At 72.3% G+C, this 56,696-nt stretch carries 53 protein-coding genes and 1 riboswitch (1 of these 54 cut by a window edge); of the genes, 26 read left to right on the forward strand and 27 right to left on the reverse strand.

Annotation, left to right across the window (positions count from 1 at the left end; genetic code table 11):
- Nucleotides 1–231: 231 nt before the first annotated feature.
- The gene (locus ACIRL2_RS35995; RefSeq protein ID WP_402237936.1) at nt 232–1,653 is read right to left on the reverse strand and encodes an amidohydrolase; all 1,422 of its coding nucleotides are present in this window, start codon (nt 1,651–1,653) and stop codon (nt 232–234) included.
- Between the two features lie 91 nt (nt 1,654–1,744).
- Between ACIRL2_RS35995 and ACIRL2_RS36000 the strand changes: the two genes are divergently transcribed.
- From ACIRL2_RS36000 to ACIRL2_RS36030, 7 genes are all read left to right on the forward strand, one after another.
- On the forward strand, nt 1,745–2,695 hold the full coding sequence (locus ACIRL2_RS36000) for an alpha/beta hydrolase fold domain-containing protein (RefSeq protein WP_402237939.1): 951 nt from the start codon (nt 1,745–1,747) through the stop codon (nt 2,693–2,695).
- Nucleotides 2,692–3,471 (forward strand): ABC transporter ATP-binding protein, encoded by a 780-nt coding sequence (locus ACIRL2_RS36005; protein WP_395860840.1) that lies wholly within the window; start codon nt 2,692–2,694, stop codon nt 3,469–3,471. The genes ACIRL2_RS36000 and ACIRL2_RS36005 overlap by 4 nt, the downstream gene beginning before the upstream one ends.
- Nucleotides 3,468–5,318, forward strand: a complete 1,851-nt coding sequence (locus ACIRL2_RS36010; protein ID WP_402237941.1) for a branched-chain amino acid ABC transporter ATP-binding protein/permease — start codon at nt 3,468–3,470, stop codon at nt 5,316–5,318. The genes ACIRL2_RS36005 and ACIRL2_RS36010 overlap by 4 nt, the downstream gene beginning before the upstream one ends.
- A gap of 159 nt (nt 5,319–5,477) precedes the next feature.
- Complete coding sequence (locus tag ACIRL2_RS36015; protein ID WP_395860836.1) at nt 5,478–6,647, forward strand: ABC transporter substrate-binding protein; 1,170 nt, start codon at nt 5,478–5,480, stop codon at nt 6,645–6,647.
- Nucleotides 6,648–6,755: 108 nt separating this feature from the next.
- The gene (locus ACIRL2_RS36020) at nt 6,756–7,628 is read left to right on the forward strand and encodes a branched-chain amino acid ABC transporter permease (RefSeq protein ID WP_395860834.1); all 873 of its coding nucleotides are present in this window, start codon (nt 6,756–6,758) and stop codon (nt 7,626–7,628) included.
- 2 nt (nt 7,629–7,630) lie between these two features.
- Nucleotides 7,631–8,776, forward strand: coding sequence for a zinc-binding dehydrogenase (locus ACIRL2_RS36025; RefSeq protein WP_395860832.1), 1,146 nt, complete (start codon nt 7,631–7,633; stop codon nt 8,774–8,776).
- Nucleotides 8,777–8,844: 68 nt separating this feature from the next.
- Nucleotides 8,845–9,858, forward strand: a complete 1,014-nt coding sequence (locus ACIRL2_RS36030; RefSeq protein ID WP_402237946.1) for an aldo/keto reductase — start codon at nt 8,845–8,847, stop codon at nt 9,856–9,858.
- 191 nt (nt 9,859–10,049) lie between these two features.
- Here ACIRL2_RS36030 and ACIRL2_RS36035 read toward each other — a convergent pair whose 3' ends face one another.
- Nucleotides 10,050–11,033 carry an aldo/keto reductase gene (locus ACIRL2_RS36035; RefSeq protein ID WP_402237948.1) on the reverse strand — a complete coding sequence of 328 codons (984 nt, stop codon included), beginning with the start codon at nt 11,031–11,033 and terminating at the stop codon, nt 10,050–10,052.
- Nucleotides 11,034–11,139: 106 nt separating this feature from the next.
- Here ACIRL2_RS36035 and ACIRL2_RS36040 point away from each other — a divergent pair, with 106 nt between their 5' ends.
- On the forward strand, nt 11,140–12,141 hold the full coding sequence (locus ACIRL2_RS36040) for a methyltransferase (protein WP_395860827.1): 1,002 nt from the start codon (nt 11,140–11,142) through the stop codon (nt 12,139–12,141).
- Nucleotides 12,138–12,875 carry an SDR family NAD(P)-dependent oxidoreductase gene (locus ACIRL2_RS36045; RefSeq protein WP_395860825.1) on the forward strand — a complete coding sequence of 246 codons (738 nt, stop codon included), beginning with the start codon at nt 12,138–12,140 and terminating at the stop codon, nt 12,873–12,875. Before ACIRL2_RS36040 ends, ACIRL2_RS36045 begins: the two co-directional genes overlap by 4 nt.
- 142 nt (nt 12,876–13,017) lie before the next feature.
- Here the strand turns inward: ACIRL2_RS36045 and ACIRL2_RS36050 are convergent, their stop codons facing one another.
- The 14 genes from ACIRL2_RS36050 to ACIRL2_RS36115 form a co-directional block, all read right to left on the reverse strand.
- Nucleotides 13,018–13,707, reverse strand: coding sequence for a GntR family transcriptional regulator (locus tag ACIRL2_RS36050; RefSeq protein ID WP_395860823.1), 690 nt, complete (start codon nt 13,705–13,707; stop codon nt 13,018–13,020).
- Nucleotides 13,708–13,811: 104 nt separating this feature from the next.
- Nucleotides 13,812–14,555, reverse strand: a complete 744-nt coding sequence (locus tag ACIRL2_RS36055) for an alpha/beta fold hydrolase (protein WP_402237952.1) — start codon at nt 14,553–14,555, stop codon at nt 13,812–13,814.
- A gap of 60 nt (nt 14,556–14,615) precedes the next feature.
- Nucleotides 14,616–15,728, reverse strand: coding sequence for a 3,4-dihydroxyphenylacetate 2,3-dioxygenase (gene hpaD / locus ACIRL2_RS36060; RefSeq protein ID WP_395860819.1), 1,113 nt, complete (start codon nt 15,726–15,728; stop codon nt 14,616–14,618).
- Between the two features lie 163 nt (nt 15,729–15,891).
- A complete protein-coding gene (hpaE, locus tag ACIRL2_RS36065; protein WP_395860818.1) occupies nt 15,892–17,412 on the reverse strand; it encodes a 5-carboxymethyl-2-hydroxymuconate semialdehyde dehydrogenase in 1,521 nt (506 codons plus the stop codon).
- Nucleotides 17,409–18,350 (reverse strand): 4-hydroxy-tetrahydrodipicolinate synthase, encoded by a 942-nt coding sequence (gene dapA / locus ACIRL2_RS36070; protein ID WP_395860816.1) that lies wholly within the window; start codon nt 18,348–18,350, stop codon nt 17,409–17,411. Before dapA ends, hpaE begins: the two co-directional genes overlap by 4 nt.
- Nucleotides 18,347–19,966: a fumarylacetoacetate hydrolase family protein gene (locus ACIRL2_RS36075; RefSeq protein WP_402237955.1), complete on the reverse strand. Its 1,620-nt coding sequence runs from the start codon at nt 19,964–19,966 to the stop codon at nt 18,347–18,349. The genes dapA and ACIRL2_RS36075 overlap by 4 nt, the downstream gene beginning before the upstream one ends.
- 697 nt (nt 19,967–20,663) lie before the next feature.
- Entirely contained in the window at nt 20,664–20,978 is a 315-nt protein-coding gene (locus tag ACIRL2_RS36080; RefSeq protein ID WP_395860812.1) for a chaplin, read from the reverse strand.
- A 488-nt stretch (nt 20,979–21,466) separates the two neighbouring features.
- Nucleotides 21,467–22,720, reverse strand: a complete 1,254-nt coding sequence (locus tag ACIRL2_RS36085; protein ID WP_402237959.1) for a Gfo/Idh/MocA family protein — start codon at nt 22,718–22,720, stop codon at nt 21,467–21,469.
- Nucleotides 22,721–22,724: 4 nt separating this feature from the next.
- The gene (locus ACIRL2_RS36090; RefSeq protein WP_402237961.1) at nt 22,725–24,035 is read right to left on the reverse strand and encodes an alpha-glucosidase/alpha-galactosidase; all 1,311 of its coding nucleotides are present in this window, start codon (nt 24,033–24,035) and stop codon (nt 22,725–22,727) included.
- Entirely contained in the window at nt 24,035–24,991 is a 957-nt protein-coding gene (locus ACIRL2_RS36095) for a carbohydrate kinase family protein (RefSeq protein ID WP_395860808.1), read from the reverse strand. Before ACIRL2_RS36095 ends, ACIRL2_RS36090 begins: the two co-directional genes overlap by 1 nt.
- A 103-nt stretch (nt 24,992–25,094) precedes the next feature.
- A complete protein-coding gene (locus ACIRL2_RS36100; protein WP_395860989.1) occupies nt 25,095–25,979 on the reverse strand; it encodes a carbohydrate ABC transporter permease in 885 nt (294 codons plus the stop codon).
- Between the two features lie 2 nt (nt 25,980–25,981).
- Nucleotides 25,982–26,935: a carbohydrate ABC transporter permease gene (locus ACIRL2_RS36105; RefSeq protein WP_395860806.1), complete on the reverse strand. Its 954-nt coding sequence runs from the start codon at nt 26,933–26,935 to the stop codon at nt 25,982–25,984.
- Between the two features lie 9 nt (nt 26,936–26,944).
- Nucleotides 26,945–28,213, reverse strand: a complete 1,269-nt coding sequence (locus ACIRL2_RS36110) for an extracellular solute-binding protein (protein ID WP_395860987.1) — start codon at nt 28,211–28,213, stop codon at nt 26,945–26,947.
- Between the two features lie 371 nt (nt 28,214–28,584).
- Nucleotides 28,585–29,451, reverse strand: a complete 867-nt coding sequence (locus ACIRL2_RS36115; protein ID WP_402238045.1) for an endo alpha-1,4 polygalactosaminidase — start codon at nt 29,449–29,451, stop codon at nt 28,585–28,587.
- A 289-nt stretch (nt 29,452–29,740) separates the two neighbouring features.
- On the opposite strand from ACIRL2_RS36115, the gene ACIRL2_RS36120 reads away from it, so the two are divergent.
- On the forward strand, nt 29,741–30,499 hold the full coding sequence (locus ACIRL2_RS36120; protein WP_402237965.1) for a DeoR/GlpR family DNA-binding transcription regulator: 759 nt from the start codon (nt 29,741–29,743) through the stop codon (nt 30,497–30,499).
- Between the two features lie 226 nt (nt 30,500–30,725).
- On the opposite strand, the gene ACIRL2_RS36125 is transcribed toward ACIRL2_RS36120, so the two are convergent.
- Nucleotides 30,726–31,682, reverse strand: coding sequence for a polysaccharide deacetylase family protein (locus tag ACIRL2_RS36125; RefSeq protein WP_395860800.1), 957 nt, complete (start codon nt 31,680–31,682; stop codon nt 30,726–30,728).
- Nucleotides 31,683–31,978: 296 nt separating this feature from the next.
- On the opposite strand from ACIRL2_RS36125, the gene ACIRL2_RS36130 reads away from it, so the two are divergent.
- Nucleotides 31,979–33,430: an aminopeptidase P family protein gene (locus tag ACIRL2_RS36130; protein ID WP_395860798.1), complete on the forward strand. Its 1,452-nt coding sequence runs from the start codon at nt 31,979–31,981 to the stop codon at nt 33,428–33,430.
- Between the two features lie 75 nt (nt 33,431–33,505).
- Here ACIRL2_RS36130 and ACIRL2_RS36135 read toward each other — a convergent pair whose 3' ends face one another.
- From ACIRL2_RS36135 to ACIRL2_RS36145, 3 genes are all read right to left on the reverse strand, one after another.
- The gene (locus ACIRL2_RS36135; protein WP_402237968.1) at nt 33,506–34,018 is read right to left on the reverse strand and encodes a Clp protease N-terminal domain-containing protein; all 513 of its coding nucleotides are present in this window, start codon (nt 34,016–34,018) and stop codon (nt 33,506–33,508) included.
- Between the two features lie 28 nt (nt 34,019–34,046).
- Entirely contained in the window at nt 34,047–34,271 is a 225-nt protein-coding gene (locus ACIRL2_RS36140; RefSeq protein WP_331770379.1) for a helix-turn-helix domain-containing protein, read from the reverse strand.
- Nucleotides 34,272–34,357: 86 nt separating this feature from the next.
- Nucleotides 34,358–36,385 (reverse strand): hypothetical protein, encoded by a 2,028-nt coding sequence (locus tag ACIRL2_RS36145; RefSeq protein WP_395860795.1) that lies wholly within the window; start codon nt 36,383–36,385, stop codon nt 34,358–34,360.
- Nucleotides 36,386–36,640: 255 nt separating this feature from the next.
- On the opposite strand from ACIRL2_RS36145, the gene ACIRL2_RS36150 reads away from it, so the two are divergent.
- The gene (locus ACIRL2_RS36150; protein WP_402237972.1) at nt 36,641–37,333 is read left to right on the forward strand and encodes a response regulator; all 693 of its coding nucleotides are present in this window, start codon (nt 36,641–36,643) and stop codon (nt 37,331–37,333) included.
- On the opposite strand, the gene ACIRL2_RS36155 is transcribed toward ACIRL2_RS36150, so the two are convergent.
- Nucleotides 37,279–38,451: a sensor histidine kinase gene (locus ACIRL2_RS36155; protein ID WP_402237974.1), complete on the reverse strand. Its 1,173-nt coding sequence runs from the start codon at nt 38,449–38,451 to the stop codon at nt 37,279–37,281. The genes ACIRL2_RS36150 and ACIRL2_RS36155 overlap by 55 nt on opposite strands.
- A 101-nt stretch (nt 38,452–38,552) precedes the next feature.
- Here ACIRL2_RS36155 and ACIRL2_RS36160 point away from each other — a divergent pair, with 101 nt between their 5' ends.
- Complete coding sequence (locus tag ACIRL2_RS36160; protein WP_402237976.1) at nt 38,553–39,464, forward strand: ABC transporter ATP-binding protein; 912 nt, start codon at nt 38,553–38,555, stop codon at nt 39,462–39,464.
- Nucleotides 39,461–40,240, forward strand: coding sequence for an ABC transporter permease (locus ACIRL2_RS36165; protein ID WP_402237978.1), 780 nt, complete (start codon nt 39,461–39,463; stop codon nt 40,238–40,240). Before ACIRL2_RS36160 ends, ACIRL2_RS36165 begins: the two co-directional genes overlap by 4 nt.
- Before the next feature lie 67 nt (nt 40,241–40,307).
- Here the strand turns inward: ACIRL2_RS36165 and ACIRL2_RS36170 are convergent, their stop codons facing one another.
- Nucleotides 40,308–40,529 (reverse strand): hypothetical protein, encoded by a 222-nt coding sequence (locus ACIRL2_RS36170; RefSeq protein WP_395860785.1) that lies wholly within the window; start codon nt 40,527–40,529, stop codon nt 40,308–40,310.
- Nucleotides 40,530–40,646: 117 nt separating this feature from the next.
- Between ACIRL2_RS36170 and ACIRL2_RS36175 the strand changes: the two genes are divergently transcribed.
- Nucleotides 40,647–41,408: a TetR/AcrR family transcriptional regulator gene (locus ACIRL2_RS36175; protein WP_395860783.1), complete on the forward strand. Its 762-nt coding sequence runs from the start codon at nt 40,647–40,649 to the stop codon at nt 41,406–41,408.
- A 240-nt stretch (nt 41,409–41,648) separates the two neighbouring features.
- On the forward strand, nt 41,649–43,058 hold the full coding sequence (locus ACIRL2_RS36180; protein ID WP_402237982.1) for a DUF6777 domain-containing protein: 1,410 nt from the start codon (nt 41,649–41,651) through the stop codon (nt 43,056–43,058).
- Between the two features lie 106 nt (nt 43,059–43,164).
- On the opposite strand, the gene ACIRL2_RS36185 is transcribed toward ACIRL2_RS36180, so the two are convergent.
- Complete coding sequence (locus ACIRL2_RS36185; protein WP_402237984.1) at nt 43,165–43,878, reverse strand: class F sortase; 714 nt, start codon at nt 43,876–43,878, stop codon at nt 43,165–43,167.
- Nucleotides 43,871–44,623, reverse strand: coding sequence for a hypothetical protein (locus ACIRL2_RS36190; protein WP_402237986.1), 753 nt, complete (start codon nt 44,621–44,623; stop codon nt 43,871–43,873). The genes ACIRL2_RS36185 and ACIRL2_RS36190 overlap by 8 nt, the downstream gene beginning before the upstream one ends.
- Before the next feature lie 463 nt (nt 44,624–45,086).
- On the opposite strand from ACIRL2_RS36190, the gene ACIRL2_RS36195 reads away from it, so the two are divergent.
- The 7 genes from ACIRL2_RS36195 (at nt 45,087) to ACIRL2_RS36225 (ending at nt 51,461) form a co-directional block, all read left to right on the forward strand.
- Nucleotides 45,087–45,473 carry a hypothetical protein gene (locus tag ACIRL2_RS36195; RefSeq protein ID WP_395860776.1) on the forward strand — a complete coding sequence of 129 codons (387 nt, stop codon included), beginning with the start codon at nt 45,087–45,089 and terminating at the stop codon, nt 45,471–45,473.
- A gap of 301 nt (nt 45,474–45,774) precedes the next feature.
- Nucleotides 45,775–47,448 carry an alpha/beta fold hydrolase gene (locus ACIRL2_RS36200; protein ID WP_402237989.1) on the forward strand — a complete coding sequence of 558 codons (1,674 nt, stop codon included), beginning with the start codon at nt 45,775–45,777 and terminating at the stop codon, nt 47,446–47,448.
- 195 nt (nt 47,449–47,643) lie between these two features.
- Nucleotides 47,644–48,156 (forward strand): peptide-methionine (S)-S-oxide reductase MsrA, encoded by a 513-nt coding sequence (msrA, locus tag ACIRL2_RS36205; RefSeq protein ID WP_395860772.1) that lies wholly within the window; start codon nt 47,644–47,646, stop codon nt 48,154–48,156.
- Between the two features lie 182 nt (nt 48,157–48,338).
- Nucleotides 48,339–49,103 (forward strand): response regulator transcription factor, encoded by a 765-nt coding sequence (locus ACIRL2_RS36210; protein ID WP_402237992.1) that lies wholly within the window; start codon nt 48,339–48,341, stop codon nt 49,101–49,103.
- Nucleotides 49,104–49,147: 44 nt separating this feature from the next.
- Nucleotides 49,148–50,608 (forward strand): sensor histidine kinase, encoded by a 1,461-nt coding sequence (locus ACIRL2_RS36215; RefSeq protein WP_395860768.1) that lies wholly within the window; start codon nt 49,148–49,150, stop codon nt 50,606–50,608.
- Nucleotides 50,609–50,814: 206 nt separating this feature from the next.
- Nucleotides 50,815–51,231: a hypothetical protein gene (locus ACIRL2_RS36220; RefSeq protein ID WP_402237995.1), complete on the forward strand. Its 417-nt coding sequence runs from the start codon at nt 50,815–50,817 to the stop codon at nt 51,229–51,231.
- Nucleotides 51,228–51,461, forward strand: coding sequence for a hypothetical protein (locus ACIRL2_RS36225; protein WP_395860764.1), 234 nt, complete (start codon nt 51,228–51,230; stop codon nt 51,459–51,461). The genes ACIRL2_RS36220 and ACIRL2_RS36225 overlap by 4 nt, the downstream gene beginning before the upstream one ends.
- A 137-nt stretch (nt 51,462–51,598) precedes the next feature.
- Here the strand turns inward: ACIRL2_RS36225 and ACIRL2_RS36230 are convergent, their stop codons facing one another.
- A complete protein-coding gene (locus ACIRL2_RS36230; RefSeq protein ID WP_395860763.1) occupies nt 51,599–52,315 on the reverse strand; it encodes a GNAT family N-acetyltransferase in 717 nt (238 codons plus the stop codon).
- 221 nt (nt 52,316–52,536) lie between these two features.
- Nucleotides 52,537–52,632 (reverse strand): putative leader peptide, encoded by a 96-nt coding sequence (locus ACIRL2_RS36235; RefSeq protein ID WP_402237999.1) that lies wholly within the window; start codon nt 52,630–52,632, stop codon nt 52,537–52,539.
- Between the two features lie 230 nt (nt 52,633–52,862).
- Nucleotides 52,863–52,974, forward strand: a riboswitch (SAM riboswitch).
- 35 nt (nt 52,975–53,009) lie between these two features.
- Between ACIRL2_RS36235 and ACIRL2_RS36240 the strand changes: the two genes are divergently transcribed.
- From ACIRL2_RS36240 to ACIRL2_RS36250, 3 genes are all read left to right on the forward strand, one after another.
- Nucleotides 53,010–53,192, forward strand: a complete 183-nt coding sequence (locus tag ACIRL2_RS36240; protein WP_395860759.1) for a hypothetical protein — start codon at nt 53,010–53,012, stop codon at nt 53,190–53,192.
- A 383-nt stretch (nt 53,193–53,575) separates the two neighbouring features.
- Nucleotides 53,576–54,802, forward strand: coding sequence for an LLM class flavin-dependent oxidoreductase (locus tag ACIRL2_RS36245; RefSeq protein WP_402238002.1), 1,227 nt, complete (start codon nt 53,576–53,578; stop codon nt 54,800–54,802).
- Nucleotides 54,803–54,863: 61 nt separating this feature from the next.
- Nucleotides 54,864–56,231, forward strand: coding sequence for an NtaA/DmoA family FMN-dependent monooxygenase (locus ACIRL2_RS36250; RefSeq protein ID WP_402238004.1), 1,368 nt, complete (start codon nt 54,864–54,866; stop codon nt 56,229–56,231).
- A gap of 66 nt (nt 56,232–56,297) precedes the next feature.
- Here the strand turns inward: ACIRL2_RS36250 and glpK are convergent, their stop codons facing one another.
- A protein-coding gene (gene glpK / locus ACIRL2_RS36255) for a glycerol kinase GlpK (RefSeq protein ID WP_395860753.1) crosses the window boundary here: on the reverse strand, nt 56,298–56,696 show its 3' portion. The gene runs 1,116 nt beyond the window's last position; the window shows 399 of its 1,515 coding nt (coding positions 1,117–1,515); the start codon falls outside the window, past its right edge; its stop codon occupies nt 56,298–56,300.

The following is a 56,696-nucleotide window of genomic DNA, read 5'->3' on the forward strand; positions in this document are numbered from 1 at the left end:
CCTCGACACGGCTGCGCTGCCGGAGCGCCGCGTTGCCGACACCGCCGCCCACCGACACCGCCTCGCCGCCACCCCGCGCCCGTCACTTTGCTGCCGCCTTCCGCCGCGCCGCTGCCCCCGGACCGTCCTGCCGGCCTGCCGCACGGCATCGTCGCGCCGTCGCTGGGCTGCGCGTTCGTTGCCGGGGCGGGACGCGGTGTGGGCGTTTCGTCGGAGTGGGGTGTGGGTTGGTCAGGGGCGTTCGTGCACCACTCGGCCGTCGACGATGGTGAGGGTGATCGGGATCTCGGGTAGGGCGGTGACCTCGGATTCCAGGGGGTCGTCGGCGAGGACGCACAGGTCGGCGGCCTTGCCCGGTTCGAGCGAGCCCTTCCAGGACTCGGCACCGTCCTGGCGAGCGGGCGTGGTGGTGTACGCGCGCAACGCCTCGCGCAGGGCCAGGCGTTGCGCGGGGCCGCAGACGGTGCCGTCGACGCCGGTCCGGGTGACCGCGGCGACCACCCCGCGGCGCCAGTCGGGGGTCAGTACCGGGGAGTCCGAGCTGAGGCACACGTCGATGCCCGCGTCGAGCGCGTCGCGGGTGGGGCACATGCGGGCGAGAACCTGCGGGCTCAGCGTGTCGTGGAGCAGGTTGCGGGTGGCCACCGCGATGCCGGGCTGGGTGTTCAGGCCGATGCCGGCCGCCGCCATCTCGGCCAGCGTCGTGGGATGCAGCAGGTCGCCGTGGATGAGGTAATGCCGGGCGGCCGGGCGGGGATCGCGAGCGAGCGCCGCCCGCAGCGCGGAGACGACCGCGGCGGAGCTGCGGTCGCCGGTGGAGTGCACGCCGATCTGGTGTCCGGCCGCGTGCGCGATGTCGATCATCTCGGTGAGCCGCTGTCGGCGTCGTTCGGCCGAGTCGCCGTCGATCAGCAGCGAACCGTGTGACCCGTCGGGGTACGGCTCGCACACCCAGGCGCTGCGCATCGGCGGGATGCCGTCCGCGAAGATCTTTACCCCGGCCACCCGGAACCAGCCCGGCACGTCGGCCGGGGCGGCGAACTCGCGTAGTCCGGTGGCGAAGGCGTCCGCCGAACCGGGGCCGTCCAGTTCGCCGAAGAGCAACAGCGCCGTGACGCGCGCGGTGAGCCGCCCGTGCGCGGCCAGTTCCGCGTAGTCGGTGAGCGCGGCGGAGCCGAAGCACCCGGTCGCGCCGGCGTCCTCGCCCGGACCCAGGCCCGGTTCGGTGTAGCTGGTCACGCCCAGCGTGGCCAGCAGGTCGTGGGTGCGCACGATGGCGTCCCGGCGCTCGGCCGCGGTGCGCAGGGCGGGTGTGGGCGCGGGCGTGCCCGCGTGCGGCCCCGGCGCGCCCGCGTCCGCGCCGCCGGTGAGTTGCTCCATCAGGAAGCGCGGCCACATCGCGCCGAGCCAGACACCGTGCAGGTGGGAGTCGTTGATCCCGGGCAGGACCGCGTGGCCGCGCAGGCGGATCACCCGGGTGTCGCGGCCGATCAGTGGGGCCACTTCGGTGTCGTCGCCGACCCGGGCGACGCGGCCCCCGGTGACCGCGACGGCGGTCGCGATCCGGTCCCGCGCGTCGAACGTGTGGACGCGTCCTCCGGTGAGGACCAGGTCCGCCGAACCGGTGGCGTCCCACGATTCGCGGTTGCGCACTTTATTTCCTCCTGGGATCTGGACAGGTCCTCTGAGAGCCCATACCGTACACGCAATCAGATACGATTTGCGAGTCGATTGGGAGGCAACGGTGCCCCTGCATCCGGAGGCCCAAAAGATCATCGAGCGCACTCGGATCGGCGAATCCGGACCGGCCCCCCTTGCCCTGGACGCCCGGGCCATGCGTGCCGGCTTCGCCCGCACCTGGTCGATGCCGGAGCGACTGCCGACCGTGGGATCGGTCCGCGACGCCACCGTCCCCGGACCCGCCGGAGACATCCCGGTCCGGATCTACGCTCCCGAAGGCCCCGGCCCCTTCCCGGTCCTGGTCTGGTTCCACGGCGGCGGCTGGACCATCGGGTGTCTCGACGAGAACGAGTACGCCTGCCGGGCCGTGTGCGCCGGCGCCGAGACCGCGGTGGTCTCGGTCGACTATCGCCTCGCGCCGGAGAATCCGTATCCGGCCGCCGCCGACGACTGCTACGCGGTGGTGGCGTGGCTGCGCGAAAACGGCGAGCGATGGGCGGTGGACGGTACGCGGATCGCGGTCGGCGGGGAGAGCGCGGGCGGCAATCTGGCCGCCGTGGTCGCGCTGAAGAGCCGCGACCTGGGCGGCCCGCCGATCGCACTCCAGGTGCTCGTGTCGCCGGTGGTGGGGCACCCCGACGACGGGCGGCCCTCCTATCGGGAATTCGCCGACGGCTACTTCCTGTCCAAGGCGAGCATGGACTGGTTCTTCACCCAGTACCCACGCGACGCCGCCGACCTTGCCGACCCGTACCTGCTGCCGATCCGTGCCGACGACCTCTCCGCGCTGCCGCCCGCGCTGGTGCTGGGCGCGGAGTACGACGTGCTCCGGGACGAAGGCGAGGACTACGCGCGGGCGTTGAACGACGCCGGCACCACGGCCACCGCGGTGCGCTTCGACGGGCTCATCCACGGCTTCTTCGGACTGCTCGCCACCGACCTCGGCGACGCCGAACGGGCGCACGAACTGGTCGTCGGGGCACTGCGGGACGCGTTCGCGGGGAAGGCGCGGTGAGCGCCCCGGCCGTCCTGCGGCTACGCGACGTGAGCATCGACCGGGACGAGATCCCGGTGGTGCGCGACGTCACGCTGGATGTGGCCCCCGGCGCGGTCACCGTGCTCCTGGGCGCCAACGGTGCGGGCAAGACCACCCTGATGGACGGCATCGCCGGCCTGGTGCGCACCACCACCGGCAGCATCGAACTCGACGACCGCCCCGTGCACAGGCTGCCCGTGCACAAGCGCGCCCGGGCCGGCATCGGCTACGTCGAACAGGCCCGCACCATCTTCCGCACCCTCACCGTCGAACAGAACCTGCTGGTCGCCCGCGCCGGCGGCGGCGACCCGGACACCGTCTACCGGCTCTTCCCCGAACTGGTCCGACGCCGCACCCTGCAGGCCGGCCATCTCTCCGGCGGCGAACAGCAGATGCTCGTGCTCGGCCGCGCCCTGGTCACCGATCCCAAGGTGGTCCTCGTCGACGAGATGTCGCTCGGACTCGCGCCCATGGTGGTGCACCGGCTGATGCGCGTGGTCGGCGAACTCGCGGGTGCGGGACTGGCCGTCCTGCTGATCGAACAGTTCGCCAACCTCGCCCTCGACGTCGGCACACACTCCTACGTGCTGCGCAAGGGCCGCATCGTGCACGACGGACCCTGCGCGGAACTGCGCGGCCGGGCCGAACTCCTGCACGAGTACTACTTCGGCTCGACCACGACGCCGACCACCGACCCGGCCGAGCAGGTCCCGGCCGGCTCCCTCGACAGCCGGATCGGCGGTGCCGCCCGATGAAGCCCGACGCCCGCACGGGGGCCGCCCGCCGCCCGCTCGCCGACACGACACCCACCGCCATGGACCTGCTCGACAAGCGCGGCGCGGCCGTTGCGATCGTGCTCGCGGTCGCGGCCTGCGCGGCGATCCCCAACATCCTGTCGCCCTACTGGCTCTACCTCGCCATCACCAGCGTGATCAGCGCCGTGATCATGCAGAGCTACGGCGTGATCGTCGGCCGCGCCGGCGTCATGTCGTTGTGCCAACTCTCCTTCGCGGCGATCGGCGCCTGGGTGGTGATGCGGCTCAACGTGGCCGACGCACCGGGCGGGCTGCTCGTCTGGCTGGTCCTCGGCGGCCTGGCCGCCGCACCGGTGGGCATGCTGATCGGTCTGCCCGCCCTGCGCGTTCGCGGCGTCAACCTCGCCGTGATCACCTTCGGCGCGGCGGTGTCCACCGACATCGTGCTGGGCGCCAAGCAGTTCCCCGGCACCGAGGAACTCGAGACGGTCGCCCGCCCGGCCGCCTTCGCCACCAACGCGAACTACTTCGTCCTGGTCGTCATCGTCTTCACCGTGATCGCGCTCGCCCTCGCCGTTCTCGACCGGACCCGACTCGGCCGTTCCTGGCTCGAACTGCGGCACTCCGAACGGCTGGCCGCCTCGCACGGCATCTCGGTGGCCCGCAGCAAACTCGCCGCGTTCGCGATCAGCGCGTTCATCGCCGGGATCGGCGGCGGCCTGATGGCCGGTCAACTCGGCCTGGTCGTCTCCGGCAACTTCGCCATGGGCCAATCCGTCACGCTCTTCGCGATCGCCATCCTGATCGGTCCGCATCACCCCGAAGGGGCTCTGATGAGTGGGGTGTTCGGCGCGACCATGGCCACCCTCCTGGAGAAGGTCAAGCTGCCCCAGGACCTGGGCGGGATCATCTTCGGCATCGTGCCGATCCTCGCGCTGCGCAGCGGGATGAGCCAGACCGACTTCACCCGCAACCGCAAACGCCTGGCCAAGGCCCGCAAGGTCGCCGACGCCGATCCCGCGCACGACCACGAACGTGCCGACGCGGCCCCACCACCCGAGCGCACCGTCGGCGCGCCCGCCCGACCCATGGGCACCGAACCCGCCCTGGTCGTCTCGGGCCTGACGGTCCGTTACGGCCCGGTCACCGCCCTGGACGCGGTCGACCTCACCGTCCCCGCCGGCGCCGTGGTGGGCCTGATCGGCCCCAACGGCGCGGGCAAGTCCACCTTCATCTCGGCGGTCGGCGGCTTCCTCGGCCGCACGCCCGGCTCTGTCCGCCTGGACGGGGCGCCCATCGACCGACTCGCCCCGCAGGTACGCGCCGCCAAGGGCCTGCGCCGCACCTTCCAAACCACTTTGATCGCCCCGGAGTTGACCCAGTACGAATACCTCGACATCGGGGCGGGGCGGCGGTTGGGCCGGGCCGAGGCCGACGAACTCCTGGAGTTCTTCGGCTGCCCCGTCGGCGACCTGCCCATCTCGATCGTCGACGCGGGCACCCGCCGCCTGCTCGACGTGGCCGCGGCGATCGCCGCGCGGCCGGCGGTGGCCCTGCTGGACGAGCCGGCCGCGGGCCAGTCCGCCGCAGAATCGCTGCGCCTGGGGGCTCGACTCGCCCAGGTGCCCGAGCGCTACGGCGTGGCCGTCCTGCTGGTCGAGCACGACATGGAACTGGTACGCGTGGCCTGCCGCGAGGTCACCGTCCTGGACTTCGGCAAAGTGATCGCGAGCGGCCGCACCGAGGACGTCCTGCGCGATCCGGCGGTGCTCGCCGCCTACCTCGGCGGCGCGGACACCCCCGACGGCGCGGCCCCCCCGACCGCGATCGTCACCCCCACCGGCTGACTCGCGGGCCGACCACCGGCCCGTCCACCGGCCGACCCGCTCCGACCCGCCCGCACCACCCCCGCGTCGCGCGCTCGCCTTCGCGCCGATCCGGGTTCCCCCGGCATGCCTTCGATCGGATCGACTCCGTACCGATCCACCATGACAAGGACGTTCCCCATGAAGCGTTCCCTCGTGAGCCGGTTGGCCGTGACCGCCGCGCTCGCCCTGGCCGCGACCGCGTGTGCCGGCGACGGCAGCGACGGCGGCTCCACCAGCGGCGCCATCAAGGTCGGCTCGATCAACGGGATCACCGGGCTGTTCCAGACCCCGGAGGTCCCGCAGGCGGTCAAGGCCGTCTTCGACGAGGTCAACGCGGCCGGCGGGATCAACGGCCGCAAGCTGGAGCTGATCAGCAAGGACGACGCGATGAACCCGCAACGTTCCACCGAGAACGAGGTGGAACTCGTACAGTCCAAGGGCGTGGTCGCGCTGGTCGGCTCCTCCAGCGCGGTCGACTGCGGCGTCAACCGCGCCGCGTACAAGAGCGCGAGGATCGTCTCCATCCCGGCCGTCGGCGTCGACCCCGCGTGCTTCAACAGCCCCGACATCGCGCCGGTCAACCCCGGACCGTTCAAGCTGCTCACCGCGATGCTCTACTACGCCTCCGAGACGCTGCACCACGACAAGGTCTGCCTCTACTACACCACCCTGCCCGGCAGCGGCGGCGGGATCAGCGACGCGATCAAGGAGTGGAGCGACCTCACCGGCAAACAACTGGCCGCCAAGGACACCGCCGTCGGCGAGGGCGACCCCACGCCGCACCTGATCGCCGCCAAACAGGCGGGCTGTCAGGCCGTGTTGTACAACGCACAGGTCGGCCCGTGGTTCGCCCAGGCGCAGACCCAGGGCATGAACAACGTCGACTTCATCATGGGCGCGAACAGCTACACCGACGCCAACGCCAAGCTGGTGCCCTCGGGCATGCGGGCCTATGTCGGCACCGAATGGCAGCCGTACACCGACGTGACCCTGCCCGGCAACGGACGCTGGGCGCAACTGATGGACAAACACGGCATCCAGCGCACCGCGTTCAGCCAGGGCGCGGTGATGTCCGCCGACGTGTTCGTCCAGGTGCTCAAGGGCATCAAGGGCGACATCACCCGCAAGTCGGTCACCGAGGCGTTCAAGAAGATGAGCCCGATCGACTACCCGATGGTCGGCTCCCCGTGGGTCTTCGGCCCCGACGACAAGCACAACCCGGTCCAGGGCAGCCGCTTCGTCAAGGCCGTCGACGGCAAGTGGCAGGTGCTGCCCGAGGGCTTCGTCGTGCCCACCAGGAAGAAGTAGCGCGCGCGGTGGTCCGATCCCGGTGCGACCGATCGACCTCGCCGTGACCGCCGCCGACCGCGCACGCGCGGTCGGCGCGGCCGGCGCCTCGGAGCAGGAGGTGCTCGAATGCTGAACTCTGTGATCGCGGGCCTGAGCAGCGGCGGGGGCTACGCGCTGCTGGGACTGTGCGTGGTGCTGACCTATCGCCTGGTCGCCGTGGTGAACTTCGCGATGGCGGCGATCGGCGCGATGGGCGCCTTCACCATGGTCTCGCTGACCGACGACGGACTGAACGTATGGCTCGCGCTGCCGCTCGGGGTCGCGGTCGGCGCGACCTTGTCCGGCATCCTGGGCGCGGTGCTGATCCGCTGGTTCGGGGAGCACAACGAACGCACCAAGGCGGCCGTGACGGTGGCCGTCTACGTCGCGGTGATGGCCGTGGGGCTGCGGCTGTTCGGTGCCACCTCCACCGGCGCGCGCCGCTTCCCGGCGCCCTTCGACGGGGCGCTGTTCCGGATCGGTGACGTGGTGGTCTCGCAGGCCGTGCTGGTCTCGATCGCCTTCGCGGTGGCGATCACCGTCGGAGTCGAACTGCTGCTGCGCAGGACCCTGGTGGGGCTGCGCCTGCAGGCACTGTCGGAACGGCCGGGCACCGCACAGGTGGTCGGCATCTCCGCACCGCGGCTGGCCACCGCGGTGTGGGTGGCCATCGGCGCGCTCACGGCGTTGGTGATCATCCTGGTCGCGCCGCGCCTGGGCGGCGACTTCTCCACGCTGGGCAAGCTGATCGTCACCGCGCTCGCCGTCGCCATGGTCGGCGGGTTCCGCAACCTGCCGCTGACCCTGGCGGGCGGCCTGCTGCTCGGCTGCCTCGAGGGCATGTCCGCCGCGATGAGCGCGGTGCGCGAGTACCGAGGCGTGATCCCGTTCCTGGTGATCCTGGTGCTGCTGTGGTGGCGCAGCCGGCACGAGGTCTGGGATACCGCGCACAGTCGATGACAATGAACCGGAGTTCGCAGATGATCATGGGAACCCGCTCCGCCCCGGACGGCTCCACCCGCGCCGCGGTGCTGCGCGCGCACGACGAACCGCTCACCCTGGAGGACATCGCACTGCCCGAACGCTGCGAGCCGGGCGCGGTGTTGGTCCGGATCGGCTGCGCCACGCTGTGTGCGACCGACGTGCACCTGTGGCGCGGCGCCATGAGTTTTCCCGGCATGTTGCCGATGGTGCTCGGCCACGAGATGACCGGCGTGGTCGAAGTGGTCGGCGTGGGCGCCACCGACGCGCTCGGGCGCACGCTGCGGGTCGGCGATCGCATCGGCTGGTCCGAGTCGACCTGCGGCACGTGCCACGCCTGCACGGTGTTGCGCCGGCCGGTGGGTTGCGTCGATCGGGGCTACGGCTTCCGGCAACGATCGGACCGATGGCCGTACGCCACGGCCGGGTTGGCCGAGTTCGCCTACGTCGGGCCGCGTGCGGAGAAGGTGCTCGTACCCGACGACGTGCCCGACACCTGGGCCGCGTGCGCGGGGTGCGCGGTCAAGACCGTGCTGCACGCGTTCGACCGGGCGGGTGGGGTACGGCCCGGCGCCGAGGTCGTGGTGCAGGGCGCCGGAGCGCTGGGCATCGTGGCCGGCGCGATGGCCAAGGCGAGCGGCGCGCGCACGGTGATCACGATCGGCGGGCCCGAGAACCGGCTGGAACTGGCCCGGGAATTCGGCGCGGACGTGACGATCGGCCTGGACGGCGACGCCGGGGGCCGACGAGAGGAGGTACTGGCCGCCACCCGCGGGCGCGGCGCGGATCTGATCCTGGACCTGGCCGGTGCGCCCGGTGTGGGTGCGGAGGCGGTCGAACTCGCGGCGTTCGGTGCGACGTTCGTGATCGTGGGCAGTACCGGTCCCACCCCGGAGCGGTTGCCGCTGGGGACCGTCATGGGCAAGGAACTCGATGTGGTCGGCTCGCTCAACGGCGACGTGGGCGACTACCACCGGGCCGTCGAGTTCCTGCGCGACTTCCGCGACCGATTCGACTGGGACCGGCTGTTCGCGGCGCCGGTCGGGCTGTCCGGCGCGAGTGCGGCGCTGGCGGCGATGGGTCGGCAGGAGCAGGTCAAGGCCGTGGTGCATCCGTGGCTGCCGTAAGCGTTGTTCGTCGTTCTTCGAGCGCCGGTTCCGTCCGCACGCAGTAGTCGTTCCCGAGAGGACCTTCGATGGGTGACATCGACAGCATGACCGTTCCGCGCCGCCGGCTGGGGGTCGAGGGCCCGTACGTGTCCGCGCTTTCCCTGGGGTCGTGGCACACCTACGACCGGATGGACTTCCACGACGCGGTCGACATGGTCTCGCACGCCGTCGAGTTGGGGATCAACCTCTTCGACGTCGCGGTGTATGGGATCCCCGGGCACAAGCAGGTGTTCACCGACGTGCTGTTCTCGGCGATCGTGCGGGCGGCGGGACTGGCTCGGGAGGAGTACCTGCTGTCCACCAAGGTGTGGCTGGAGGGCTATCCGGCGCGGCCGTTGCGCGAGCAGGTGGAACGGGCGATGTTCCGGGCCGGGACCGAGTACGCCGACCTGGCGATCCTGGGCGACATCCGCGATATCCGCGATATCCGCGACGACGCGCACGGCGCTGCGGACGGCGCCGCCGTGGATTTGGAGCAACTCGCCGGTGAGTTGGCCGAGTTGGAGGAGAGCGGGCTGATCGGGCACTGGGGTGTGAACAACTGGTCGGCGCAGGCGATCACCACGATTCGGCGGCACGCGGTGGAGGCGGGTTCGGCCGGTCCGCAGGTCGCGCAACTGAAGTACAGCCCCTGTCGGCGGGCGATCGCGGACGGCGCGCCGTTCGCCGAATTGTTCTCGGCCGGTCTGTCGATGCAGGCGTCCGATGTGTTGGAGGGCGGCATCCTGGCCGGCAAGGTCGCGCCGACGCGGGAGATCGGACGGGATCCGGGGGGCGTACGGGAGCGGATCATCGCGTCCGCGCCCGGGATCGCGGCGGTGGCGGCGGAACTGGACGCGAGCGCCGCGCAGGTGTGCGTTGCGTTTGCGTTGTCGCATCCGGCCACGGCGAGTGTGTTGTTCGGGGCCACGCGCCGGGAGCAACTGGTGGACAACGTCGGGGGGTTGCGGTTGTTGGATCGGGTCGGGGCCAGTGCGTTGCGGGCTCGGCTGGTGCCGTTCTTTGCGGACGGGGGTGTGGTGGACCCTTCGGGTCCTTGAGGGTTTTGGTGGCTTGGGGTGGCCTCAAGCGCCGGCCGGGCTGGAAGGTGGCCTCAAGCGCCGGCCGGGCTGGTTTGTTGAGGGGTGGCCTCGAGCGCCGGCCCGGCTGAGGGGTGGGCTCGGGGGCCGGCCGGGTTGAGAGGTGGGTTGGGGGTTGGCCGGGCCGGCGGGGTTGTCGGTTGGTTGGGTTGTCAGCGTTCCGTGCCCGTCGGGTTCATTGTGTCGGCGTCGACCCAGGTGGCGGAGAGGGCGGTGCGGAGGTCTTCGGGGTGGCGGGTGAGGAGGTTCAGGGCTTTGAGGTTGTCTTGCCATTGGGATATGCGGCTGGCGCCGAACAGGACCGTGGCGACTGCGGGGTTGGTGAGGCAGAAGGCGATGGCCAGTTGCGCGGGTGTGGCGTCGAATTCGGCGGCCACGCGGGCGATCAGCGGGTACGTGTCGCGGATGCGATCGCGGATGCCGCCGGGGTCGGCGCCGATCTTGCGGTGCGGCCGGAGGTTGCCCGCCAGGATGCCGCCTTCCAGCACGTCGGACGCCTGCATGGCCAGTCCGTCGGCGAACAGTTCGGCGAACGGCTCGCCCTCGGGCACCGCGCGACGCGCCAGGCTGTACTTGAGCTGCGCGAACGTCGGTGGCGTCAGCCCCTCCTCGGCGGCGAACCGCCGGGCCCGCCACACATCCGCGGCCGACCAGTTGTTGACGCCCCACGAGGTGAACCGGCCGGCCGCGATCTGCTCGGCGACGTCGCGGACCACGGCTCGTACGTCCAACTCGCCGAAGAAGTCGCCGACCACGACCAGGTCGGCCCGGTCGGTGCCGATCCGGTCCAGCGAGACCGTCAGTTGCTCGGCGAATCCCTTCCTCGGGTACTCCCACAACCACAGCTTGCCGCACAGCAGATAGTCCTCCCGGGCCACGCCCGCGTCGCGCATCGCCTGCCCGAAGATCAGGTCGGTGCGCGCGTTCTCCGCGTGCGGGCCCATGTCGTAGTGCGCGACGTCGAACAGCTCCACGCCGTGCGCCAATGCGTCGCGGATCAGCGCGACGGCGTCCGAACGGCTCATCCGGTCCCAGGTGTTCCACGAGCCCAGGCCGAGCACGGGCACCTCCGGGCCGTGTGCGCCGAGTCGACGACGGGGCACCGGGCCCGGGCTGCCGGCGGCGGGGGAGAGCACCACGGATCCTCCAAGGGAGCGGAGACGGACACGATCGCCACTGTTGACGGCATCGGTAATCATATAGCATTCCAGATACCAACTTCCTGTCCCGCGAGGAGATCCGATGTCAGTTCCCTCGGACGCCCAGGCCGAGGTCGGCCCCGATCGCATCATCGAAATCGCGATCGCGTACATGGCCGCCAAGCAGCTTTTCGCGGCCAACGAGGCCGGCCTGTTCGAGGCGCTCGCCGACGGGCCCGCGCCGCTCGACGAGCTCGCGACCCGGACCGGACTTCCCGAGCGCACCACGCTGATCCTGGCCGACGCGATGGTCGGCCTCGGGCTGCTGGAGCGCGGCGAGGCGGGATACACCGGCTCGCCCGCGGCCCGGCGCTACCTCGGGGGATCGACATCGGACGTGGATCTGCGCCCGTTCCTGACCTTCCTGGACACCGTCAGTTACCCGCACTGGCTCGGCTTCGCCGAGACCACCCGCACCGCGCGGCCCGCCCCGCTGGATCTGGGCGGCGATCGGCTCGGCGTCTTCCTCGGCGGGGTGATGACGTACAACGCGTTGCATGCCCGCATGCTGGTGGGCGCCTACGACTTCGGCGCGCACCGGCGGGTCCTGGATCTGGGCGGGTTGTCCGGGTCGTTCCTGGCCGAGGCACTGCGTGCGAACCCCGAGCTGAGCGCGACCTTCATGTCCGCCGGCGACCTGGTCGGGCACGCGGAGAACACTCTCGCGGCGGCCGGGGTCGAAGACCGGGTCGAAGTGGTCACCGGCGACCCGCTGACGGACGACGTGCCCACCGGCTTCGACCTGGTGCTCCTCGAACACGTCGTGCACCGCTTCGACGCCGAGCAGAACCGGCGGATCGTGGCCGCGGCGCGCAAGGCGGCGGCTCCCGGGGCCCGGCTGTTGTTGCTGGACTTCTTCCTGGAGCCGAACGGGACGCCGCGGCTGATCGACACCCTGCACGCGGGGGAGTACCTGGTCATCGACGGCACCACGGTGTACCCGCGCGGCGAGGTCGAGGAATGGCTCACGGACGCCGGTTGGCGGCCGGTGGACATACTCGAACTCCCGGGCAGTCCGCGGGTGATCGTGGCGGAGGCCCGATGAGCACCGGACGCGTCGTGGTGGTCACCGGCGGGGCGAGCGGCATCGGCGCGGCCGTCGCGCGCGCCTTCGCCGAGGGCGGCGACCGGGTCGTGATCGCCGATCTCGACGTCGACGCGGCCGAGAAGACAGCCCGGGAGATCGGCGGCGTTCCGATCCCGATGGACATCACCGACCCCGCGTCGGTGGCCGCGGCCCTGGACCGGGTCCTCGCCGAGGTCGGCCCGCTCGCGGTCCTGGTCAACAACGCGGGACTGGTCGCGGGCGGCGGACTGCTCGTCGACCTGCCGATCGAGGTCTTCGACACCGTGGTGGCGGTCAACCTGCGCGGCACCTTCACCGTCACCGCGGCCGCGGCCCGGCTGATGATCGCCGCGGAGGCAGGCGGCGCCATCGTCAACATCAGCTCGATCGGCGCCCGGCAGCCCACCGCGGGACTGGGCCACTACGAGGCCACCAAGGCCGCGGTGGACGCGATCACGCGTACCGGTGCGATCGAACTGGCCCCGCACCGCATCCGGGTCAACGGGATCGCGCCCGGTCCGGTGCACACCCCGATGACCGCCGGCCTGATGTCCGACCCGCAGGCCCGACAGGCGTGGGAGGCGCGGATCCCGCTGGGCCGCATCGCGGTCCCCGAGGACGTCGCGCCGCTCGCGGTGTTCCTGGCCTCGCCGGCGGCCGAGCACATCACCGGCACGATCGTGCCGGTGGACGGCGGTCAACTCCTGGTCTGAGCCCGGCGCCCCCCGATCCCGGCGCCACCCGATCCCGGCGTTACCCGAACCCGGCACCGCAGGGATGCCGGCGCCGCACGAGCGGTACCACGCGACGAAGGGCGGGCTCCCGGAGCCCGCCCTTCGTCGCGTCGCCGAGCCGCTACGGGGTCCCGGTCTTGGCCTGGTGCAGCGCCGCCGCCGTGGCGATCTTGTGGGCGCACGCGGCCTGTTCGATCACCTGTGGGTCGGCGCCGGCGTCGATCAGGTCGAGCAGATGCTCGTGCTCGCGCACCGATGTACGGGCCCGGCCGGGCACGTAGGTGAAGGTCGACCGCCGCATGTGGTCCAGCCGCGCCCACTCCGACTCGAGCAGCGCGTTCAGGTGCCTGTCGGGGCAATGCGCGTAGAGCGAGAAATGAAATCTCCGGTTGAGCGCGGTGAACGCGGTGGGATCGAAGTCCGCCAGCGCCTCGACCATGCGGTCGTTGATCGCGCGGGCCTCGGCGATGTCGGCGGCGCTCATCAGCGGCGCCGAGATCGCGGTCGCGTAACCCTCCAGGCGGGCCAGCACGTTCAGCGAGTGCTCGACCTGCGAACGGTCGAAGACCGCCACCCGGGCCCCGACGTTGCGCACGATCTCCACCAGGCCGTCGGACTGGAGCCGGCGCACCGCCTCGCGCAGCGGAATGGTGCTGACCCCCGCCTCACGGGCGAGCTGGTCGAACACCAGCCGATACCCGGGCCCGTAGGTGCCGTCGAGGATGCGGCCGCGCAGCAGTTCGTAACACATCTCCGATTTCGACGCCTTGGCGGCCTTGCTCGCGGCGGTGGTTGCCTTTGCGGGACTCAACTACGGTCTCCTCAGTCTGGACCGGACACGGTGGCGGGCCGGGACGAGGTGTCCCGGCCCGGCGTCTCCGGCGTGGTCCGGTGGGGGCGGTACGCCGCGGTGGGTCAGCGGTCGAGGACCCGCACAACCAGTTCGCGGAAGAACGGGTTGACCAGAACGCCGTGGTGGTCGCCGGCCATGGCGACCATTCGGGATCCCGGGACCAGGGCGACCAGTTCCTTGGTGCCGTGGACCATCGTGTCGTCGACGCCGACCAGGAACCACGGCGGTGTACCGCCGGCCCACCGCTCGGGTGTGAACGGAGTCCTGCGCAGACCCTCGACACAGGTCACCAACCCGTCCGCGCGCGCACCCTCGGCGCGGATCAGGCCCGCGATCATGCCGGTGAGCGGATCGGCGGGCGGGGCCGCCTCGTCGCGCACCGCCCGGCGCAGCTCCGTGACGTCCACGTCGGCGAACGGCTCGGTCGGGCTCAATCCGCCGAACACGACCCGGCCGATCCGCTTGGGAGCCAGCGCGGCCAGCTCCCAGACCAGTCGGGCGCCGAGCGAGTGTGCGACGACGTCGAACCGGTCCGCGCCGTACGCGTCGACCACGGCCAGCAGGTCCTGAGCCGAGGCGACCGCGTCCACTTCCTCGGCGCTCGTCGGTGCGGGGCTGGCGCCGTGGCCGCGCAGGTCCGGCGCGATCATGGTGCGGCCGGCGTCGAGCAGGGCCTGGACGATGCCCGTCTCCAGCCACGTGCGGCGCGTGCTGGAGCAGAACCCGTGTACGAGCAGCACCGGAGGCTGCTCGGTGCGCTCCGTGCTCGGATAGGTGGTGACGGCGAGGGGCTGCCGCAGGCGCATCCTACTTCTCCACTCGACTATTTCGGATACGATTTCAGATCGTACACCAGGGGCGAATACTCACAGCTGCGACCCGATCCGGAATCCGTCGCCGGTCGCGTCCCGCGCGAACGAGAAACCGTCGGCGCCGACGGTCACTTCCGCCTCGCGGTCCTCCCGCCGGGCGAGCACCGGCTGCGGCCGGCCGGCCAGGTCCAGGACGGGGGAGGCCTCCGCATACCAGGACGGCACCACCGGGTTGCCCCACCAGTCCCGCCGCTGGTTGTCCCGGACGTCCCAGGACAACACCGGGTGGTCAGGGTCCCCCGTGTAGTAGTCGGTCGTGTAGATCTCCACCCGATGCAGATCGGGATCGCGCACGTAGACGTAGAAGGCGTTGGACACCCCGTGCCGCCCGGGACCGCGCTCGATGTGCGTGGACCGGCGCCGCGCGCCGAGCAGATCGCACACGTGCAACACCTGAGCGCGCTCGTGCGTGCCGAACGCGATGTGGTGCAGCCGCGGCCCGTCGCCACCGGTCAGCGCGATGTCGTGCACCGTGTCCTTGCGGTGCAGCCACGAGGCGTACAACGTCTCGTCCTCGCCCCGGATGTCCTCGGTCACCCGAAAACCCAGATCGCGGTAGCAGCGCTCGGCCCGGGCCACATCCGGCACCACGATGTTGAAGTGGTCCAGCCGCGCGATCGCGCCCGCGCCGTGCAGGTCGTAGCGCTGATGCAGGCGCGGCACGTGCTCGGCCTCGTAGAAGAACTCCAGGGGGAACCCCAACGGGTCCAGCACCCGTACGGCGGGCCCGATCCCGCGGGTCGCCCCGGGCGCGCGGCGCTCGACCGGCACCCCCAGCGCCCGGTAGTAGCGCTCGGCGACGTCGACCTCCCGCGGCGCGCGCACCCGATAGGCCAATGCGGCCAGCGCGCCGGCGGCCCCGCGCCGCAGCACCAGTGAATGGTGCAGAAACTCCTCGAAGGCGCGCAGGTACACCGCGTCCTCGTCCTCGTGGGTGACCACCAGGCCCAGCAGGTCGACGTAGAACTCGCGGGACGCGGCCAGGTCGGTGACCACCAACTCGGCGTAGGCGGCGCGAACGATGTCCGGACAGCGCGGGGTCGCCGGGTCGGGGGCAGGCACGCCGGGGCGGGCGGTGGGTGCGGGTGGAACGGCGGGAGTTGGCATCGGACTCTCCTCCTGTTCGAGGCGCCGGACCCGGCCGGCGCGATCGGCCCCGGTCGCCCGGGCCCGATCCGGAAACTAGCGCTCCGCCCCCGGCCGGGGCCATGGTCGAGCGCGGACGGGGATCCGGCGGGCACGGACCGGACACCCGGCCGGCGTCCCGGGTTCACGCGGCGCCGAAACGGGCGGTGTGCAGCGGTGCCATGGCCACGTGGACGGCCTGCTGTGACGTGTAGAAGTCGATCGAGCGGTAGCCGCCCTCGTGACCGAGCCCCGAGGCCTTGATCCCGCCGAACGGCGTGCGCAGATCGCGGACGTTGTGCGAGTTGATCCACACCATGCCGGACTCGACGCTCTGCGCCACCCGGTGCGCCCGGCGGATGTCGTTGGTCCACACGTAGCCGGCCAGTCCGTAGCGGACCGCGTTGGCCAACTCGATCGCCTCCGCCTCGTCCGCGAAGGGGGTCAGCGCCACCACCGGTCCGAAGATCTCCTCCTGGAAGATCCGCGCGTCCGGCGGCACGTCGCAAAAGACGGTCGGCGCGAGGTAGTTCCCGGTCGGCAGGTGCGCGGGCCGGGCGCCGCCCGCGACCAGCCGCGCCTCGCGCCGGCCGATCTCCACGTACGCCAACACCCGTTCGTAGTGCTCGGGGTGCACCAGCGCGCCCACCTCGGTGGCCGGATCCTGCGGCGGCCCGACCACGATCCGCTCGGCTCGCGCGGCGAACCGCTCGACGAACTCGGCGTACACCCCCTGCTCGACCAGGATCCGCGAACCGGCGGTGCAGCGTTCGCCGTTGAGTGAGAACACCCCGAAGAGCGCGGCGTCGATCGCGTCGTCCAGGTCGGCGTCGGCGAACACGATCACCGGTGACTTGCCGCCGAGTTCCATCGACAGCCCCTTGAGGTGCCGGGCGGCGGAGCGGAAGATGCTCTGCCCGGTGGTGGTCTCGCCGGTGAACGAGATCAGCGGCACGTGCGGATGTTCGACCAGGGCCGCGCCCGCCTGTTCGCCGAATCCGCCGACCAGGTTGAACACGCCCTGCGGCAGGCCCGCCTCGGTGAGGATGTCCGCCCACAACGAAGCCGACAGCGGGGTGAACTCGGCCGGCTTGAGCACCACCGTGCAGCCGGCCGCCAGGGCCGGCGCCAGCTTCCACGACTCGAGCATGAACGGCGTGTTCCACGGCGTGATCAGCCCGGCGACCCCGATCGGGCGGCGATTGACGTAGTTGAGCTGGCGGCCCGGCACCTGGTAGGCCTCGTCGGTCTGACCGACGATCAGGTCCGCGAAGAAGCGGAAGTTCTCCGCGGCGCGCTGCGCCTGACCCAGCGCCTGGGTGATCGGCAGACCGGTGTCGAAGGTCTCCAACTCGGCCAGCCGGGCGTCCCGACGCTCCACCTCGTCGGCGATGCGACGGAGCACCCTGGCCCGCTCCTTGGCCTGCGTCCCGGGCCACGGACCCGAGGTGAAGGCGCGCCGGGCGGCCCGCACCGCGGCGTCCACGTCGGCCGCCTTGCCCGCCGCCGCGGTGGCGTAGGGCAGGTTGGAGGCGGGGGCGCAGACCTCGAAGGTGGCGCCGTCCAGCGAGTCCACGTGTCGGCCGTCGATGAAATGACGCAACCGTGTGGGCAGCGCGGCGGGTACCCCGGAGTGCTCGACGGGAGTCGTCGTCGTGGAACTCATAGTGCTTCTTCTCCAAGGGCGGGGTCGGTCAGCAGGTGGAGCCGGCTCTGTGCGAGGGCGGTCACGTCCGCCCGGCCCCGCTCGGACAGCGGCAGCAGCGGCGGACGCACGAAGTCGGAGCCGATCAGGCCGCGTCGGTGCATCAGCCACTTGGCCGGCGCCGGGTTGGTCTCCACGAACAGCAGGTCCACCAGGGGATGGAGGGCGTAGTGCAACTCGCGGGCTCGGCCCAGGTCGCCCTCCTGGTAGGCCTCGTACATCCGCGCGACCGCGGCCGGTGCGATGTTGGCCAGCGCGGAGACGAAGCCCGCGCCGCCCAGGACCAGTACCGGCAGGCACAACAGTTCGATGCCGGACCAGACCAGCAGTTCGGGACCGGCGGCCTCGATCACCCGGGAGAAGTGCTCGAAGTCCCTGGTGGTCTCCTTGACGCCGACGATGTTCTCGTGCGCCCGGAAGAGCCGGGCCACGGTCTGGGGAGCGATCTCCACGGCGGTGCGACCGGGCACGTTGTAGATCACCACGGGCAGGTCCGGGTACTCCCGGGCGACCGTGGAATACCAGGCGAACAGCGCCTCCTGGGTGGGGCGCGCGTAGTACGGGGTGATGATCAGCACCGCGTCGGCGCCGGACTCCCGGGCTATCCCGGTCAGTTCCAGGGTCTCGTCCAGCTTGGTCGATCCGGTGCCCGGCAGGAACGGCACCCGGTCGTCGATCTCGGCGGCGACCGCCCGGATCGCCTCGGCGCGCTCGGCGAGGGTCTGTGCGGACGGCTCGCCGGTGGAGCCGCCGAGCGAGATGCCGTGCGAACCGGCCGCGATCTGCCAGCGGACCAGGCGGCGCAGCGCGGCGGTGTCGACCGCGCCCTCAGGGGTGAAGGGGGTGACCAGCGGGGCGATCGAGCCGCGGATCAGGGACGGATCGGCGCGGTACTTCATCGGTGCTCCTCGCGGGTGGTGGTCGGGATGGTGCTTTCGCGGGCGGCGTCGGCGGGGGTGGTGATGCCTGCCGAGGTGACCGCAGGGCCGGCGGTGGAAATGTCGGCAGGGGGGTCGGCGGCCCACGCGCGGTAGGCGGGCTCCCAGTCCGGCCCGAGCGGGTACAGGCCGGCCAACTCCACGCCGGCGGCCACCTGTTCGGTGATGAAGCGTTCGCGGGACTCCTGCTCCTCGGCGGCCGCGAGGACATCGGCGAGCAGTGTGGGCGGGATCACCACGGCGCCGTCGTCGTCGGCCACCACGATGTCGCCGACCTGTACGGTGGCGCCGCCGCACGCGATGGTGACGTCGGTGTCCCAGGGCACGTGCCGGCGGCCGAGTACGGCGGGATGCGCGGCGGCGGCCAGTACCGGCAGGCCCAGGGCGGCCACGGCGGCGCTGTCCCGGACGGCGCCGTCGGTGACGATGCCCGCCGCACCGAGGGTGCGGGCGCGCAGCGCGAGGATGTCGCCCAGGGTGCCGGCGCCGGCCACGCCGCGGGCCTCCATCACCAGGACCTGGCCCGGTTCCAGCGAGTCGACGGCGCGTTTTTGCGTGTTGAAGCCGCCCCCGTGCTCGGCGAACAGGTCCTTGCGGAACGGGACATAGCGCAGTGTGCGGGCGGTGCCGACCAGGCGGGTCCCCGGGGTGAGGGCGCGGACGCCGTCGATCGAGACGGTGTCGAAGCCGCGGGCGCGCAGTTGCACGCTCAGTGTGGCCACGGCGACTCGGGTGAGCCGGGCCCGCAGGTCGTCGGTGAGGACGGGGGATGTGTCGGCGCCGGCGGGTTCCGCGGGCGGGGCCGGCGCGGGCGGCCCGGCGGGCTTCGGGGGGCGGCGCGGCTCGGTGGACGCGGGCCGGGTGCCGGTGGCGTCGGCCCGGGTGGCCGGGTCGACCCGGGGCGGTGCACCCCACGCCCCGAGTTCCGGGCCGGCGACCACGTCGGTGCGCAGCCTGCCGGTGCTGCGGTCGGGGTCGCGGAGGCTGTCCACCTCGACCTCGACGCGTTGCCCGATCCCGGCCACCGACGCGCCGGCCGGGGTGCCGGTGAGGATCACGTCGCCGACCTCCAGGGTGAGCAGCCGGGACAGGTCCGCGACCAACTCGGCGAAGCCGAAGAGCAGCGTCGAGCTCTCGTCCTCTTGGACCAACTCCCCGTCCAGCCAGGTGCGTACGCGCAGCGCGTCGGGTCTCAACTCGGCCGCGGGCAGCAGGGTCGGCCCCAGCGGGGTGAAGCCGTCGCCGCCCTTGGCCCGGACGTTGGAACCGCCGTCCGCGTAGCGCAGGTCGTACAGGCCCAGGTCGTTCGCGGCGGTCACCCAGCCGACGTGCGCCCATCCGTCGGCGGGCGCGACGCGGTGCGCGGTGCGGCCGATGATCAGCGCGATCTCGCCTTCGAAGCCCAGCAGTTCGACGCCGGCCGGCTGCTCGACGGGGCCGGATCCGGTGAGCGAGCTGCTCGGTTTGAGGAAATACGAGGCATGGTCGGGGACGCGGCCACGCTGACGCGCGCGGGAGCGATAGTTGAGGTGTACGGCCAGCACCTTGCCGGGCCGCCGCCCGGTCGATGCGGTCACCGCGTCGTGTGTCACTCGCCACCCCTTTGCGCCTGGATCAGCGATGCCATCTCGAAACATATATGATTCCGGATAGAATAATAGAGGTGATCTCGGTTGCACTGTCAACCACTGTGGCGGGAACGCTTGTTCGCCCGATCGGCGCGGGAGGAATCGGCGCGACGGTCGGGGAGCGCGCAAGGCGTGCGGTGCGGTGCGAGCCCGGGCGGCGGTGTGCCGGCCGAAGCGGAAGTCCGGTTGAACCGGGCGAAGCGGCGTGGCGGGCCGGCTGAAGCGGCGGGCGTCGCCGGTCACCCGTGACCGCGGCGAGGGCGTGCACGTTCGCATCGCGCGGAGGGCCACGCCGGGGTACCGGGCGGGACGGGCCGGACTCGCGCGGATCGGGCGCCTTCGACGGGCGCTCTCCGGCGCCCGGTTGCCACACCCGGGCAACGGGGCGAGACGTGCCGGCCGTACTCCGAGCCGTGGCCGGTACGGCGGATGGTGGGACCGTGCGAGACGCGCGGAGCGGTAGCTCTCGCGGGCGGCGGGACGGCTACGGCCTCGGTCTCGCGCGGTCGATGACGGACTCGCACTCGGGGCCGATCCGGCCCGATCGTCGTTCGCTTCGAAACGGCGGTCGGGGCTCCGCAGACGCACTCGCGGAGCCCCGAAACACCCGGTCGGGGAGGAGGTGCCGAGACCGGGGGATGGTGGGTCAGCCGTGGTGGCCGTCGCCGACCAGGCTCCCGGTGTGGTTGCCGGCCGCGAAGTCGTCGTGCTCGTCCTCACCGTCGACGTTGAGGCAGACGTTTCCGAACGTCGGGTTGAAGGCGGCGAGGCCGTTGACCGTGTTCCCGCAAATGTTGATCGGGATGTGGAGCGGGACCTGCAGGTTGTTGCCGGACAACACGCCGGGGGAGTTCACGGCGGCGCCGTCGGCCTCGGCGGCGGCGCTCGCGCCACCCGCGCCCGCCATGACCAGGGCGGCGGTGCCGGCGGCCAGCACGGTGGCCTTCTTGAACGAGTTCACTGGTGTCTCTCCGTATCGACGTTCACGGCGCCGGATGCGGCGCTCGTGCAATGCAACGAGGCGAATCGCTCCGGGCAACCGGTCGGTGTCGACATTCACCCGAACGCCGGTCGGCGACGGGCGCGGGGAGGGCGATGGCCACGACCTCGTGCTCGACGTTCGGGACCCGGCGGTGTCCGCCAATCACGAGCGTTTCCGGCTCACCGCCGGACCCGAGGGCGCGAGCTGCGCCGATCCGGGCTTCGGCCGATCTCGTGCCGGACGTCCGCGACCTGGCTGCGTGCCACCTGGGCGGCACCTCGATGGCCCGGCTCGTCGCGGCCGGGTTGGTGGTCGAGTCCACGCCGGGCGCGGCGGCCGTATTGGACCGGGCGCTGGGTACGGAACTGCTCCCGTTCGCCCACGAGGACTGCCGAGCGGAAGGCACCCGCGGTCCGCTCGGCCGGTGTCGATCGGCCGTGCGGACCGCGGGTGTGGCGACCACCTCGTCAGGAGGTCGCCGCGGCGCCCGAAGGCGGGCCGGGTGCGGTGCTCTGGTGCGCCGCGAAGTAGCGGACCAGGTCCGGGTCGAGCGGCGCCACCTCGGTACGCACGCCGCCCGCCCGCAACGAGGCGGTGGCGGCGACACCCGCCGCCACCGCCTGTCGCGCGGCGATCGGCGAGGTACGGGTGGGTCCGCCGTGGACCGCGAAGCGCAGGAACTCGGTGACCAGGGCCGGGTCCGCGCCGCCGTGCAGGCCGCCGCCGGGCACGTACTCACTGCGGTCGGCGTCGGCCCGGTAGCCGGAGCGGCGCAGGTTCCACAACTTGATCGACGGGTGGTCGTCCTCCAGGCCGTCGCCGAAGTTCTCCATCCGGCCCTCGTCGCCGATCACCGTGTAGTTGCGCCAGTAGTCCGGCGTGAAGTGGCACTGCTGATAGCTGGCCAGGACACCGTTGTCGAGTCGGGTGAGCATCAGGCTGATGTCCTCCACGTCCACGATCGGATTGAGCCCGGTCATCGCCGTCGGCGGCCACACCTGGGGGGCGAACCCGTCCCGCGCCCGGGCCTCCTCCTCGACCCGGGTCGCCGGATCCCGGCCGGCGGCGGCGAGCACGGGCTCGCGCCGGGGGTTGCCGCCGTACAGCGCCAGGTCGCCCATCGCGACCACGTCGTGCGCATAGCCGCCGGCCAACCAGTGGATCACGTCCAGGTCGTGCGCGCCCTTCTGGAGCAACAGGCCGGTGGTGCGGGCGCGTTCGGCGTGCCAGTCCTTGAAGTAGAAGTCGCCGCCGTGCCCGACGAAGTGCCGGCACCACACCGACCGGACCCGGCCGATCGCGCCCTCGTCGATCAACTCGCGCATCCGCCGCAACATCGGCAGGTGACGCAGGTTGTGCCCGACGTACAACCTGGTTCCGCTCTCGTGCGCGGCGCGCAGCAGGCGGTCGCAGTCGGGCACCGTGATGGCCAGTGGCTTCTCCACGAACACCGGCACCCCGGCGGTCAGGAAGGACAGCGCGGGCTCGACGTGTCGATCATCCGGGGTCAGCACGAAGACGGCGTCGAGACGGTCGTCGAGCATGCGTCGATGGTCGGTGTGCACGGCGACGTCCGGGCCGAACAGGGCGACGGCGTCGGCCCGGCCGCGCACGGCGGGGTCGGCGCAGGAGACCACCCGGGCCCGGCCCGGCCGGTTCGCCTCGACGGCCAGACCGGCGCGCTGTCCGACCCCGACCACGCCCACGCGTAGCTCGCTCATCGCGTCAGTGCCCCAGCGTGGCGCGCAGTGCCGGCTGGAGCAGGTCCCCGTGCGCGCGGGCCATGTCGTCGCACAGGTCCCAGATGCGCTCGACGGGCAACGCGGCGGCGGTGGCCGGGTCGGCCATCGCCGCGTGCCGGATATGCCGGGGGTCGTCCTCCAGCGCGGCGCGTACGACCAGGTCGTTCACGCTCAGGTAGGCGCGGTTGAGCGCTGCGCACTGCGCGGGCAGTGCCCCCACCCGGGTGGGCTGCACGCCCAACGCGTCCACCAGGCACGGTACTTCGACGATGCCGTCGGCGGGCAGGTTGTCGATCAACCCGTGGTTGGGCACATTGCCGTAGACGGTGCGCGGGGTCCCCGTGACGATGCTGTGGATGATCTGCGGCGCGTACTCCATCGTGGACTCCACCGGGACCGGGTCCCCCGCGGCCAGCGCGCGGCGGGTCTCCTCGTAGGCGGCCATGTTCTCGTCGACGATGCCGAGATAGGCGCCGACCGGCAGCCGGAGCCGGGCGATCTCACTGTCGTGGCCCAGGTACCAGGGCACGTACTCGCTGGAGTGCTCGCTGGTCTCGGTCGGGTAGTAGCCCAGCCGGCGATACATGTCCACCCGTACCCGGCGCCGCAGTTCGGCGTCCTCGGCGATGAGCGCGTCCAACTTCGGGTACAGGTCGGTGCCGTTGTGCTCGAAGCGCAGCACCCAGGCCTGGTGGTTGACGCCGGCGGCGCGGTAGTCGACCTCCTCGTAGGGGATCCCGACCAGTTCCGCCAGGCCCTGCATGGTCCAGTAGACCGAGTGGCACAGCCCCACCACCCGGGTCAGGCCGGTGGCCCGGGTGAGGTATCCCACGTTCATCGCCATCGGGTTGGTGTAGTTCAGCAACCACGCGTCCGGGCAGATCTCGGCGATGTCCTCGCCGAGGGCCCGCAACACCGGGAAGGTGCGCAGCGCGCGGAAGATGCCGCCGATGCCGAGCGTGTCGCCGATGGTCTGGCGCAGACCGTATTCGGCGGGCACCTCGAAGTCGGTCCGGGTGGCCGCACGCATGCCGACCTGGACGATATTGATCACGAAGTGGGCACCGGCGAGTGCCTCGCGGCGATCGATGTGCGTGCTGACCACCGGGTCCGCGCCGCGATCCTTCGCGATCAGGCGGGCCGCGCCCTGTGCGGTGGCCAGCCGCTCCGGGTCGATGTCGTGCAGCGCGATGTGCGCCTGCCGCAACTCCGGGAAGGCGAAGAGGTCGGCCAGCAACCCCTGGGTGAACACGACGCTGCCGGCGCCGACGAAGACGATCTTGGTGCGGGTCATCACTGGTTCTTTCGGTTGCGGGCGAGGGCTGCGACAGCCTCGTCCCAGGTGGGTTGGGCCGGCGTGCCGCCGTGCGCCCGGGTGGACAACGCGCCGCACGCGGCGGCGAGTTCGAGTGCTCGGCCGGGCGACTCGCCGGCGAGCAGGGCGGCGAGGTACCCGGCGTCGAAGCTGTCGCCGGCGCCGACCGTGTCCAGCGGTCGCGCCGGGATGCCCCGGGTGCGCAGTACGGTGCGACCGTCGTGCGCGAAGGCGCCCTCGCCGCCGTTCTTGACCACCACCAACGGGCCCCGGGCGGCCAGCCGTTCGGCCGCCGCCTCCGGGGTGCCGGTGGGCATCCGGGCCAGCGCCAGGGCCTCCTGCGCGTTGGGCAACAGGACGTCGACGGCGGGCAGTACGGCGGCCAGGCCGGTGGGATCCCAGCGCCCGGAGGGGTCGTCGTTGGTGTCCAGGGACGTGCCCGCGCCGTGTGCGCGGGCGGTGCGCAGCAGGTCGGGCAGTGCCTTCGCGAGTCCGGGCATCAGGAAGTAGGACGCCGCGTGCACGTGCCTGCTGCGGGTGAGCAACTCCTCGGGAACGTCCTCGGGTCCGGTGGCGTCCAGGGTGCCGGCCGCGGTGAGGATCGCGCGGTCGCCGTCGGCCCGGGTGAGCACCGTGGTCAGCGGCGTGCACAGGTTCGGGTCGACGCGCAGTGCCGCGGTGTCCACGCCCCGGTCGGTCAGGGCGGCGCGGACGAAGCGTCCGGCCTCGTCGTCGCCGACGCGGCCGGCGATCGCGACGCGCAGCCCGAGTCGGGCCGCTCCGCAGGCGGTGATCGCGGCGGAGCCGCCGAGGGTGAGCAGGCCGGTGGGGACGAGTTGTTCGCGTTGACCGAAGGCCAACGGCTCGTCGAGGGGACCGAGGACGACATCGGGATTGGCGTCACCGATGACGAGCAGGTCGAAGGTGTGCGGCATCGAACTTCCTGGGTGCGAATGATGCGGACGGCACGGACGGTGCGCGAGGTGGGGCGGGATGCCGGGGGTGTGTCCCCGGGAGGGTCGAACTCCCGGGACACCGCTAACCCTTGAGCCCGCTGGAGGTGATGGACTGGATGAACGCCTTCTGCGCGCCGAGGAAGGCCAGCAGCACCGGAAGCACGGTGATCACGTTGCCCGCCATGACGGCGGCCCACTGGGTGTGGTGCTGCCCCTGGAAAGTGGTCAGGCCCAGTTGCAGGGTGTACTGGGTGTCGTGGTTGATCGCGATCAACGGCCAGGTCAGGTCGTTCCAGGTGGTCAGGAAGGTGAGCACGGCGACGGTGCTCAGCGCGGGTCGGGACAGCGGCAGCACGATCAGGATCAGCACCCGCAGCCTGGAGCAGCCGTCGATCCAGGCGGCCTCCTCCAGTTCCCGGGGCAGGGACAGGAAGAACTGACGCAGCAGGAACACCGCGAACGGCGTCACCAGCGAGGGGATGATCAGCGCGCCCAGCGTGTCGATCAGCCCCAACCGCTTCATGATCAGGAACGTCGGGATCATGGTGAGCTGGAACGGGATCGCCATGGTGGCCAGCATCGCCACCATCAGCACCCGCGAACCGGCGAACCGCATCCGGGCGAACGCGTAGCCGCCCAACGCCCCGAACAGCAGGTTGGAGGCGACCGCGACCGCCGAGACGATCAGCGAATTCATGAACCAGCGCGGGAACATCGCGTTGCCCAGGACGTAGCGGTAGCCGCCGAGGTGAATTCCCGAGGGCCACAACGCGGGTGGGAACCGGTTGATCTCCGCGTTGGTCATCACCGAACTGAGCACGAGCCAGACCAACGGCAGCGCGAACAGCAGGGACAACGGTGCGAGCAGCAGATGCCAGGGGCTGAACGGCAACAACCGGCGCCGGCGCGGCTCCGGGCGCGACCGGTCCTGCGGGCGGGCCGCCTCGATCGCTGCGGCGGTGGTCACGGTCACTGGGCGGCCCCCTCGACGACGGCACCGGGCTTGCGAGCGCGCACGAACCGCGTGCCCAGCCCGATGACCAGCAGGGCCGCGGCGAGCACGTAGGCCGCCGCCGCGCCGTACCCGGCGGTGAAGTTCTTGAACGCCTGCTCCCAGATGAAGTAGACGATGACGGTGGTGGACCCCAACGGCCCGCCCTTGGTGGTCACATAGACCAGGTCGAAGACCTGGAGCGCGTTGATCGTCTGCCACAACAACAGGAAGACGGTGACCGGCGTGAGCGTCGGCATCACCACGTGACGCAGCAGTTGCCATCGCCCGGCGCCGTCGAGGCGAGCCGCCTCCAGCAATGACGGCGGCACGTCCTGGAGCGCCGCGAGATAGATCACCACGCAAAAGCCGGTGCCGCTCCACACCGAGATCGCCACCAGGACGAGCAACGCCTGACCGGGGTCGGTGAGGAATCCCTGCCGACCGATGCCCAGCGCGTGCAGAATCGAGTTGGCCGCGCCGAACTCCGGATCCAGGATGAAGGAGAACAACACGCCCTGAGCCGTGGCCGAGATGACGAACGGCACGAAGATGAGCGTGCGGTACAGCCCGACCAGGCGGATCCTGCGGTTCAACACCAGGGCCAGGAACAGCCCGAAGGCCATGCTCAGCGGCACGTACAACGCGGTGTACAGCAGGGTGTTGCGGACGGCTTGGCCGAAGTGCGGGTCCTGGGTCAGCGCGTCGTAGTTGTCCAGGCCGACCCATCGGCTGGGCGTCACCAGGTCGTCGGCCCGGAAGGACAGCAGCAGCGACCACACGAAGGGCAACACGCTCAGGCCCAGGATGACCACGACGGCCGGAAGGATGTACGCCCAGGCGGTCGCCGATTCGCGCCGGCGTCTGCGGCGCAGGGTGCGGCGTTGTCGATCGTGGTCCGACAGCGTGAGTGGAGCGGGCAGTGATGACATGGGGGCTCCTCAACGCGGTATGACGAGGGCGGCCTTGGCCGCGGCGGCGCAGCGGTTCAACGCCCGGGTCGGACTGCTCTTGCCGAGCAGCACGGAGACGATGGCCTCGCCGAGCGCCATCGAGATCTGCGGATAGGCCGGATGCACCGGGCGCACGCGCGCGGTCTCCAGGGCGTGGGTGAACACCTCCAGGCCGTTGGTCTCGGCGGCGTGCGCGCGCCACTCGGGCTTGGCCTCGCAGGCTCGGCCCAGCGGCAGGCTGCCGACCGTCAGGGCCCATTCGATGTCCTGGTCGGGCTGCGCCAGCCAGGACACGAATGTGCGGGCGGCGCGTACCCGGGCGCTGCCGTTGTCGAAGACCGTCCAGGTGTCCGGACCGCAGATGGTCATCGGCCGGCCGCTGTAGGTCGGCAGCGGCACCACGTGGTAGTCGATCTCCGCCTGGGTGATGTCCGGGATCTGCCACGGGCCGGTCAGCACCATGCCCATCCGCCCGGACGCGAAGACCTGGTACATCTGCTCGCTGCCGGGCTTGGGGTCGATGTAGACGCTCTTGGCCCGCGCGAGTGCCTCCACGGTCTCCAGCGCGCGCACCCCGACGTCCTTGAAGCCGATGGTGCGGCCGTCCTCGGCGACCACGTCGCCGCCCAGGTCCCACACCATCGGCCACAGCCGCCACACGGTATCCTCGTCGCCCACCCCCGGCCAGCCGGTGCCGAAGACGCCGCGCTGCGCGTCGGTCAGCCGCTGTGCCGTGGCCAGGAAGTCCGTCCAGGTCCAACCCGCCTGTGGCAGCGGGATCCCGGCCTCTTCGAAGAGCCGCTTGTTGCAGATCACGGCCAACGCGTCGAGCACGGCGGGCGAGGCCCGTACCCTGCCGTTGATCGTGACGGCCTGCCGGGACGGATCCCAGTAGTCCTCCCATGGCGTGGGGGCCGCGTGCACCGTCTCGCTCAGGTCGACCACCTTCGGGCTGCGGGCGACGCCGGCCAGGTCGGATCCGAAGATGTAGGCGATGTCCGGGTAGGAGCCGGACGCGAGCGCGGCGGTGATCTTCTGGAGCATCGCGTCGGACAGGACACCGCCGCCGAGGTCGACTCGGATCGCCGACTGCACCCGGTGGAACTTCTCCACCAGGGCCTCGATGCCCTCGCGGCCGGTGTCGGTCTGTCCGTGCCACATCTCGATCGTGACGCGCCCGTCGGCACCCACGCCGTCGTCGGTGCCGCCGCACGCGGACAGCGTCGCGGCGACCGCGACACCGGCGCCGGCGCGCAGCACGTCGCGACGGGAGAGACCGGCGGGATGCTGTCGGCCGAAAACCACTGGACCTCCAGGGAGACTTCGAACGCGCGGGCGGGGCCGGGTGCGCGAGGGCGCACCGAGCCGGGGATCCGCCACACACGCCGGGACGGGGACGGGCGGAGGAAGGGCCACACACAGGCGATCACCGGGCGCGAGTGGGCGGGCCCGGGGACGACGCGCGGGGGGCGTGCGCGTCCCCGGGCCCGTCGCGGGGGCACGGGTCGGCGGGCGAAGTGGCGGGGAGGGACACACCGGGCGCGACACGGGCCGCGCACGCGGCCCGGTGCCGGATGCCGACGGACCGGATCCCGACGGGCCCGGGCACCGGGCCGCGCGAAGGGGGATCAGCAGGTCTTGCGCACGTACTTGCTGTCGCCGATCGGGCTGACGCCGACGTCGCGGCGGACCACGCTGAGCTTGTTGCCCCACTTCGAGCAGGCGTTGGACAAGCCCTTGGCGGTGTACTCGATCACGATCACGTTGTTGCCGAAGTACTTAGTGTAGTCATCGCATTCGTTCCACTCGCCGCACTCCTCGGCGACGGCGAAGTCGAGCCCGAGGGCGGTGCGATCCGCGGCCAACTCGGAGGTGTTCTTCTGCGCGATCGCCAGGCCGCGCCGGTGCGCGTGGGCGGAGAGCAGGGCGATGTAGTCCTTGGCGTTCCGGTCGGTGAGCAGGTCCTCGGAGCGGGTGTAGCTGTCGTAGTTGTCCGGCTCGACGGCCTGGAAGCCCTTGTTCGCGCACTCGTCGATCTGCGCGTTGATCTTCGCGGCGATGTCGGTGCGTTTGGCGGCGGTGCGCAGGTCGAGCAGGGCTTCCTTCCACACGCCGTCGTAGACGATCGAGCCGTCGGCCCGCCGCAACAGCAGGTCCGCGCGCCAGTCGCCTTCGGCGTTCGGCTGGGCCTGGAAGGCGTTGACGTAACAGATGTTGTAGAGCCCGGGCGCGGGAGCGGCGCCGTGATCGCGGGTGACCACCTTGACTCCGGCGGGCGGCGTGTAGGCGCCGCCGATCTGGTAGTCGAAGTTCGCGTGTGTCGGGGGCACCGTGACGGCGCCGGCCTTCGCGTTCGTGCTGCTGCCGGTGTCCGCGCCCGCTTCGGTACTCGCGTTGGCGGACGTCGAGAGGAACAGGGTGCCCGCGAGCGCCGCGCTGGTCGCCGTCATCGCGGCGACGCGTCGGGCCGATCCACGCGAGAGGAAGGTGTTCATCATCGAACTCCAGATGCGGAGGATACGTCCCCGCCTCGGATGTCCACGGGCATCCTGGCGACTTTGTCCGGGCTTGCGGCTTAGCGCCGCCTACCGGCTGGGCGTACCTTTGACGCCGATTGCGCTGCTCTCGGCGTCGCAGCAGTAAATCGAGCAACATTCGTCATGTCAAGGGATTGTCTTTGCGCAGGACGCGCACGGGAGTTGCCGCGCGGGTGGCAGAATTCCGCCGGTCGGCTATCGATCGGGAAACCGTGACTGCGCGAATGCGCACGGATATGCTGCGCATATGCTGAGAACCGAGCGTCACGCGCGCATCCTCGAACATGTCAGTGCGATGGGAAGCGTGAGCGTCGAGGAACTGTCCGAAATATTGGCGGTCTCGGGAGCCACGGTGCGGCGCGACCTCCAGCACCTGGACGCGATGAGTCTGCTGCGCCGCACCCACGGCGGGGCGTCCGTGGGCAACATCGGCCTCGAGACGCCCATGCAGTACCGCAGCGAGCGCCGGCGGCCGGAGAAGGTGGCGATCGCCCAGGCCGCAGCCGCGCTGGTGCCGCCGAAGGCGGTGGTCGGCCTGACCGGGGGTTCCACCGCCACGGAGATCGCCCGGATCCTGGCCGAGCGCGGACCCGTCACCATCGTCACCAACGCGGTGAACATCGCCGCGGAGATGGTCCTGCACAAGGACGTCACCCTCGTCGTGATCGGTGGCACCGCGCGCAACGAGAGCTACGAACTGGTCGGTCCGATCGCTGAGAAGACGCTCGCCGACTACTTCACCGACGTGACCTTCCTGGGCGTGGACGGCATCAGCGCCGCGCACGGCTGCACCACCCACGACCAGTTGGAGGCGGCCACCGACCGCGCCTTCACCGAGCGCAGCCAACGCACCATCGTGGTGGCGGACAGTTCGAAGATCGGGAAGGTGACGCTGGCCAGGATCTGCCCGCTCGCCCGGATCGGCCACCTGGTCACCGACAGCGACGCCCCGGAGGAGGAACTGGCGCGGATCGCCGAGGCGGGGGTCGCGGTCACGGTGGTGTGATCGGGGGTGTGACCCGGGCCCGCGCGACGGCACCGGCCGCGATCGTCCCGGTCACTTTCGCGCCGCTCGCTTCGGCGCCCCTCGCTTTCGCCCGGCTTGCTTCGGCGCCGCTCACCCTCGCCCCGCCCACGGTCGCGCCGGAGACGGCCCGGCGCCGGCCCGGGAGCGTGGCATGGCGGCGGTCAGCCGGCGTACGGCCGACACGGGCGGGTCTGTGCAACGGGCGTCACAGGTAGTCGTCCAGTCGGGCCAGGGCGAAGCCCTCTCGGGTGACCATGTCGATCACCCGGCGCAACATATCGGTCATATCGCCCTTCCACTCCTTGGGGCCGCGGAAGTGGGTCAGGATGATGTCGCCCGGCTTGAACACGTGGTCGTAGCGATACTCCATCCGGTCCGGGAACGCCTCCTGGTTCCACAGCGGGAAGGCGACGATCCCGCACGATCGCGCGGCGTGCAGGGTGTCCTCGTCGAACTCGCCGTAGGGCGGCCGGAACAGCCTGGGGGTGCTGCCGATCTCCCGGGTCAACTCGTCCTGTTGGCGGCAGATCTCGTTGCGCTGGCCCTGGTAGCCCAGCGTGCGCAGATCCGGATGGTTCACGGTGTGGTTGTTCACCGCCACGCCCTGCTCGTGCAGTCCGCGGAAGTAGCCGTAGTCCGAGCGCGCCAGGTACCCGCTGACGAACGCGCTGAAGGGCACCCGCAGTTCGCGCGTCATCCGGGCGAAGTCCGGATCCTTCTCCGCGCCGTCGTCGATGGTGAGGAAGACGACCCGGTCCTGGGTGGGCACCCGGTGCACCACCGCGGGCAGGTCGCCGTGCAGCACGACGCCGGGCCCGGACCGCAGCGCCGGGCGAGTGGCCGGCGGCGCGGGAGCGGCGATCGGGACGGAGGCCAGGCCCCACTTCTTCGCGGCGGCGGTCACCGCGGCGCGCTCCCGGCGGGTGGTGGCCTCGTCCGGCAGTGCGGCCCGCGCGGCCTGCCCCGGCGCCTCGGGCGCCGCCTTGTCCGGCGGCTCGCGGTCCGGAGCGACCCGGTCGAGTGCCACCGGTCGCGGTACCGCCGGACCCGCCTTGTCCACCCGCGCGGAGTCGGTGTCCGCGCACGCCGACGCGGCGAGGCAGGCACACAGGCCCAGCGCGAGGGTCCAGCGCGGGAGAACTCGACGAACACGGGACGTCACCACATCAACACAGCCCATAGCGGCGTTCGATGCCCCATTTTGTCCTAATTTTAACCAGAACGTATTTTCGAGTCCGGCTCGCGGGTCGTCCCGGTCGCACGGGTCACCCGAACGCAGGAAGTGCCGGCCGCCCGGAGGAGCCGACTCGAACGAGTGTGCACCACCCCCGGCTCCCGCCTGCGTCGACGCACCGGGACGCCGTGCCCGCCCTCGAACACCGGTCGGGAAGAATGGGCGCGTACGCACGGCGTACGCATGATCGAAACGCAACCGGGAGTCGAGCCGAGGAGGCAGGCGTGGATGCCGAGAACGGGCAGTCCGCAGAGCAGGCGCAGCCGATCAAGCAGCGCAAGAACGGCCTGTACCGGGACGTCTCGGAGGAACTGGCCGCGAACATGCGCGCCGGTTGGGCGGACACCGGGCGCGAGGATCTCGCGCCGATCGAACAGGCACCCCACACCGCCCGGCGCCGGGCCGCGCTGTCGGTCCGGTTCCCGGGCGAACGCCTGGTGATTCCCGCGGGCAACCTCAAGACCCGCTCCAACGACACCGAATACCCCTTCCGGGCGTCGAGCGAGTACGCCTACCTGACCGGCGACCTGACCCAGGACGGCGTGCTGGTCCTGGAACCGGTCGCCGACGGCCACGACGCGGTGCTGTACCTGCTGCCCCGGTCCGACCGCGAGAACGGCGAGTTCTGGCTGGACGGCCAGGGCGAGCTGTGGGTCGGCCGGCGGCCCGGTCTGACCGAGGGCGAGGCGCTGTACGGGCTGCCCTGTCGGGACGTGCGTGCGGCCGCGACCGAGGTGGCGCGGGCGGGCGCCGACGTGCGGATCGTGCGCGGGCACGACGCGGGGCTGGAGAGCGCCCTGGGCGAGCGGCTCGACGCCGAGCGGGACGAGGAACTGCGTGTCTTCCTGGCCGAGCAGCGGCTGGTCAAGGACGAGTTCGAGATCCGCCAGCTCCAGGCCGCGGTGGACTCGACCGTACGCGGCTTCGAGGACGTGGTGCGGGTGCTGGATCGGGCCGAGGCGACCAGCGAGCGCTACCTCGAGGGCACGTTCTTCCTGCGCGCCCGGGTCGAGGGCAACGACGTCGGTTACGGCTCGATCTGCGCGGCCGGACCGCACGCGACCACGCTGCACTGGGTGCGCAACGACGGGGCCGTGCGCTCGGGCGACCTGCTTCTCCTGGACGCGGGCGTCGAGACGCACACGCTGTACACCGCGGACGTGACCCGGACGCTGCCGATCGCGGGCCGCTTCACCGAGTTGCAGCGGCGGATCTACGACGCGGTGCTCGCCGCGCAGGAGGCGGGCATCGCCGCGGTGCGCCCCGGCGCCAAGTACCGCGAGTTCCACGACGAGGCGCAGCGCGTGCTCGCCGAGCACCTGGTCGCCTGGGGCATCGTCGAGGGGCCGGTGGAGCGTGTGCTCGAACTCGGCCTGCAACGCCGGTGGACCCTGCACGGCACGGGCCACATGCTCGGCCTGGACGTGCACGACTGCGCGGTGGCGCGGACCGAGTCGTACGTGGACGGCGCGCTGGAGCCGGGGATGTGCCTGACGGTGGAGCCCGGGTTGTACTTCCAGGCCGACGACCTGACGGTCCCCCAGGAGTATCGCGGCATCGGGGTGCGGATCGAGGACGACATCCTGGTCACCGAGGACGGCAACCGGAACCTGTCGGCCGCGCTGCCGCGCGGCGCGGACGAGATCGAGTCGTGGATGGCGCGACTGCGCGCCTGACGCACCCGCCGGCGCCGGCGGCTGCCGCCCCCGTCCCGGTGACGGCGGCCTCCGGCGCCGGCGGGTCGCCGGTCGTCACCGACCGGTGGGGTTCTCGTTCCGGACGGCCGCGTGCGCCGCCGCGATCAGGGTCGGGCGATCGATCTCCAGATTGCGCAACACGCGGGCGGCCGTGCCGTGTTCGAGCTCGGCGACGGCGATCAGGACGTGCGCCGTGCGCAGTTTCCCGGGCCGCTCGGACTTGGCGATGGCGACGGCCCGTTGGAACACCTCGTTCGCGCTGCCGGAGGCGCGGTACGGTCCGCGCGGGGCGGGCGCGGGGGAGACGGCGGGGATCGAGTCGGTGTCGATGCCGACCGAACGCAGCGCCGCGGCATGGGATTCGGCCAGCACGCGGCGGACGTCCTCGACGGTGACGCCGGACGCGGCCAGGGCCGTGCGGGCGGAGTCGTCGGGGAGCGCGAGGGCGGCCAGGAGCAGGTGTTCGGGGCCGGGGGTGTCCTCGCCGAGCGCGCGGGCCTGCTCCTCGGCGCCGGTGAGGAGGCGCTTCATCGCGCCCATGTCGTGTATCGCGGCTCGAATGCCCATGGTGGATCTCCTTGCCGGTCCGGTGGATCTACCGGTCCTGTGGTGGCGTTCGTCGGGAGGGTGACAGGCGTTTGTGGGCGGCCTGGGCGCTCATGCCCAGGGCCTGACCGATGTGGTTCCAGGTCCAGCCCTGGGCGAGTGCGTGGTCCACCGCGGCTCGCTCCAGTGACGCGGCGAGGCCGCGCAGTGCGACCACGGCCGCGAACGCGTCCTCGGGATGCTCGGGCGAGGGGACGTCTTTGGCGTCGATCACGCATCAACTTTAGTTGATGAAGGATCGGCTCGTCAACAAAAGTTGATGACGGTGACGGCTCCCGTGCGCCGCGCCGCCCGGAGCGGTCAGGCGGTCACGGCCGCCGCGGTGGCGAGCAGTTCCTCCAGCGTGCCGGGGAAGTCGCGGAGCAGGCTCGTCGCCACGACCCAGGCGTCCACGTCCTCGCGCAACCGCCGGCGCACCGTGTCGCGGGCGAATTCACGGCACACGATCAGGGCGTATGCGGCCGGCCGGGCCCCGGCCAGGATCTCCGCCCGGGTGAGCATCCCGTCACGCAGGAGGTCGCCCAGTTCCCGGATCGGGAACTCGCGCACGGGAGGGTCGGCGACCAGCGCCCGGGCGACGGCGGGGGACTGCACCCACCCGTAGGAGAAGAAATGCGGATGGCGCCGGACGAGGGTGTGGAGCAGGGCTTCGGGGCAGTCCGGGTGGTAGGCCGCGAGGGCAGCCGCCGGATCGGGGATCCGGTCGGCACCGGGATCCTCGGCCAGGCGGCGCCACAGCGCGGCGGGGACCCGGCGGGGCAGCGCGCGCAGGGGTTCGGGCGACGGCCAGGTCTCCAGGTCCGCCGGCGACGCGCGACCCTCGATGCGGTAGCGGGTACGGCCCCGCCGAGGATCGACGGACCAGATGCCCTCGTCGGTCCGGGCGAGTGCCTTGACTACCTCGGCGGAAAGCTCGTCCTCCACCTCCGCGAGCGCCTGGATCGCGTCGCGGCGGGCCGTGATCCGGCGGGCGATCCCGAGCGGGAGCTCGCCGGGCCACCGGCGGGCGAGCGCGACCGCCACCGCCGGGGCGAGACCGTGTCGGCCGGCGCCGAACGCGTGCAGGTCGTCCGGGTCCAGCGCGGAGACGACCTCGGCCGCCGGGCCCGGTTCGGCGCGGGTCAGCAGGAGCGACAACGGGCTTGTCGGGTACCGGAGCGGGCCGGGCGGCGCGGTGGGCGGCCCTGCGGTCCGGCCCGGGTCCGCGGCCGGCGCGGGAGTGCCGGCCGAGTACTCGACGTGGCGCAACAGTTCGTGGACCGTCCCGGGAAATTCCGGTCCCGTGCGGGCCAACCGCAGCCAGCCCGGGACATCGTTCGGCAGCAGCGGGCGGAGCGCCGTCACGAGCGGGTCGAACGCGGCGGCCCCGGCGGAGCGCGCGTCGAACGCGTCGATGGCGCGCAGGACGTCCCAGGCGGGCCGGCCCGCGCTCAGGAACTCCTCGGGCGTCGTCACACCCGCCAGCAGGGCCTGTTCGAGCGGGCGATGGTTGTGGTTCGCGGCGGCGTCCAGCACGGCCACCACCGACGGCGGGCAGCCCTCGGTGCCGGCCAGGGCCGCGGCCACCTCGGGCGTGAACGGCTCCCGCCGATGCGCCCGCGCGAGCGTGTCCCAGTCCGGCGGCGTGTCCGAGGTCGCGAGCACGTGCCGGGCCTCGCCGCGCCGCAAGCCGCCGGCTCGCAGCAGCGTGACGAGTTCGCGCTCGTCCGGTCCGGCGCACGCGCCGACCTCCAGCAACATCAACCCCTCGGGCGCGTCGAGTGCCGCGCGCACGATCGGCGCCACCACCTTGGTGCGATACCGGCCGACGGACAGCGCGGCGTGCACGGCCTCCGGCCCTTCGGCCCGCCACAGTCCGGCGAACGCCCGCAGCCGGGCCCGTTCGACATGGGGTCGGTTGGCGAGCCTGCCCAGGACGGTCAGCGCGTGCCGGAGCAGTCGGCCGTCACGCGCGTACACCAGGGCCAGCGCGTGCGTGCGGGTGCGGGTGGTGCGCAACGTCTCGCGCAGTTCGGGATCCAGGGCACGGCCGAGGATCCGGCGGCGGATGCGGGTGTCGGCGCGGGGATTGAGGAAGACGTGCCGATCGATCTCGGGATCGTCGAGCGCGACCAGCCGATCCAGGACCGAGCGAGGCAGCCGGTCGTATCGGGCGAGCGCGATGTGTACGGCCCGATCACCGTCGGTCAGCGCGTGGTCGACCACCTCGGGCACGTCGGACAACAGGGCCGCCAACCGGCCGCGCCCGCTGGGATCGCAGCGCGCCACGAGCTGCACGACCAGGCTCGGATCGGCGTGCCTCCACAACATCGAGATCGCCCTGCTCACCGCTGCCCCGTTCCGTCCCGTACCGCCCCGTCGCGTGTGCGCCCCGCCGCCCGACGCCTGTCTGGACCGGCGCCCGGCGACGCGCGGGGTCGTCGTCCGGCGGGCCAGTCTGGCATCGAACGCCGGGCGCGCCGGCGGCCGGCCGGGGGCCACCGAGCCGGCCCCGGACGTCGTGGCGTGCGCCTCGCACCGTGTGGCACGTGCCGGCGGGGTATCGTCGTGGCACGGTGTCGGGGGTGACGGACGGGGTCCGAGGTGTCGATCCGGGTGTTGATCGCCGACGATCAGGCCTTGTTGCGAGGCAGCTTCGCGATGCTCGTGGACACCGCGCCGGGACTGGCGACGGTCGGCGAGGCGGCCACCGGCGTCGAGGCGGTCGAACTGGCCCGGCGCGAACGCCCGGACGTGGTCCTGATGGATGTCCGGATGCCCGAGATGGACGGCGTGGAGGCGACCCGGCGAATCTGCGGACCCGAGGGCGTACCCGGCACCCGGGTGCTCATCCTGACCATGTTCGACCTGGACGCCTACGTGTATCCGGCCCTGCGCGCGGGCGCGAGCGGGTTCCTGCTCAAGGACACCCGCCCGGCCGAACTGCTCACCGCGATCGGCGTGATCGCGGCCGGCGAGGCGCTCCTGGCGCCGACCGTGACACGACGGCTGATCGCCGGCTACGGGCCGACCGCCCCGAGCGGGGAACCGGCGTCGCCGCCGGGCGAGTTGGTCGGGTTGACCGACCGCGAACGCGAGGTGCTGGTGCTGGTCGGCCGAGGGTTGTCCAACGCCGAGATCGGCGCGCGCCTGCGGGTCGGCCTGCCGACGGTCAAGTCGCACGTGAGCCGCCTCCTGGACAAGCTCGGCGCCCGCGACCGCGTGCAGTTGGTGATCGCCTGCTACGACACCGGCCTGGCCGCTCCCGCCCGCCCGGGCGCCGGATCCTGGCGGTAGGGCAACACGGCGACCACGCGGAAGCCACCCCCGGCGCGCGGACCGGCGGTGAGCGTGCCGCCGTGCAGCGCCACCCGTTCGCGCATCCCGACGAGCCCGTAGCCGTGCGGTCCGGCCGCGGTGCCGGGACCATCGTCGCTCACCTCGATCCGCACCCGCCGGCCGTCCGCCTCGACCGAGACCTCGCAACGGGCGGCCGGGGCGTGCCGGGTCACGTTCGTCAGCGCCTCCTGGACAATGCGAAACGTGGACAGGCCGACACCCTGGGGGAGCTCGCGCACGTTCGCGACCCGCAGGGTGACCCGTACGCCCATCCGCGTCGCACGTTCGACCAGTGCCCCCAACTCGGCGACGCCGGGAGCCGGTCGTGACCCGGCCTCCTCCTCGGCGCGCAGCACACCGAGCATCCGGCGCAGATCGGTCAACGCCTCGCGGCTGGTGGCCTCGATCACCCGCAGCGCCTCGACCGCCTCCCCGGGACGACTCTCGGCCACGTGGCCCGAGATCGACGCCTTGACCGCGATCACCCCCATCGTGTGCCCGACCACGTCGTGCAACTCGCGTGCGATGCGCAACCGTTCGTCGGCCGCCGCGCGCTCGGCCGATTCCCGGGCGGTGCGTGCCGCGAACTCGCGGCGGGCGCGTACCGCCCGGCCGATCGTCCACGCGCCGCCCAGCGCGCCGGTCGCGGCCATGGCCGGCGCCGGATCGATTCGCCACGCGTACGCGGGCCCGAACGCGGCCAGCGCGAACAGCGAGCCCGCGCCGAGCGCCGCGATGGTCGGCGTGGGCAGGCGGCGGCGGTGAAGGGAGAGCGCGACCGGGTACAGCGCGAAGGCGGCGGCGACGAACAACGTGCGTGCGGCGCCCACGACTTCCGCCGCGACACACGCGGCGAGCACCACGGCGAACACCGGCCCCGGCCATCGGCGCCGGACCGCGATCGGAGCCCCGATCCCCAGGGCGAACAATCCGCGTGCCCACCACGGCAGATGACGTCCGTGTCCGCCCGACCACGCGGCGAGCGTGAACCCCACGGCGGCCGCGCCGTCCAGCGCGAACAACCACCGTCGGGTCAGCCGTCGGGTCACCGCCGAGCGCAGGCCGAACTCGTTCACACCCCGACCCTACGGAGCGCGACCGCGGCCCGCCTCATCCCCCGGGATGTCAGTCGGCCGCCCGATGTGCCAAGGCCCCCGGGAACCCGAGGGTGATCCGCATGATCGAAGTGGAAGACCTGACCAAGCGATACGGGCGGGTCGCCGCCGTCGACGCGCTGTCCTTCGTGGTGCGTCCCGGTGTGGTGACCGGATTCCTCGGCCCCAACGGCGCCGGCAAGTCCACCACCCTGCGGCTGATCCTCGGCCTGGCCGCGCCCACGCACGGCACCGCCCGGATCAACGGCCGCGCCTACGCCGAACTGCCGCGCCCGATGCGCGAGGTGGGTGTGCTGCTCGACGCGGACACCGCGCACGCCGGACGGACCGCGGTCGACCACCTGCGCTGGCTGGCCCGCAGCAACGCCCTTTCGCGCCGCAACGTCGACGCGGCGTTGGAACAGGTCGGTCTGGCCGCGGTCGGTCGCACCCGGGTCGGCGGATTCTCGCTGGGCATGCGCCGGCGACTGGGACTGGCCGCGGCGCTGCTCGGCGATCCCGGCGTCTTGATCCTGGACGAGCCGACCAACGGCCTGGATCCGGACGGCATCCGCCGACTCCGCGACCGGATCCGCGCCCTGGCCGGCGAGGGCCGCACGGTCTTCGTCTCCAGCCACCTGATGAGCGAGATGGAACTGACCGCCGATCGCCTGATCGTGATCGCCGAAGGGCGTCTGATCGCCGACACCTCCGTGCGCGAGCTCACCGATCGTTTCGCCCGGGGTGTACTGGTGCGTTCGCCGCGCGCGGGCGAACTGGCCTCGGCCGCGGTGTCCGCGGGCGCGACGGTGGCGTCGGAGCCGGACGGCCGCCTCCTGGTGCGCGGGCTCGAACCGCACGACATCGGCGACCTCGCCGCGACCCGCGGCATCCCGGTGTGGGAAATCCGCGCGCGAACCGCCTCGCTGGAGGAGGCGTACGTCGAACTGACGGCGGGCCGCCTCGAATTCGTGTCGACGGAGCCGGCGCGATGACCGACGTGCTCGCCGCGGAATGGCTCAAGCTGCGCACCGTGCGCTCCACGTACATCGTCCTGGCCGCGCTCGCCGTCGCCATGGCCGGCACCTGCGCACTCGCCGCGTACGGCGCGCACACCTGGGACGGGTTGTCGGCGACGGACCGCGCGCACTTTTCCATGTCGCCCCTGGAACCGCTCTTCCTGACCGTCGCCGAGATGAGTATGGCCGTGCTCGGCGCGCTGACGATCACCTCCGAGTACGCCGGCGGCATGATCCGGGACACGCTGGTCGCGGTGCCCAGGCGCGGACGCGTGGTGTGGGCGAAGGCGGCGGTCGTCGGCACGTTCGCCCTGGCGCTGGGATCGGTCTGCGTGTTCGCCACGTCCTACCTGACCCGGGCCGTGGTCGGGGACCGGCCGATCCCCGCCTACACCGACGCGGGTGCTCCCACGACCGGTCTGCTGATCACGCAGAGCCTGGCGATCACGGTGGCCGCGCTGGTGGGATACGGGCTGGGCGCGGTGCTGCGGTCCACGGCGGGCACGATCAGCGCCGTGGCCGGTCTCCTGTACGTCGTTCCGATGGTCGCGCACAACCTGCCCGCGCCCTGGGACGCACGGGCCGGCTCGTTCGCTCTCGACAGCCTTCCGGGTCAATTGGCGGGCACCGGCAACCCCTATTCCATCTACGGCACGACCCTGCCGCCGATCGCCGCCGCCGCGGTGATGGGTGCCTACGCGGTCGTGCCGCCGACCGTGGCCGCGATCCGGATCCGCCGCCGGGACCTGTGATCGAGGCGCTGATCGGGCGCGCGGAGCCGGTGCCCCGAACCCGCCCGAGGGCCTGCGCACGTCCCGGTCATTCGCGGCGCCCCAGGGCCCTGGCGCGGGTGTAGCCGCGGGCCGCGAGGAGCGCGCCGGCGGCGGTGAGCACGGAGTAGGCGAGGAGCGCCGGCGCGAAGCCACCCGGGAGCCACGGGAGCAGCCCGCGCTCGTCGTCGCCGAAGAGAAGTCGGACCAACCCCTGTCCGAAGGCCACCATCACGACCATGCCCAGGATCTGTCGAACGTCATGTCTCATGGACTCCCTCCTTCAACGTCCCGCGTTACGAACGTATCAGCGAGATGGCCGAAATCTGCCTTTGCAAGCAGCAATAGTTACGTTTCGTCACACAAAGCGCACGCTAGAATGAGCACCATGCGTGACGAAAAAGGGTCGGGGTGTCGGATGTGCGGCGCCGACATCGCCGGGTCGCACCGCGGTCGTCCCGCCCTGTACTGCTCCCGGAGTTGCCAGGCCCGGGCGTATCGTCGACGCAAGCAGCCACCCGTCGCGACCGCGCCGACGGAGGCCCGGCCCAGGGACGTCCGGGCCCGGCAACGGCGCCGGATCGCCGAGGCGGTGTGGCGGATCGCCGCCGAACAGGGCCTGGACGCGGCGAGCATGCGCCGGATCGCGACGGAGGCCGGCGTGTCCCTGCGGCTGGTCCAGTACCACTTCGCCGGCAAGCACACCCTCCTGGTCGACGCGCTGCGCCTGCTGCACGAGGAGAACGGTCGGCTCGCCAGGACCCGGATTCCGACCGACGCGGGTGACATCCCCGGGCTGTTGCGGTCGATCCTGGGCGAGTTCCTGCCGATGGACGAGCAACGCGGCTTCGCGCTGCGGGTGTTCGCGGCCTACTACGCCCGTAGTCTGACCGACCCGGAGCTCGCGGAGGTCTTCCTGGCCGCCGAACAACCGCTGGAGCACATGGTCGCGGACATCATCGAGACGGGTCGCACGGCCGGGCTCGTGGCGCCGGGCCTGGACGCCGGGCACGAGGCGGACCTGCTGGTGTCGGGGGTCACCGGGCTGGGTCTGGACGTTCTGCACAACCGCCGCTCGCTCGCGGAGGTGCGGGTGGTCATCGACTACCACCTGGCCCGGATCTTCCCGACGGCGGTCGTCTCGGACTGATCCTCACGCGGATCCGCACCCGGCCCCTCGTGGGCGGCGGGTCGCGAAAAAAGAAGTTCCCGCGGATTCGGAGAGAAATCCGGGCGCGGACGCACATCCCCACCGAACGGGTCGTCACGCGCGGCCCCCAGGCGAAGGGATGCCTCCATGTACCGGTTCTCGCACCCGCGTTCGGTCGCTCGCCGAACCGCACACACCGCGCTTCACCTCCCGCGTCGAACGGGCACGGCGGTGGCCGGCGTGCTCGCGGCGACGACGCTCGGATCCGCCGTCGGCGGCTGCGCGCTGCTCGCCCGCGCCGCCGTGGAGGTGACCGCCGAAGCGGCCGTCACGGCCACCGCGTCCGCCTTCTTCGAGCGCGTGGGCCGGGACCGGGCCGACGTGCACCCGGCGCCGGACGGCGGCCGTCGTCGTGGCGACACCCCCGGTCTGTACGGCGTCGCGCGCGACGTGCCCGGTTGCGACCGGCCCAGGCTCGTCGCGCTGCTGGCGGCCGACCCGGTCAAGGCCGCCGCGTGGACGGCCGCCCTGGGCATCACGATCGCGCAGATCGACGACTTCGTGGCCCGCACCACGCCCGTTCTGCTGCGCCAGGACGCGCTGGTGCGCAACCACCGGTTCCGCGGCGGCACGGCGGAGGGCTACCCCGCGCTGCTCCAGGCGGGTACGGCGGTGCTGGTCGACCCGTGGGGTCGGCCGGTGGTCAAGTGCGGCTGTGGCAACCCGCTCACCGCCCTGGCCCAGGCGCCGGACCGGATCAAGCCGAACGGTCTGACCCCGGCCTGGAAGCGGGTGTACGACAAGCGCGCGGTCGTCGCCGTCACCGGCGGCGACGGCGGCCCGATGTCCCGCATCGTGCTGACCGACCTCGACCGCCCCGACGTCACGATCGTGCGGCCGACCGGGACCGCCGGCGAGGCCGACACCACCTCCGAGCGCCGACCGAAGCCTCCCTCGGACCACCCGTCGACGCTGCCCGCGCCCGGCCGATCGGCGCCCACCACCTCGACGCTGCCCGCGCCCGGCCGGTCCGCGCCCACCACCTCGACCAACCGCCCCGGCGGTCGAAGCGTCGGGCCGACGAGCCCCTCGCGCACCGCGGCGCCGCCGGTGACGTTGACGCTGTCGACGAACACGGTCGCCGTCGGCGCGTCGTACACCGCGCGCGCGGCCGGCTTCGAGCCCGGAGAGCGGATCACCTTCCAATGGACCGGAGCCAGTACCGGAACGATCGACACCGTCACCGCGAACCGCGACGGGACGGCGGTGATCTCGGTGCGCGAAGGCGCGGCTCCGGGCGACTACCGCATCCTGGCCCGGGGGGCCGTGTTCGGCCGGATCGCCGCCGCGCCGCTGCGCGTGGTGGCCGCCACGTCGCCGGCGGCGCCCGCGCCGACCCTGACGCTCTCCACGAGCACCGTCGCGGTCGGCGCCTCCTACACGGCGCGCGCGGCCGGATTCCGCCCCGGCGAACGGATCACCTTCCGCTGGACCGGGGCCGGTTCCGGGACCATCACCACGGTCACGGCGGACACCGCCGGATCCGCCTCGATCTCGGTTCGCGAAGGGGCCGCCCCCGGCGACTACCGCATCCACGCCGACGGCCTGGGCTCGGGTCGCACCGCCGGCGCCCCGCTGCGCGTGGTCTGACCGGCACCGGGAAAGCGCGTCGGCCGGGCCGGGCGGATCGCCGGGCCCGGCCGAACTCCCGGGCGGGAGGCCGCTGTCGGTGGGGGACAAGAGGGGACGCGGAGAGTCAGCGTGAACCGGTCAGGTGTGCGAACAGCACGGTGTTGTCCTGGTAGCCCCCGTTGTCGGGGTCGTAGTCGCCGCCGCAGGTGATCAGGCGCAACTCGGCCCGGTTCAGGTCGCCGTACACCCGCTGTGTGGGGAACTCGGCCTTGGCGAAGCGCTCCACGGAGTCGACGGTGAACACCGCGATGCTCCGGTCCGCGCGGTGGATCTCCACGGTCGACCCCGGGTGCAGGGTGCCGACGTCGTAGAACACGGCCGGGCCGGAGGCGGAGTCGAGGTGGCCGACCACTACGGCGGGGCCGAGTTCGCCCGGCGTGGGTCCCTGGTTGTACCAGCCGGCGTGACGCTCCGGATCGGGGGGCGGAACCTCGACGGCGCCGTCCGCACCGAGCCCGACCGAGGTCACGGGGGCATGCAGGCCGATCTCCTGGATGTCGACCGAGGCGGGCTCGGCGCGGGCGAGGATCGGGCCCTCGACCGCCGGCGCGGCGGGAGGGACGGGGTCGGCAGGGCCATTCGGGCCGCCCGGGCCGCCGGTGGGCGTCGTGGCGGGCGCGTGCGTGGACACCACCTTGGGCGCGGCCGTGGCCGCGGCGGGTGGACGTCGTTCCTGATAACCGAGCACGGCGAGCACGACGCCGCAGACCAGCACCGCGACGGCCGCCACCAGCAGGAGGCGGCGGCCGGCGCGATGGACGAAAGGTGTGTCAGCCACGCAGGTTGCCCCGGCGCAGCGCGAACGCACCGGCCCCGGCACCCGCGACGGCGAGTGCGGCGCCCAGACCCAGGAGGCTGTTGTCGGACTCGGTGGTGCCACCCGCGCCGCCGGCCACCGCGCCGACCGGCAGCAGCTTGGTCTGGCCGGCCGGCCTGGCCTCCGGACGGGCTTCGGGCTTGTGGACGGGCGCGGCGGGCTTGTGCACGGGCTTGTGCGGGGCCGGCTTCACCGCTTCGGGGTGCTTGACAGGGTGCTTGACGGGGTGCTTGACGGGGTGCTTGACAGGCTTGTGGTGGTCCACCACGACCGTCTTGTGGTTGTTCACCACGTAGCTGTTGGTCGTGTGGCTGATGTGGTTGTTCGTGACGACGGTGTTCGTCACGTGGCCGATGACGATGCCGTCCGACTTGTGGCTCGGCTTGTGCTCCGACTTGTGGTCGGGCTTGTCCGCCGGCTTACTGCTCGGCTTGTGGGCCGGCTTGTGGTCGGGCTTGTCCGCAGGCTTCTCGGCGGGCTTGTGCGCCGGCTTGCTCGAGCAGTCGTGCGCCGGACGGGGGCAAGTCGGGGCACCGTTCCCCTTCTTGCCCTGCTCCGCGCCGGATCCGCTGTCGGCGCCTGACGCCTCGGCCTTGATGTCCTTGGTCTGCGGGCCGGGACCCTCGGCGGCCGTGGCGGTGCCTCCGATGGCTACGGCCAACAGGCCGGCGGCTACGGTGCTGCAAAAGACACGAGTGGTACGCATCAGGGACGATCTCTCCTTCGCAGCCGGCGCGTGATCGGCGATCCGATGGGGAACGCGACGGCACTGCGGAAAGTTGCCTCATATATTGCGAAAATCACCCTTAGTAGCGCTAAGTAACACTTATGGGTGATCACCGCTCTTCGGGTCGGGAGCCGATCCCGCCGGTCGAAAGCGACCAACTCCGGTATTGCTGGGGTGAGTTGCGCGTCATCGGCGGTTTTCTCGGCCGGACGTGAAATGAGGCGCCCGTGGGCGGTGCCGACGGGCCGACGGAAGAACACACGCGCTCGAACAGCGAAGCGGATCAACCTTTGGCCGGGGTGACCGATGGGTCGGCCCGAAGCCCCCAATCGGCGGTCGGACCGCGCTACCATCCACCGGCCGTACAACCGCGTCCGGTCGTACATCCGAGTGGGGGACCGTGGTGCGTGGCGCCGGTGGGCGAACAGCGGGATCACGGAAGGTGTTTCGGGTCGCGGGGGTGGCGGCGGCCCTGGCGGCCGTGTCGTGCGCCCCGGCTCCGACCGCGTTCGACGGGGCCGAGCACGACGTCACGCGGGAGTATCTGCGTACGGTCGCCGACGGCGGTTCACCCGCGGCGCTCTACGGCGCCTGCGCCGGTGCGAACGGCGCGGACGCGCATCGGATCCTGGCCGGCGAGGGGACCGGGTTCAGCTTCTCGCTCGTTGCTTCCACCCGGACCGACGACACGGCCACGGTCAACGTGAAGGTCACCGGACAGGACCATTCGGCCTCTCCCTACAACGTCGACCTGCGCCGGGAGAACGGGAAGTGGCGGGTCTGCGCCATGGGCCCGGGCCATATCTCGATCGACGTCGACGCGTTTTAGGCCCTGTCCGGCGGATCCTGGTGGGTCCGCGCCGCCTGGCACCGCGCCTCGCCGCACCGGAGAAACAGCCGAATACAACCACTATGCGGCTGCTTCCCCGGCACGCCGATGCACGGCATCCGCCCTTCGGGCTCCTTGCTGCGCTCACGACGCGGCCCGATCCACCACGATCCGCCGGACAGGGCCTGGTGCCGGGGCGGTGGGCGGGTGATCCCACGTGTTCCGGCGACGGGGAGCGGGCCGGTCTGCGATATTTCGCACGAGCCCGACCGCGCACTCCCGGAACGGAATCGGTGAAACCATGACACCCGACCGCCACGCCTTACCATCCGCAAACGACCCCACCCGCGCCTTCGTGCGTCGGGACCGTCCGGCCGGCCCGACCCGGCGGCGCGCGCTGCGTACGCGGGTCGCCGCGATCGTGGTCGCCGGCCTGTCGGTGATCGGGGCCGGCTCGGTGAACGCCGCCGCCGCGACCGCCGAGAGCGCACCGCCCACACCCACCCTGGCCTGGGCACCCTGCGCACAGGACGCGACCTTCGAGTGCGCGAACGCTGCGGTGCCGCTGGACTATCGCGACCCCCGCGGGCGTACCCTCACCCTCGCGGTGATCCGACACCGGGCCGCGGATCCGAGCAGGCGGCTGGGCACCCTGGTGATGCAACCGGGCGGACCGGGCAACTCCGGGGTCGACTTCGTGCGCGGCAACCACGCCGCGCTGCCCGCCGAATTGCGGGAGCGGTTCGACGTATTCGGCTTCGACGCGCGCGGAATCGGGCGCAGCGCCCCGTACGAGTGCTGGGACGACGTCCGCTACGCCCAGGAGATCGGGGCCTCGCCGGGACACCCGGGCCCCGACGCGTACCGGCGCGCGGTGACCACCGCACGGGACTTCGACGCCGCGTGCGCCGCCAAGGCCGGCGACGTACTGCCGTTCATGGGCACCGACTACGTCGCCCGCGACCTGGACCTGCTGCGACAGGCCCTGGGCGAGCGCCGGCTCTCCTTCTACGGACGCTCGTTCGGCAGCTTCGTCGGCACGGTGTACGCGGACCGATACCCGGGGCGCGTCCGCGCGATGGTGCTGGACGGCGGGTACGACCCGGTGCGCTACGCGAACCGCCCCTACGAGTACGACCGGCCGCAATATCTGGCCCTCGACGGCGCGATGGGCCGCTTCCTGGACTGGTGCTCGGCCGACCCGACCGGCTGCGGGTTCGGCGGCGGCGACGCGCGCGGCGCCTTCGACCGGCTGGTGTCCGAGTTGGACGCGCGCCCGGTGGTCACCCCGTCCGGAGCGCTCGCCAACGGCTACACCCTGGTGTATCGACTGATGTTCAACATCAACGAGGGCAAGGCGATCTGGCCCGCGTTCGGCGCGGCGCTGCGGCAGGCGGAGCTGCGCGACGGTACGGCGTTCCTGCTTCGACCGCCGTCGCCGGCGAGCTTCGACTTCCTCACCGCGAACATCGCCGTCGAGTGTGTCGACCGCGTCTACCCGAAGGACCCGGGCCGACTGGAGCGCAACGTGCGGGCCAACGTCCGCGACGCGCCGCTGCTCGGCCCGGCCATCGGCTTCGGCCCGCCCACCTACGACCACAACCACGCCCCGGCCTGTGTGCAGTGGACCGGTGAGCGGGTCAGCCGACACCAGGGCTCGTACCGGGCGTGGGGCTCCGCGCCGATCCTGGTCCTGGGCACCACCGGCGACCCCGACACCCCTTACCGGGACGCGGTCGCGCTGGCGGATCGGCTGGACAACGGCCGGCTGCTCACCTTCCGCGCCGAGGGGCACACCGCCTTCGGCCGCAGTGCGTGTGCCAAGGCGGCGGCCACGGCCTACCTGACCGATCTGGACCTCCCACCGCGCGGCACGGTCTGTGCCGACGAGGTGGACCCGACCGCCGCGGCGGCGCCCCGCGCGGAGCGGGCGGCCGGACCGGGCCGCGACGAAGGGTTCGACCGGATCGACTGACCCGGATCGCCGACCGGATCGGCCGACCCGCCCCGGCCGACCGGACCGTCGATCCGGATCGGAGCCCCCGGGGCCGGGGCCGGGGTCGATACGATGAAGGTATCCAGCCCCGGCCCCGGCGACCGGCGGGAACACCCGCCTCGCGTCGCTTGTTCTCTTCCCGGGTGAGTAGTCGAGGCAGTCAGGAGTTGCGACATGAGTGCTCAGGTGGAGAAGGCGGTTCTGGCCGGCGGATGCTTCTGGGGGATGCAGGACCTGATCCGCAAGCAGCCGGGGGTCACCGCCACCAGGGTCGGCTACTCGGGCGGCGACGTCCCGAACGCGACCTACCGCAACCACGGCGACCATGCCGAGGCGATCGAGATCCTCTTCGACCCCTCCGTGACGACGTACCGCGACGTCCTGGAGTTCTTCTTCCAGATCCACGACCCCACCACCCGGGACCGGCAGGGCAACGACATCGGCCGGAGCTACCGCTCGGCGATATATTTCGCCGACGAGCAGCAGCGCGCGACGGCCATCGAGACCATCGCGGACGTGCAGGCCAGCGGCCTGTGGCCGGGTGACGTGGTCACCGAGGTGGAGCCGCTGGGCGACTTCTGGCAGGCCGAGCCCGAGCACCAGGACTACCTGGAGCGCTACCCGCACGGCTACACCTGCCACTTCCCCCGCCCCGGCTGGAAGTTGCCGCGCCGTACGCACGCCTGACCCGCAATCCTCGCGCCCCGCACCGTACGGTGCGGGGCGCGAGGTCGTTCGGCCGGGCCCGCGCCCGGCGCGGTGGGTGGAACTGTCGGCCGACCGGTCGCGTCCCCCACCGCGGATCCACGTGCGGATCAACGTAGAGTCTCCCCACCTCCGGGAGGCCGGCGAACGCGGGACGGCACACGATGACCACGACACCAGGTATCGACGACGAGCATCGGCCCCGGGACCCGGGCGATCCGCCGCGCGTCCTGGTCGTCGACGACGACCCCGCGATTCGCCGCGCCCTCGAACGCGGCCTGCGCTTGGCCGGCTACCACGTGCTGCTCGCGTCGGACGGAGCCGCCGCGCTCGACCTCACGGGCAGCGCCGAGCGCCCCGTGCCGCGGGCACCGCACGCGATCGTGCTGGACGTGGCCATGCCCGGCCGCTCCGGCATCGAGGTCTGCGCCACGCTGCGGGCCCGAGGCATCGAGACCCCGGTCCTGATGTTGTCCGCCCGGGACGAGACGGCCGACCGGATCACCGGCCTGGAATCGGGCGCGGACGACTACCTGGTCAAACCCTTCGACCTGCGCGAACTCGACCTGCGGCTGCGGGCGCTGCTGCGCCGCCGCCCACCGGACGCCGCGACGGACTCGGTGCTGCGCGCGGGCCCGCTCGTGCTGGACCGCGCCGCGCACCTGGCCACCCACGACGGCGAGCCGGTGAACCTGACCGGCCGCGAGTTCGCCCTGCTCGACGTGTTCGTGCGCAACGCCGGCCAGGTGCTGACCCGCGATCAACTGCTGGCCCGCGTCTGGGGATACGACTTCGAAGTACGAACCGACGTGGTCGACACCTTCGTCAGCTATCTGCGCCGCAAACTGGAGGCCGGCGACCGACCGCGCCTGCTGCACACCGTGCGCGGCGTCGGCTTCGTGCTGCGGGTGCCGGACGGCCGGCGGTGACCGCCGCCCCGGACCGGGCCCGCGAAACGCGCCGTAGACCGGCCATGCGGCTGTCCACCCGGATCGCGCTGGCGGTGGGCGTGCTCGTCCCGCTGCTGGTGATCGCCGCCGGAACCCTGGTCGTCCGGTGGGTCACCGCCGATGTGACCCACCGTCAGGACGTGGCCCTGCGGCAGCGCGCCGACCATCTCGCACCCGACGCGCGGGCCCTGGTGCGTGCCGTGGAGAACGAGCGGGAGAACGCCGTACGAGCCCGGGAGAACCGGCTGCTGGACGGTGCGCTCGACCTCGGCGTACGGGTCGAACTGCCCGGCGGCCCGGTGTCGGCCGGGCCCCAACCGCCCGCGGGCGTGTCGCTGCCGGACGCGAGGCGCCGGAGCCCGGTCACCGTGCGTGCCGGCGGCAAGGCGTGGCGCATGGTCAGCCGCCCACTCGGCGCGAGCGGCACGCTGCGGGTGTTCCAGCCCACCTCGGAGACCGACGCGCGCACCGCGCTGCTGCGCCGGCGCGTGTACGTGGTGGCCGGATTCGCGGTACCCGTCTCCGCGCTCGCCGGCCTCGCCGTCGGCAGCACCGCCACCCGGTCGTTGCGGGCGCTGCGGCGGCGGGCGGCCGCGATCGAACCGGACGACGCGGCGCGCCCGGACGTGCACATCGCGTCGGGGGTCGCCGAGGTGGACGATCTCGGCCGCACGCTCGCGGCGGTCCTGGGTCGCTACGACACGCAGACCGCCCGGACCCGGGAGGCGCTGGAGACGGCCCGGGCGTTCGCCGCGACGGTGGACCACGAACTGCGCGGACCGCTCACCGGCATGCGCACCGACCTGGACGTGCTCGCGACCTACCCCGAACTGGCGCCGGCCGAGCGTACGGAGATCGTCGCCGACCTCACGGCCGGGCAGGAGCGGATCCTGTCGCTGCTCGCGTCCCTGCGCGCGCTCGCGCAGGGCGATCTGGCCGACGGCCAGTCCTTCGAGCGGGTCGATCTCGGCGAACTGGCTCACGCGGCGGCCCGCGACGCGCGCACCCACCGACCCGACGCGGACGTGGTCGTGTCCGCTCCGAAGGACGAGGTCCGGATCGACGGCCTGGGACCGGGGCTGCGGCTGCTCCTGGACAACCTGATCGGCAACGCGCTGGTGCATGGGCGCGGACCGGACGGCGCGGTCTCGATCCGGATCGGGGTCGAGGCCGGGGTGGACGGGGCCCGGATCCGGGTGGACGACGACGGACCCGGCATACCGGTCGAGCGCCGCGAGGCGGTGTTCGAGCGGTTCCGGCGGGGCCCCGACAGCCCCGGTGCGGGTCTGGGCCTGACCCTGGTCGCCCAACAGGTGGCCCTGCACCTGGGACGCGTCACGGTGGGGACCCCGCCGACCGGGCGCGGCACCCGCGTCGAGGTCGTGCTGCCGCTTCGGCGCCCGGACGTGGAGCCGAGCCGGACCCGGGGGATCCGGCACGACTGGTTGACTCGGGAACCGGCGGCACGGGCGGCCGGCGGCTGAACGCGCGGCCGAACCGGAAGTGGGACCGGCGCCGGGAGCGGTCACCGAGCGCCGGGTTCGGGCGCCGGCGAAGGTCGGGCCGGCCACCGCACCGGCCTCACACGAAGCCCACAGGCAGCCCACAAGAACCCCACAGAACAGGGTCATACCGTCGCGGCACGCCACCTCGCACCGGAGTGGTGAACCGTGAACTCGGGAGAAGCACCATGTCTCGCCGTAACACCGCGCGAACCCGCGCACCCCGCCGTCTCGCGACGCTCGGCGCCCTCGCGGCGCTGACCACGATCGCCGGCCTGGCCGCCGCCCCCGCCGCGCAGGCCGGCCCCATGCCCGGCGCCGACAAGCACAAGCCCGCCATCTGCAAGCGGCTCCCCGCGATCGACACCCGGCTGGACAAGGCGATCGAGCGGCTGAACGGCGCCGCCGTGGTCAAGGGGTCGATCGCCCACCTGCAAGAGCGGATCGCCACCGCGGACCGGCTCGACCGCCCGGCGGTGAAGACCTACCTGAACGACAGGTTGACCACCCGTCAGCGCCTGCTGCCCGAACTGCGGCAGCGCAAGACCGATCTGGCGAACGTGAAGACCTGGTGCGACGCGCGGCAGCCCGCCGCCGGCAAGTGACCGGCGCACCTCGTCGGGCCGGTGCCGCCCTGATCGCGGTCCTCGTGCTGGGCACCGCGCTGAACGCGTGCGGTGGATCGGACGACAGCGGCGGCGGACCGGTCCCCGCCGGCACCCGCGTCGCTCCCACCGGCGCACCGACGGACCCGGCGGCCATCCTCGCCGAGGCGGAACAGGCGGCCGACCGGGCCGACCGGGACGCCGACGCCCCGGAGACCCCGCCGGGCTGACCGGGCGGGCCCGGGCGCACACCCGGCCTCGGGCACCCGGCGTCGCGCACATCAGCGGTACGCACACCGGCGGGCCGCACCCGATCGCGGGCGGCCCGCCGGCCCGCCGGCCCGCCGGGCCCTGAACGACCTCGCCGCTAGCCCCGCGCCACGCCCTCGGCCGGCTCGTCGGCCGGAACGCGCACGGCGACGAAGGCCGGGGTGCGGCGCAGTCGGAAGCCGAGGGACTCGTACAGGCGGATGGCGTTCACGTTCTCGGCCGCGGCGTGCAGGAACGGTGTGTCGCCACGTGCGGTGATGTGCGCGACCAGCGCGAGCACCAGCCGGGTGGCCAGACCCCGTCCGCGCCGGGTCGGATCGGTGCACACCGCGCTGATCTCGGTCCAGCCGGGCGGGCGCAACCGTTCCCCGGCCATCGCGACCAGCGCGCCGTCGTGTCGAACGCCCAGATACGTGCCCAGTTCGATCGTGCGCGGCAGGAACGGGCCCGGTCGGGTACGGGCGACCAGATCGAGCATCTCGGGCACGTCGGCGTCGGTGAGCCGGACGAGCGAGTCGTCGGGTATGCCGAAGACCGCGTCACCCACCAACTGCACACCGCGCATCCGCATCACCACCTCCCACGCCGCGGGCGGCCGCAATTCCTCGCCGTCGGCCAGCGGTACGACCGCACCCGGGCCGGCGAGCGCGGCCAGATCCGCCCAGTCCGCCGGACCGGGGTCGTCGGGCAGAGCCATGAACGGCGCCACGTCGGCGCGATAGCGCACGACCCGGCCCTTGCGTTCGGCCAGCCCGGCGTGCGGGCCGGTCAGGGACGAATAGGCCACGTTGTCCAGCACGCGCACATCGTTCATGGCGTGCCGACCGTCGACCGGGCTCGGGACATCGTCGATCCACTCCGCTCTCGCGTCACCAGGGGAGGAAGGGCCGGATCGGCCGGTGCCCACGCGCCCGATCGGGCGACGCCACACCGAACACCCTTGGCCCTGCCGGGAAAAGGCCACCGCGGGCACGTCGAGGGACCGACCTGCCGATCCCCTCGGGACCCGCCGGCCACGGCACCGGTCGGAACGGCTCAGCGGGAGCCGGGCAGGCCGAAGCGACACGCGGCACTGCTCACCCGCAGCAGGTCGATGTGCCTGCGGGTCGCCAACCGGATCCTGGCCTGCATGATCGGCAGGCTACGAGCTTGATCGCGCCCCGTCAAAGGGCTTCCACGGTGTGACACCGCGACCCGCGTCGCCCGCGGCCGCGCCGGATCCGCCCCTTCGGGGCGCCGATCCGGGAGCGGCAAGAGGCATGCCCGGCCGCGTCGTTGCCACCGTCCGGGTCGATGGACAAGACCCGGCGGGCTGCGTTAGCGTCGCGATGTCGGCCGATACCGGTCGGCGCCGCAGTACGTGTCACGAGTGCCGACATCGAGCCCCGGCTGGTCGGCCGGCAACCCTCCTTCGCGACGGGGTGCCCCGGGTGAGGACACGGCCGCGCGTCACTCGCGGGGCAATCGCGGGGCCCGCCTCGACGGGCCCGGGGCAAGGGGACGATGTCATGAGCAGGTGCGTGATCGCGGTGGAGCACCGCGCCGCCACCATGCCCGCCGTCCCGACTTCGGCCGGCCGCCGGGAGAGCACGATCGGCACCCGCGGGCGGCGCGCGACGTCGCCCCGGACCCGGCTGACCCGGCGCCTGTTCATCGATCTGCGCCGCTCCGCCGGCTCCCTGTGTCACTGATCCACTAGCACCCGCCACCCCGAGCCGTACGCGCCGCGAAGCCGCGGCACCGCCCGCCCGAGGTCGCGTCACCGTGCCCGTCCGCCGTCGAGCCGGCTCCGCCATGGACGCCTGCTCCCGGACGAACCCGCCCTGAAATCCCGAGTGTTCGGCACCCGCCGAACGCTCGGGAGCGGGCGCCCACCCGCCGCCGGGCACCCATGAGACCCCTTCCCGGCCGACCATCGCACGGAGCAGGCCGCCGGGCGATCGGCCGCGCCGTGTCGTGCCGCCCGCCCGTGACTCACCGTCGTCACCCGCGGTCGTCCCCATCGTCACCGCTCGCCGCTGCCACTCACTGTCGCCGACCACCGTCGTCATCCACCCGAAAGCGAGATTTACCGATGACCACCCCGAACACCCCCGTCCCCACCCCCCTGCATCTGGCCCTCGCGCTGGACGGAGCCGGTTGGCATCCCGCCGCCTGGCGCGAACCCGACGCCCGCCCGGGGGAGTTGTTCACCGCCCGCTACTGGACCGACCTGGTCGCCGAGGCCGAAGCGGGCCTGCTCGACTTCGTCACCATCGAGGACGCGCTGTCACCCCAGTCCACCCGCTTCGACGGCTTCGACGCCCGCACCGACCAGGTCCGCGGCCGGCTGGACGCGGTACTGATCGCCTCCCGCGTCGCGCCGGTGACCGAGCACATCGGACTGATCCCAACGGCGACCGTGACGCACACCGAGCCCTTCCACGTCTCCAAGGCGATCGCCACGCTCGACTACGTCGGCCTCGGCCGCGCCGGGTGGCGTGCCCAGGTGTCCCGCCCGGCCGAGAACACGCACTTCGGCCGCCGCGAGCACGCGCCGTTCTCCCTCGAGGACTACCACCGACCCGAGGTGCAGGCGGCCGTCGCGGAGAGCTTCGCCGAGGCCGAGGACTTCGTCGAGGTGGTACGCCGACTGTGGGACAGTTGGGAGGACGACGCGGAGATCCGCGACGCCGCCACCGATCGGTTCATCGACCGCGACCGGGTGCACTACATCGACTTCGTCGGGTCCAGGTTCCGGGTCCGCGGGCCCTCGACCGTGCCGCGCCCGCCCCAGGGCCAACCCCCGGTCACCGTGCTCGCCCACTCCACCGTGCCGTACCGGCTCGGCGCCCGCTCGGCCGACGTCGTGTACGTGACGCCGCGCGACCACGACGACGCGCTCGCCATCGTCACCGAGATCCGCACCGAACAACGCGCCGCCGCACGCGAGTCGGAGACCGTGCACGTCTTCGGCGACCTGGTCGTCTTCCTCGACGACACCGCGACCGCGGCCCGCGAGCGCAAGGCCCGGCTGGACGACCTCGACGGCACCGAGTACACCAGTGACGCACATGTGTTCACCGGCACCGCAGCCGAACTCGCCGACCTCCTCCAGGACTGGCAGCGCGCCGGCCTGACCGGATACCGCCTGCGCCCGGCCGCGCTGCCGCACGATCTGCACGCGATCACCCGCGAGTTGGTGCCCGAACTGCAACGCCGCGGCGTCTTCCGCACCGAGTACACGGCCGGTTCGCTGCGCACCCGACTCGGCCTGCCGCGCCCGGCGAGCCGCTACGCGACGCCCACGGCCGCGGCGTGACCCGCGCCGAGTCCACCAGCCCCACCGCCGTCCCGGCAATCGTCCGAAGGGACCCATCCCGATGAGCACGTCGCGCAAACAGATCATCCTCGGCGCCTACGTGGGAGGCGTGAACCACCACACCGTGTGGTCCGACCCCGAAGCCGGCAGCCAGATCGACTTCTCCTCCTTCAAACACGTCGCGCAGACCGCCGAACGCGGCCGATTCGACTTCTTCTTCCTCGCCGAGGGCCTGGCCCTGCGCGAACGCCTGGGCCTGATCTTCGACCAGGACATCGTCGGACGCCCCGACACCCTGCCCGTGCTCACCGCACTCGCCGCCGTCACCGAACACCTGGGCCTGATCGGCACGGTCAACGCCACCTTCAACGAACCCTACGAACTGGCCCGCCAGTTGAGCACACTCGACCACCTCTCCGGGGGCCGAGCCGGCTGGAACGTGGTCACCTCCTTCGACGCCTTCACCGGCGCGAACTTCCGCCGCGGCGGCTTCCTGGACCGCGAGGACCGCTACACCCGGGCAGCCGAGTTCCTGGCCGCCGCCCGCGAACTGTGGGACTCCTGGGCGGCGGACGCGGTGGCCGCCGACCGGGCGGCGGGCGTCTTCCTGCGCGATCCCAAGGCCGGCGAATTCTCGTTCACCGGCGAGCAGTTCGACATCGCCGGCCGGTTCGGCACACCGCGCAGCCCGCAGGGCCGGCCGGTGATCCTGCAGGCCGGCGTCTCGCCGCAGGGTCGCGACTTCGCCGCCGGCGGAGCGGACGCGATCTTCTCCCCGTACCACCGCTTGGACGAGGCCCAGGAGTTCTACCGCGACATACAGGCCCGGGCCACCCGCCTGGGCCGGCCCGCCGGTTCGGTCAAGCTGCTGCCGTCCGCGTCCTTCGTGCTCGGCGAGAGCGAGGCCGACGCCGTCGAGCGGCACCGCGACATCACCCGGCGCCAGATCGGCGGACGCACCGCGCAGATCCTGCTCGAGACGGTCTGGAACCGCGACCTGTCCGGCTACGACCCGGACGGACCCCTGCCCGACGTGGAACCCGACCCCGACGGACCGCCGGTGATCCGCGGTCGCGCCCGGATCGCCGAGGACGCCCACCGCAGGGTGGCCGAGTGGCGCGCACTGGCCGAGGCCAACTCGTACTCGCTGCGCGACCTGGCCATCCACGTGTTCGGGCGCACCGAGTTCGTCGGCACCCCGGAACAGGTGGCCGAGCGGATCGACACGTTCGTGCAGCAGGACGGCTCGGACGGATTCATCCTGGGCTCGCACCTGACCCCCACCGGCCTCGACGAGTTCGTCGACAAGGTGGTGCCGCTGCTCCAGGAACGCGGCTCGCTGCGCGCCGAGTACACCGGCGGCACCCTGCGCGAGAACCTGGGCATCGGGCCGGTCCGGGAGGAGGGCGCCGCGGCACGCGTGGCGTGAGACCCGGTCGGGTGGATCGCGGCGCCGCCCGCCCGGGCGACCCCGCGATCCACCCGACGGCCGGCCTCACCCGTTCGGCACCCAGTCCAAGGTGCGCTGCACCGCCCGCTTCCAGTCCGCGTAACCGCTCTCCCGGCGCTCGCGGTCCCACTCCGGCTCCCAACGGGCGTCCTGGTTCCAGTTGGCCCGCAACTCGTCGGTGTCGCGCCAGAAACCGACCGAGAGACCGGCGGCGTACGCCGCGCCCAGCGCGGTGGTCTCCGGGACGGTCGGCCGGATCACCGGCACCCCCAGCACGTCGGCCTGGATCTGCATGCACAGGCTGTTCTCGGTGACCCCGCCGTCCACCTTCAGCACGCTCAGCCCCACACCCGAGTCCTTGGCCATCGCGTCGACCACGTCACGACTCTGATAGCAGATCGCCTCCAACGTGGCCCGGGCGATGTGGCCCACGTCGTGATAGCG

Source organism: Embleya sp. NPDC127516, from assembly GCF_044765325.1.
Lineage (GTDB): Bacteria > Actinomycetota > Actinomycetes > Streptomycetales > Streptomycetaceae > Embleya.

Excerpts from the sequence above, each read along its gene's own strand:
- ACIRL2_RS36160 (WP_402237976.1), top strand. The coding sequence starts at position 38,553 with ATGATCGAAGTGGAAGACCTGACCAAGCGATACGGGCGGGTCGCCGCC.
- ACIRL2_RS36020 (WP_395860834.1), top strand. The coding sequence starts at position 6,756 with ATGCTGAACTCTGTGATCGCGGGCCTGAGCAGCGGCGGGGGCTACGCG.
- ACIRL2_RS36190 (WP_402237986.1), bottom strand. The coding sequence starts at position 44,623 with ATGCGTACCACTCGTGTCTTTTGCAGCACCGTAGCCGCCGGCCTGTTG.
- ACIRL2_RS36115 (WP_402238045.1), bottom strand. The coding sequence starts at position 29,451 with ATGAACACCTTCCTCTCGCGTGGATCGGCCCGACGCGTCGCCGCGATG.
- ACIRL2_RS36220 (WP_402237995.1), top strand. The coding sequence starts at position 50,815 with ATGTCTCGCCGTAACACCGCGCGAACCCGCGCACCCCGCCGTCTCGCG.
- ACIRL2_RS36090 (WP_402237961.1), bottom strand. The coding sequence starts at position 24,035 with ATGACCCGCACCAAGATCGTCTTCGTCGGCGCCGGCAGCGTCGTGTTC.
- hpaE (WP_395860818.1), bottom strand. The coding sequence starts at position 17,412 with ATGAGTTCCACGACGACGACTCCCGTCGAGCACTCCGGGGTACCCGCC.
- ACIRL2_RS36095 (WP_395860808.1), bottom strand. The coding sequence starts at position 24,991 with ATGCCGCACACCTTCGACCTGCTCGTCATCGGTGACGCCAATCCCGAT.
- ACIRL2_RS36235 (WP_402237999.1), bottom strand. The coding sequence starts at position 52,632 with ATGCAGGCCAGGATCCGGTTGGCGACCCGCAGGCACATCGACCTGCTG.
- ACIRL2_RS36045 (WP_395860825.1), top strand. The coding sequence starts at position 12,138 with ATGAGCACCGGACGCGTCGTGGTGGTCACCGGCGGGGCGAGCGGCATC.
- ACIRL2_RS36215 (WP_395860768.1), top strand. The coding sequence starts at position 49,148 with ATGCGGCTGTCCACCCGGATCGCGCTGGCGGTGGGCGTGCTCGTCCCG.
- ACIRL2_RS36170 (WP_395860785.1), bottom strand. The coding sequence starts at position 40,529 with ATGAGACATGACGTTCGACAGATCCTGGGCATGGTCGTGATGGTGGCC.
- ACIRL2_RS36250 (WP_402238004.1), top strand. The coding sequence starts at position 54,864 with ATGAGCACGTCGCGCAAACAGATCATCCTCGGCGCCTACGTGGGAGGC.
- ACIRL2_RS36230 (WP_395860763.1), bottom strand. The coding sequence starts at position 52,315 with ATGAACGATGTGCGCGTGCTGGACAACGTGGCCTATTCGTCCCTGACC.
- dapA (WP_395860816.1), bottom strand. The coding sequence starts at position 18,350 with ATGAAGTACCGCGCCGATCCGTCCCTGATCCGCGGCTCGATCGCCCCG.
- ACIRL2_RS36040 (WP_395860827.1), top strand. The coding sequence starts at position 11,140 with ATGTCAGTTCCCTCGGACGCCCAGGCCGAGGTCGGCCCCGATCGCATC.
- ACIRL2_RS36240 (WP_395860759.1), top strand. The coding sequence starts at position 53,010 with ATGAGCAGGTGCGTGATCGCGGTGGAGCACCGCGCCGCCACCATGCCC.
- ACIRL2_RS36135 (WP_402237968.1), bottom strand. The coding sequence starts at position 34,018 with ATGGGCATTCGAGCCGCGATACACGACATGGGCGCGATGAAGCGCCTC.
- ACIRL2_RS36200 (WP_402237989.1), top strand. The coding sequence starts at position 45,775 with ATGACACCCGACCGCCACGCCTTACCATCCGCAAACGACCCCACCCGC.
- ACIRL2_RS36210 (WP_402237992.1), top strand. The coding sequence starts at position 48,339 with ATGACCACGACACCAGGTATCGACGACGAGCATCGGCCCCGGGACCCG.
- ACIRL2_RS36085 (WP_402237959.1), bottom strand. The coding sequence starts at position 22,720 with ATGAGCGAGCTACGCGTGGGCGTGGTCGGGGTCGGACAGCGCGCCGGT.
- ACIRL2_RS36165 (WP_402237978.1), top strand. The coding sequence starts at position 39,461 with ATGACCGACGTGCTCGCCGCGGAATGGCTCAAGCTGCGCACCGTGCGC.
- hpaD (WP_395860819.1), bottom strand. The coding sequence starts at position 15,728 with ATGCCAACTCCCGCCGTTCCACCCGCACCCACCGCCCGCCCCGGCGTG.
- msrA (WP_395860772.1), top strand. The coding sequence starts at position 47,644 with ATGAGTGCTCAGGTGGAGAAGGCGGTTCTGGCCGGCGGATGCTTCTGG.
- ACIRL2_RS36030 (WP_402237946.1), top strand. The coding sequence starts at position 8,845 with ATGGGTGACATCGACAGCATGACCGTTCCGCGCCGCCGGCTGGGGGTC.
- ACIRL2_RS36245 (WP_402238002.1), top strand. The coding sequence starts at position 53,576 with ATGACCACCCCGAACACCCCCGTCCCCACCCCCCTGCATCTGGCCCTC.
- ACIRL2_RS36175 (WP_395860783.1), top strand. The coding sequence starts at position 40,647 with ATGCGTGACGAAAAAGGGTCGGGGTGTCGGATGTGCGGCGCCGACATC.
- ACIRL2_RS36010 (WP_402237941.1), top strand. The coding sequence starts at position 3,468 with ATGAAGCCCGACGCCCGCACGGGGGCCGCCCGCCGCCCGCTCGCCGAC.
- ACIRL2_RS36055 (WP_402237952.1), bottom strand. The coding sequence starts at position 14,555 with ATGCGCCTGCGGCAGCCCCTCGCCGTCACCACCTATCCGAGCACGGAG.
- ACIRL2_RS36105 (WP_395860806.1), bottom strand. The coding sequence starts at position 26,935 with ATGTCATCACTGCCCGCTCCACTCACGCTGTCGGACCACGATCGACAA.
- ACIRL2_RS36120 (WP_402237965.1), top strand. The coding sequence starts at position 29,741 with ATGCTGAGAACCGAGCGTCACGCGCGCATCCTCGAACATGTCAGTGCG.
- ACIRL2_RS36025 (WP_395860832.1), top strand. The coding sequence starts at position 7,631 with ATGAACCGGAGTTCGCAGATGATCATGGGAACCCGCTCCGCCCCGGAC.
- ACIRL2_RS36015 (WP_395860836.1), top strand. The coding sequence starts at position 5,478 with ATGAAGCGTTCCCTCGTGAGCCGGTTGGCCGTGACCGCCGCGCTCGCC.